The organism is Pseudonocardia lacus, assembly GCF_018531445.1.
Taxonomy (GTDB): Bacteria; Actinomycetota; Actinomycetes; order Mycobacteriales; family Pseudonocardiaceae; genus Pseudonocardia; species Pseudonocardia lacus.
Genome location: NZ_JAHDTH010000002.1, coordinates 1 through 54,681 on the forward strand (window position 1 = coordinate 1; position 54,681 = coordinate 54,681).

Consider the following 54,681-nt stretch of genomic DNA (forward strand, 5'->3'; position numbering starts at 1 on the left):
GACGGCCCCGGCCGGTCGGGCCCCGACCGCCGGGAGGGGCCCGGCGCCGCAGCGCCGGGCGGACCGGACGACGCGGCCACCGTCGACCCGGAGCTGGTGGCGGCGCTGCGACGGGCCGGCACCACCTGGGCCGCCGCGACCGTCGGGGCGCAGCGGAGCGCCTCGCTGGCCCTGGCCAGCGGCGCGTCGGTGATGGGCATCGGCGGCTTCACCGGGGCGGACCCGGCGCCCACGCTGGAGCAGTTCCAGGCCTGGGTGGCCGCGGGTGAGATCCGTTACTTCGTGCCCGGCCCGGAGGGCGGCCGTGGGCCGGGCGGGAGCGGGTCGGCTACCGCGATCACCACCTGGGTGGAGCAGGGCTTCACCACCGTGCGCATCGGCGGCGCGACCGTCTACGACCTGAACCTGCCGAATGGGTGAGGGTCAATGATCGACGCCCCCGAACGAGTTAGGCAATGCTCAGCTACCCTCTCGGGGGTGAGTGAAAGGTGCGCGGTGCTCGCCCGCGCCGCCGACGAGCCACTGGCCGGCACGGCCCCGGTGGCGACCCGGTGGGCGTGCCTCGAGCACCGCGCGGCGTGGCCCACCACCGTCGAGTCCCACCCGGACCCGGCGGTGGCCTCGTTCGTGCGCCGGGCCGCCGCCGGCGGCTGGCGCGTGCTGCTCATCCGCCGCCCGGGCCGGCGCACCGCCTCCGGCCGCCCCCGGCTGATGCTCGCCGACACGACGACCGCTCGGGTCAGCCGGCTGCGGATCGACGGCCCGGGCGCCCTCGCCGACGTCCCCCTCCCCGACGCCGGCGAGCCGCTGCCGGGCACACCCATGGCCGAGACCCCGCTGCTGGTCTGCACGCACGGCAGGCGCGACCGCTGCTGCGCGATCGACGGCCGGGTGCTCGCCACCGCGCTGGTGGAGTCCGGCGAGCCCGACGTGTGGGAGTGCACGCACCTGGGCGGGCACCGGTTCGCCCCGACCGCCCTCGTCCTGCCCACGGGCTACCTCTACGGCCGGCTCGACGCGGACACCGCGAGCGCGGCCCGCAAGGCCGCCGCGGCGGGCGAGGTGGAGACGGCGCTGTGCCGGGGCCGGTCGACGTGGTCGCCGGCCGGGCAGGTCGCCGAACTGGCCGTGCGCACGGCCACCGGCCTGCGCGACGCGGCGGCGCTGCGGGTCGTCGACACCGACCACGGCGCCGAGGTCGAGCACCTGGTCACCGGTCGCCGCTGGGCCGTCGACCTCACCGCCGACGGGGCCGGCGCCGGCCCGTGCGCCACGTCGTGCGGCGTCGCCGTGCTGCGCCGCGACGCCCTGCGCGTCACCGCGGTCCGCCCGCTTCCCTGACCCGGGCTCCCCACTCCCGGGCATCGGCCGCGGCCGTTGCCCAAGCGATGCCGCAGCCGGGAGCGCCGCCGCTCGTGCCGGGGCAGACTCGGGTCATGGACCCCGGTGCCGCCGCTGCGCCCCTCACCCGTCCGGCGGACCCGGACCTGTCCCCGCCACTGCGGCCCCCTGCCCACCAGGTGAGCCCCGTCGCGGTGCGCTGGTGGCAGCTGCGCTCGCTGCTGCTGCTCGCCGTCCTGCTCGTCCCCCAGGTCGCGGGAGCGCTGGTGTTCGGGTTCCCGGTCGCCGGCTGGCTGGTCGCGACGATCGCGGCGACGGCGGCCGTCGTCGGCGCGTGGGCGGTGCTCGTCCCGCCGCTGCTGTTCCGCATCCACCGCTGGGAGGTCACCGACGAGGCCGTCTACACGCTGTCGGGCTGGCTGGTGCGGGAGTGGCGGATCGCGCCGATCTCGCGGGTGCAGACCGTCGACACCGCGCACGGCCCGCTCCAGCAGGCGCTGGGGCTGGCCTCGGTCACGGTGACCACGGCGTCCGCCCGCGGTCCGGTGAAGATCGCCGGGCTGGCCGCGGCCGACGCCACCGAGCTGGCCCGGATGCTGACCGAGACCACGCAGGCGACGCCCGGCGACGCCACGTGAGCGAGATCGCGGACGCCGCGTCCGGCGCGGCGCAGGAAGCGGGTAGCACCCCGCCGGCAGCCGACGAGACCCCGTGGCGTCGGCTCGACCGGCGGATGCTCGTGGTCGGCCCGTTCTCGCTGCTGGTGCGGGTCGTGCCGGTGGTCGTCGTGCTGCTGCTGTCCGGCCAGGGCGACCCGATCCGCGTCTGGATCGCGGCGGGCGCGGCCGTCGCGGCCGTCGTCGCCGGGGTGCTGCGCTGGCGCACCACCCGCTACCGGATCACCCCCGAACGGGTGGAGCTGCACAGCGGCTGGCTCAACCGCCAGCGCCGGTCGGTCCCGCGCGACCGCATCCGCACGGTCGACCTCACCGCCAAGCTGCTGCACCGGGTGTTCGGGCTCAGCGTCGTGCGGGTCAGCGCGGCCACCGCGGGCGTGCAGGCCGGCGGCGGGCTGAGCCTGGACGCGGTCAGCAAGGCCGAGGCCGAGCGGCTGCGCCGCGAACTGCTCGAACACTCCCCCGCCACCGCCGACCGCACCGATGACAGCGCCGCCGGGGCGCCACCCACCCAGGAGCTGGCCCGGCTGCGGTGGGCGTGGCTGCGCTACGCCCCGCTGACCTTCTCCTCGATCGCCGGCATGGGCGCCATCGCGGCCACCGCCTTCAACCTGCTCGACGACCTGGGCCTCGACCCGCGCGACATCCGGGCCGTCGACGACACCGCAGCGCGGCTCGCGGCGGCGCCGGTCCTCATCGCGGTCGCCGTCGTCGCGCTGGCCCTGCTCGCGCTGCTGGTGGTCGGGGCGCTGCTGCTGTTCGCCGAGCGCTGGTACGCCTACCGACTCACCCGGGAGCCCGACGGGACCCTGCGCGTGCGCCGCGGGCTGCTCACCCGCCGCTCGCTGTCGGTGGCCGAGCGCCGGCTGCGCGGCGCCGAGGTGGTGGAGCCGGTGCTGCTGCGGCTCGGGCGCGGCGCCCAGGCCAGGGCCGTGTCGACCGGGCTCGCCGGCGACCCGCAGGGCGGGGCGCTGCAGCCGCCGGCACCTCGGGCGGAGTCGCACCGGGTGGCCTCGGCCGCGCTGCGCGTCCCGCCCGAGCAGATCACTCAGGCGTCCCTGCGCAGGCACCCGCGCGCCGCGCTGACCCGCCGCGTGGTGCGGGCCGTCGGCCCGGCGCTGGTGCTGGCCGCCGCGGCCTTCGGCGTCGGCGACCTGCTCGACCTGGGCTGGCTCGGCCCGCTCGCGCTGGCGCTCGTGCCCGTCGCGGCACTGCTCGGCTGGGACCGCTACCGCAGCCTCGGCCACCAGCTGACCGGCGGGTTCCTGGTCGCCCGCTCCGGCTCCCTGGTGCGGCGCACGGTCGCCCTGCAGCGCGGCGGTGTGATCGGCTGGACGTTCCGCCAGACGCTCTTCCAGCGGCGTGCGGGGCTGGTGTCGCTGGAGGCCGTGACGGCCGCGGGGCGCGGCGGCTACACCGTCCTCGACCTGGGCGCCCGCGACGCCGTCGACCTCGCCGATGCCACGGTCCCCGACCTGCTCACCGCGTTCCGCGCGCCGCTACCGGCGGCGGCGGGTGCCGAACATCCCCCGGGTGATCTCCCGGCCCAGCGCGCTGGCCGCCGAGCGCAGGAACGACTTCACCACGGGTGAGCCCAGCGCCTTCTCCACGAACCCCGGCTCGGGCTTCTCCTCGCGCGCGGGCCGCGGGGGCGGCGCCGCCTCGGCGGGCGGGGCCGCCGGCGGCGGGGTCTCGGCGATGCGGGCGGTCAGCATCTCGTAGGCCGACTCCCGGTCGACCGTCACGCCGTACTTCGGGTACAGCACCGACGCCTTGGCCGCCGCCGCCACCTCGGCCTTGTCCATCGCGGCCATCAACGAGCGCGGCGCCCGCATCCGGGCCCACGCCACCGGCGTCGGCGCGCCCCGCTCGGACAGCACCGTGACGATCGCCTCACCGGTGCCCAGCGAGGTGAGCGCCTTCTCCATGTCGTAGAACTCGGTCTTCGGGTAGGTCCGCACGGTCTTGGTCAACGCGGTCTGGTCCTCCGGGGTGAACGCGCGCAGCGCGTGCTGCACCCGGGCGCCGAGCTGGGAGAGCACCGCGTTCGGCACGTCCGTCGGCAGCTGCGTGCAGAAGAACACCCCGACGCCCTTGGACCGGATGAGCTTCACGGTCTGCTCGATGCGCTCCAGGAACGCCTTGGACGCGTCGGAGAACAGCAGGTGGGCCTCGTCGAAGAAGAACACCAGCTTGGGCTTGTCCAGGTCGCCCGCCTCGGGCAGCTCCTCGAACAGCTCGGCGAGCAGCCACATCAGGAACGTGGAGAACAGCCGCGGGTTCGCGGCCTGGTCGGCCAGCTCCAGCAGCGTCACCACGCCCTTGCCGTCGACCGTGCGCATGAGGTCGGCCGGGTCGAACTCCGGCTCGCCGAAGAAGTCGTCGCCGCCCTGGGCCTCCAGGTTGACCAGCGCACGCAGGATGACCCCCGCGGTCGCCGAGGAGACCCCGCCGATGCCCTTCAGGTCGGCCTTGCCCTCGTCGCTGGTCAGGTGGGTGATGACGGCGCGCAGGTCCTTGGTGTCCAGCAGCGGCAGCCGGCGCTGGTCGGCCCAGTGGAAGATCAGCCCCAGGGTCGACTCCTGGGTGTCGTTGAGGTCGAGGACCTTGCTCAACAGGATGGGCCCGAACTGGGTGATCGTGGCCCGGATCGGCACCGCCGAGCTCCCGCCGCCCAGCGACAGGAACTCCACCGGGTACGCCGTCGGCGCCCAGTCGTCGCCGGTGTCCTGCACCCGCGACTCGATCTTCGCGTTGCTCGCGCCCGGACGCGCCATCCCGGACAGGTCGCCCTTCACGTCGGCGAGCAGCACCGGCACCCCGGCCGCCGACAGCTGCTCGGCCAGGCCCTGCAGGGTCTTGGTCTTGCCGGTGCCGGTCGCCCCGGCCACCAGGCCGTGCCGGTTGAGCGTGGCGAACGGGATGCGCACCCGCGCGGCCGGGTCGGCGACGCCGTCGATGCAGACGCTGCCCAGTTCGAGCGCCGCCCCTTCGGTGGCGTAGCCCGCGGCGATCGTCTGGGCGGGCGTGGACGCGGATGTGGAGTCGGACACGCCGGCATTGTGGACCCCGCTCCCCGTGTTGTCCTGCCCACCGCCCGCCACGAACGCTTAGTGTGACGGGGTGAACGACCGTCTGGTATGGATCGACTGCGAGATGACCGGCCTCGACCTGCGGCGCGACGCTCTCATCGAGATCGCCGTCCTGGTCACCGACGGCGACCTGAAGGTCCTCGGCGACGGCGTCGACGTCGTCATCCACACGGGTGAGGACAAGCTCGCCGGCATGCCCGAGATCGTCCGTGAGATGCACGCCAAGTCCGGCCTCACCGACGCCGTGCGCGCCTCCGGCGTGACGATCGCGCAGGCCGAGCAGCTCGTCCTGGAGTACGTGCGCGAGCACGTGCCCGACGCCCGCACCGCCCCACTGGCCGGCAACTCCATCGCCACCGACCGCGGCTTCCTCAGCCGCGACATGCCAGAGCTCGACGCCCACCTGCACTACCGCATGGTCGACGTCAGCTCCATCAAGGAGCTGTGCCGGCGCTGGTACCCCCGCGTCTTCTACGCCAAGCCGGAGAAGGGCCTGGCCCACCGCGCCCTCGCCGACATCGAGGAGTCGATCCGCGAGCTCGACTACTACCGCCACACCCTGTTCGTCCCCCCGCCCGGCCCCACCACTGAGCAGGCACAAGCGGCCGCGGCCGCCCTGGCCCAGGGCACCTGACAACCCGGTGTCCCGCACCGCGGACGGACCGGTAGCATGGTCGAGTCGCCGGCTCCGGCCGGTGGACGCATGGTGGGTGTAGCTCAGCTGGTAGAGCACCTGGTTGTGGTCCAGGAAGTCGCGGGTTCAAGTCCCGTCACTCACCCCATGCGGCGGCACCCCAGCCGCACCGGCTCCGGACGGGACGTGTACCGTTCCAGACGGCGCCGGGCAACGGGGCGCCGCAGCAGGCGCCGCTAGCTCAATCGGCAGAGCAGCTGACTCTTAATCAGCGGGTTGGGGGTTCGATTCCCTCGCGGCGTACCACCTCTGGCCAGGGCAGATGCCCTGGCCAGACGTCTTTCAGCCGGCGCTTCGTCAACAGGCACGAGTTGGCTGCAGTGCCGATCGTGCGGTTCAGCGAGGTCAGCACCCGACGGGGTCGCACGATCGCAGTCCCTTCACACCTACCCCGCCTGCCCCCGGCACAGGCTCTGGCGACCGTTCAGCTCCCACTCCACCTCTGGTGGTCGACCACGCCACGCTCCTTCGACCTCCGAGACCGCACGCATCGTGCCCGTGTGTACGAGATCGTGCTCCGCGAGGGTGGACCGACGGACATCCTGACCTATGTGGACGGATTGCTGCTGACCGAACTCTGGCCCGACCTCGTCCTCCCCCAGGAGGTCCGCGCAGCGTGGGCAACCCCGATGAATCAGGCGATGACCGGGGCGGCGTGAGTTCCACAGCCCCGCTGACCACGTTCCAGGTCTCGGTCGCCTCACTGTTCTTCTCCCTGCCAGCCGGCGAAGGATTCCTCCTCGCCGGAGGCGCCGCGCTGGCAGCCCAACAGCAGTCGATATCGCTGGCGTCCAATGCGCCGCACGCATACATCTGCTCAGCACCGCGTCGCGACCGGTGATCAGTCGAGGGCGAGCGCTGCCGCTCCGGCGAGGATGTGCGGCACGTGAACGACGCTGCCGCCCAGGTGGGTGGGCAGGTCAGCGGGGCGGAGGCGGTTGGCGACGAGTCGGCAGAAGTCGACCGCCTCGGCCACGATCGTCACCTCCGGCACGTCCCGGAGTGCGGGGGCGGGGGCGCCGCGGTCTCCCAGCGGGAGGTCCCAGGTCCCGCCACCGTCGCCGGTCAGGACGAGATGCAGGTCGACGGGCGCCTGCCCGTTTCCCAAGCGGGCCACGCCGAAGGGCAGGAGCCGGGTGGCGAGGGTGGTCATGAGCGTGAGCGTCGACGGGTCCGGGTCGCGGCGCGGCATCCCGATGGCGGCTCGGATGTCGTTCTCGTGCGCCCAGAGCTCGAAGGCTCGCGCGACGAGCAAGGATCGCAGCGGCAGCCGGATGCGGTGCACCGCCACGACCTGGTCGAGGTCGTCGGTCGCCGCGAGATGGGTCAGCGTGGCGTCGACGGCGGTGCGCCAGGCGACCCGTGTCCCTTCGGGGGTCCGAGCCGGCTGCGATCGGGTCGCCGCGACGTGGTCGATGTCGGCGACGCCCGGATCTCCTTCGAGGGCCGCCCGGACGTCGTCCTCGACGCCGGTCAGGTGTGCGACGAGGCCGTACGCATCGAGGCCGCGCAGCGCCACCGTCTCCCACTGGTCGTCGGCCAGAGCGCTCAACAGGCCGTTCAGCGCGTCGGCGGCCCGGCTGAACGCTTCGACGGCGGTGATCGGGGCCGGCTCGGGCACCGCGCGCCCGGCCGGTCGGACCGCCCGCGCCGCCACGACCACGCGCTCGCGCAGCCCGGACGGCGGAGGCGCGGAGCTGCTCATGAAGACTCCAGCATCTGTCGGTCGAGGAGGATCTCCAGCTTGCCCAGGGCCAGCCGGATCCGCGACTTGGCGGTCCCCTCCGAGATGCCGACGGTGCGCGCGACCTCGCGATAGCTCAAGCCCCCGAAGTAGGCCATCTCGACCACTTGGCGCTGCTCGGCGGGCAAGGTGCGCAGGGCTTCCCGGACTGTGGACGCCGTCAGCGCGTCGGCCACCTTCTCATCGGGTGAGTCCTGGTGATGTCCCGGTGTCAGCCGGTGGTGCCGTGCCTCCCGGCCCATCCGGCGCAGCTCACTGCGCAGTACGTCGTACGCGCGGTGCCGGGCGGACACGATCAGGTAGGTCCGGAGGCTGCCGAGTGCCGGGTCGTAGCGCTGCGGCCGCCGCCAGAGCTCGACGAACACGTCCTGCACCACGTCCTGGGCGGTCGCGGTCTGGCCGAGCACGCGCACGGCCGCCGTATGGACCGCCGACGCCAGTGCGTCGAACGCCTCGGTGAGGGCCCGCTCGTCACCCGCCGCCAGACGGGCGGCCAGGAGCTGATCGGGCGACCTCATGTCACTCAACGTACTGCCGCGAGCGGGACCGGAACACCGGCCGCGGTCCGAACGGGCGCCCATCCCGCCGGCGGCGCGCGCGTCGAGCAGCATGTGCATCTCGCGTCACCGCCAGACTGCATCCATCGACAGACCATCTGAGTTGATCCAGGCCCGCAGGTGACTCATCCGCCGTGGACTCCGGTGGCGGCGAGGTCGGCGGCGAGTCGTCGGATCGCGGTTCGCATGCACGACTTCACGGTGTCCTCCGGGATGCCGAGGGCACGAGCAACGTCGCGATAGGTCAAGCCCCCGTAGTAGGCGAGCAGAAGCACCCTCCTGTTCACTTCCGGCAGCTGGTCGACCGCGGTCCGGACGGCGACATGGGCCGCGTCGCTGCTGATCGCGGCGCCGCTGACCGCGTCCTCGGCGCTGTCGACGTCGCGCCAGCGTTCGCGCACCAGTCTCTCCACTCGTTCGTGCTGCCCGCCGCTGCGGCGCAGCCAGTCCACGGCACGTCGTCGTGCCATGGCGGCGAGCCAGGCACGCAGCCCGCCACGCGCCGGGTCGTAGAGGTCGGGCTGCTCCCAGAGACGGACGAAGCTGTCTTCGGTGATCTGCTCCGCGGCGCGACGGTTGCCGGTGATGTGGAGGGCAAGACCGTAGACGGTGGCCGAATAGTCGTCGTAGATCCGCGCCAAGGCCAGATCGTCGCCGGCGCTCACCCGATGCAGGAGGTGCTCGACCAGCTGACGGTCCTCAACGCCCCAGATCTGCGCCATCGTCAGTCACACCCCAACATGCTCGCGACATCCAGGAGATCGACGGCCAGCGCTTCCTCACCGGTCACCTGGAGCACCACGTCGTGACGAGCGCGGCGCCCGGCCACCAGCCGGCAGAACGCAGCCATGTCCGTGTGGATGGTGACCGCCGCGTCCGCGTCCGGATCACCGTCGCCGAGCAGCATCCGCCACTCGGTCTCCTCGCCCGCCTCGCTGAGCCGCAGCCGGGCCACCTTGCCCGGATGGCCGCGGCCTGCCGCGATCATGGCGCCGGGCAGCAGCGCCACCGCCAGGTCGACGATCGACCGCAGGTGCCGCGAGGGCGGGGGTGGCCCCACCGACCGCAGGCTCGTCCGGACGTCGTCGGTGTGGATCCAGGTCTCGAAGGCCCGCTGCACCATGCCCTCCCGCATCGACCGGTACACCGGGCTACGCCCGGCCAGTCGAACGGGTCGTTCCAGCTCGCGCGGTGACCTGGACCCCAGGTGCGTGACCAGGCTGGACGACTGCGAACGCCACTGCTCGTGCGCCGCCAGAGGGTCCGACCCGGGTTCGACCGTCGGCCCACCGACCGGAGTCGAGGTGAACGGCTGCAGATCGGCCAGCACCATCGCGTCGTTGCCCGCCAGATGCCTGACCAGGCCAGTGACGTCACCGTGCCGCGGGACGGGCGTACGCCACTGCGCAGGCGTCAGGTTTCCGAGCAACGCATCGAGCGTGCGCACCTGCAGCAGGTAGGGGTCGATCACCTCTGTCCTCAGCCGATGTGGGTCCCATCGACGCGCCCGGGCCTCGGTCAACGCCCGGGAGCGCAACGATGCTGGTGGCCTCATCGCTGTAGCCACCCCCAACCACCCGGCTGTCCGGTCGATGAGGTCCTGGTCGGCGACGCACCGGGGACAGCCGGTGACGTGCTCCCTCATGGCGGCAGCTTCTTCCACCGAGCAGGCACCGACCATCCAGGCAGCGAGGTCACCGCCACGTCCGCAGTCGCTTGCGCGCATCCCGATCCGTCCCCCTGCCGCGTCCGCCCTGCACCCACGGCGCTGCCGTCCGTGGTCCTACGGTCCCGCCCTGACACGAGTACGGCGCCGAGCGCGGCGACGGATCACTCCGGACCGCAAACTCTTCGGGGGAGCACCGCTTCCCCGACCTGTCCCCGTCGTGGCCGTCAGGCAGAAACGTCTACTTCCCGCCGGCGCGGTGACGAGAACCCCGACCGGCAGCCCCGATGGCTCACACCGGTGGCGGCGGGGCAGCCCTGCGCAGCACCCGCGCCACCTCGTCGGTGACGCCCGCGTCCGCCGGGTGGCTGCTGGTGAGGAGCAGACCGAGCACGGTCTGTCCACCGCCGTACATGTGCGCGGTCGCGGTCGGATCGGCGCCGCGATCGAGCAGGAGCTGCGCCATGTCGGCGGCGTTGGCGGGTACCCGCTGGCGGTGGGTCTCCACGCCGTTGGCGGCCAGGTAGTGCAGCAACGTGGCACCGTGCCCCCAGTGCGACCGCGCCGTGACCAGCCCGGGGTGTTGATCCAGGAGGCCCGCCACAGCCTCCCGGTCGCCGGACAGGACGGCCTCGACACACCGCTCGAAGTCCGGTGCGGGCTCCACGGGCTGCGCGGCCAGCGCCGCCGCCCAGTCCGGATACCCGTGGCCGCGGGCCACCGTGTCCCGGTAGTCCCGGTCGGACAACTCGACCGCCCACACCGCGTCCGCCCGACCGGCCAGATCCGGGTGCCAGTTCGACAGCTCGACCCGGGCTCCGGGGTGGTGGCTGCGGTGACCGGCGGCCACGCGGTCGGCGAGCAGGCGCAGGTGTTCCAGGCCACCGCGGCGAGCCGCCTGCGCACCGAGCAACCCGTCGTACAGCGCGCACACGGCGGCGACACCGGGATGGACGTGGACGGCCACCGGGGTCACGGGCGGTGCGCGACGGCGGGCCCGCGGGCGGGCTCCTGCTCGGACATGCGGCCATCCTCGGAGGTCGGGACCGCGTTCGACAAGCTCGGGACGGCACCGATGCCCAGGCACATCAGGGATCACCAGCTCACGTCTCGGCGAGAGCGTCCACCGGCGTCGCCCGGGCCGCGCGCCGGCCGGGCAGGACCGAAGCGAGGACACCGGCGGCGACGGCCACGACGGCCACCCCGAGCGTCTGCGGCACCGACATGGCGAACTGCGGGTTCGCCATGTTCAGTTCGCCGCTGACCGCGTGGTTGCCGACCCAGCCGAAGAACGTCCCGATGGCGATGCCGACGGCGGTACCGGCCAGGCTGAGCAGGGCCGCCTCGATGGCGAGCATCCGGCGCAGCTGCCGGCGCTGCAGCCCGAGGGCGCGCAGCAGCGCGGACTCGCGGGTGCGCTCCAGCACCGACAGACCGAGGGTGTTGCCGACGCCGACGAGCGCGATCAGGACCGCCACCGCGAGCAGCATGGTGGTCATCGCCAACAGCCGGTCCAGGGCCGTGTGGTAGATCAGCTTGCCCGTCAGCCCACCGCCGACCTCCGCGCCGGTGAGAGGTTCGGCGACGGTGCGCAGCTGCGACCGCAGCTCCGTGATGTCGGCTCCCGGTCGGGCCTTCGCCCACACCGTGCCGACCGCGGCACCGCCGTCGAGGATCGAGAGCACCTGGGGCGCGACGATCAGCGAGTCGGCGCCTGCGAGGTGGTCGGCCCGGATCGGCAAGGTGACCGACCCCGACCGGCCGGTGACGGTGACCGGAGCGCCGTCCCGGATGCCCTCGTCCGCGAGCAGGTACGGATCGGCGAGGACGACATCGGCGGTGATCGGCGGGTGCGGTGCCGACGACACGGCCATCGCGTCGGCGTCGGGACTCAGCGCCCGGACGGGCTTCGGTCCCTCGCGGCCTTCGACGGTGACGCCCATCGAGCGCACCCCCGCGGCGTCGGCGATCCCGACGACCGCGGCGATGTCGTCCACCGTGCGGGTCGGCAGCGGCCCGTCGAACATCGACACGGTGACGTCGACCGGGAAGCGGGCGTCGAGGTTGGCGTCGGCCGTCGCCTTCATGCTCGCGGCGCCGACCTGGAGGGCGACGACCAGCCCGACGGCGAGGATCAGCGCGGCGCCGGTCGCGGCCGCCCGGCCGGGGTTGCGCACCGCGTTGTCGGCGGCCAGCCGCGCGGTCGGGCCCGTACGGCGCAGGGCCGAACCCAGGCCGCGCAGCAGCGGGGGCAGGTACAGCCCGACGGCCGAGAGCAGCCCGACGGCGCACACGAACGACCCGGCCAGGGAGTACGGCAGCGCGAAGGCGGTGCCGGTGGAGCCGAGACCGATGCCGGTCAGCCCGAGGGCGACCAGGGCCAGCGGCGCGGCCCGCCGGACGAGCGACGTCCGGCGCCCGATCGCGTCGCCGGCGACGGTGCGCAGCGCCTCCAGCGGCGCGATCCCGGCCGCCCGCCGCGCCGGCACCAGCACCGACAGCACCGCGATCGCGAGCCCGGTGGCGGCGACGGCGATCACCTGCCCGACCGGCACGGAGAGCGGCTGGCTCAGCACGACCGCGACGACGGCCGCGAGCGCCACGCCGAGCCCGACGCCGAGCAGCGAGCCGGTGATGCCGATCGCGGTCGCCTCGACGAGCAGTCCCCTCCGGATCTGGCGGCGTTCGGCGCCGACCGCCCGGAGCAGCCCGATCTGCCGGCGCCGCTGCGCGACCAGGATCAGGAACGTGTTCACGATCATGATGCCGCCGACCAGCAGGGCGACCGCGCCGAAGAGCAGGAACAGGAGCTCGAAGATGAACAGGCCCGTCCGCTGGGAGATGAGGCGCTGGACCATCGCCGAGGACGTCTCCACCCGGTCGCCGCCGGCCACCGCCGCGACCCGTTCGGCGAGCCGCTCCGGCGAGACCGTGCCGTCGCCGATGACGAGGATCTCCGTCTGGCCGGAGGTGCGGATCGAGTCCGCAGCGGTGTAGAACGACGGCGCGACGAAGGAGGTCAGCGTCAGCCCCGACAGCAGCGAGTCGCCCTCGTGGGTGAGGCCGCTGACGGTCAGCGTCGCGGACGACACCCTGTCGTTGATCGTGACCCGGTCGCCGACGCCCAGGTTGAGCTGCCGCGCGGTGACGGCGCCGAGCGCGATCTCCGCGGGCCCTTCGGGCCAGCGCCCCTCGGCCAGGTCTGTCCAGCGCAGCTCCGGGTTGGCCGGGACCGACTGCTGCTGCACCCAGTCGGAGGTGCCGGTCACCCAGCCGCGGGAGAGGAAGCTGAGGTCGGCCGAGGCGACCCCGGCCACGTCGGCGACCCCGGCGACCAGGCCGGCCTGCGCGGCCGGGTCGCCGGTGCCCACGATGACCACGACGTCGGCCTCGGCGACCCGGGCGATGAGGCCGCGCTCGAACGATGCCTCCTCGCCGGCGAGGACGCTCACGGAGGCGGTGAGGTAGCCGACGCTGATCATGATGGCGACGACGACCGCCACCACCCGGCGCGGGTTGAGGCGCAGCTCGGCGAGCGCGTTGCGGGCCATCGGGAAGCGGGTCGCGGCACCGGTGGTCATGCGGCGAGGCCCCGCATCGCGCCCAGTACCGCGTCCGCCGTGGGGTCGTCCAGCTCGTCCACGATCCGACCGTCGCTGAGCAGCAGCGCCCGGTCGGCGTAGGACGCGGCGATCGGGTCGTGGGTCACCATCACGATCGTCTGGCCCAGCTCGCGGCAGGAGCGGCGCAGGAAGCCCAGCAGGGCCGCCGCGCTCTGGGAGTCGAGGGCGCCGGTCGGCTCGTCGGCGAAGACCACCTCCGGTCCGGTCACCAGGGCACGCGCGATCGCGACCCGCTGCTGCTGCCCACCGGACAGCTCGGAGGGGCGGTGCTGCAGGCGGTCGCCCAGGCGCAGCGAGTCGACGACGGAAGCGAGCCGCGCCGGGTCCGCCGCACGGCCCGCGAGGTCCAGCGGCAGCAGGATGTTCTGCTCCGCGGTCAACGTCGGGAGCAGGTTGAACGACTGGAACACGAAGCCGATCCGGTCGCGCCGGACCCGGGTCAGCTGCCGGTCGTCGAGCGCGGAGATGTCCTGGCCGCCGATGTGGGCCTGGCCGCCGGTCGGCCGGTCCAGCCCGGCCAGGCAGTGCATGAACGTGGACTTGCCGGAACCGGACGGACCCATGACGGCGGTGAACGTCCCGCGCCCGAAGTCGGCCGTGACGCCGCGCAGAGCGGGGACGGCCGTGTCGCCGGTGCCGTAGGTCTTGCTGAGGTCGCGTGCGGCCGCCGCAGGTGTCGCGTCCTGCGACCCGCGACGGTGCGCGGCCGAGCTGTGCGCGGTCATGGGGGCCCTGTCTGTCGCTGCTGATTCCATCGCGTCGCAACGTATGCAGCCCCCGTCCGGACCGGATCGGTCCGCGGTCCCGTACTCGGAACTGCGGCTCCGACCGTGGTCGTAGGGCAGCGTCGGGGCGGCTCGATCGCGGGAGGACGTGACGGGGGGACTACGGGCGGTCCGGGGTGGCCACGCCGGCCTCGAACGCGAAGAGCACCAGGGCGACCCGGTCGCGGCACTGCAGCTTCGACAGCAGGTTGCCGATGTGGGTCTTCACCGTGGCCTCGGCCATGTGCAGCCGGGTCGCGATCTCGGCGTTGGTGGCGCCGGACGCGATCGCGCCGAGCACCTCGACCTCCCGGGCCGTGATCAGCCCGAGGCGTTCGTCGGGGACGGCCGGCCCGACCGGCAACCGATCGACGAAGTGGGCGATCAGCCGCCGGGTCGCGGACGGCGCGACGACCGAGCCGCCTGCGGCGACGCCGCGGACCGCGGCCAGCAGCTCCTCCTGGCGGGCGTCCTTGAGCAGGAACCCGGCCGCGCCGACGCGCAGGGCCGCGAAGACGTACTCGTCCAGGTCGAACGTGGTCAGCACGAGCACCCGCGCCGGGTGCCCGAGCCGGGTCAACCGCCTGGTCGCCTCGACGCCGTCCATGACCGGCATCCGGATGTCCATCAGCACCACGTCGGCGTCGACGCCCTGCAGCTCGGCGACTGCTTCCCGGCCGTCACCGGCCTCGCCCACCACGGTCAGGTCGTCCTGCGACTCGATCATCATCCGCAGCCCGTCGCGGACCAGCCGCTGGTCGTCGACGAGGAAGGTGCGCAGCGTCATCCGCCCGCCGGTGCCGTCGCGTGGTGCACCGGCAGGATCGCGTGCACCTCGAAGCCGCCGCCCGCGCGGGGGCCGGCGGACAGGGTGCCGTCGTGCAGCTGGACCCGCTCCCGCATCGCCGCCAGGCCTGTGCCCCGGCCGTCGGTGGTCGACGCCGCGCCGTACCCGTCATCGCGGACGACGAGGTCGATGGCCCGCTCGCCGATGTCGAGCCGCACGTCGACCGCGGCCTCGGGTCCGGCGTGCCGCAGCACGTTGGTCAGGCTCTCCTGGACCAGGCGGTACACCGTCATCCCGGCCACCGGACCGACCCGTCGCCGGTTGCCCACGACCCGCAGCCGGACCCGGCCGTCGAGCCGGGACACCAGGTCGTCGACGTCGCCGATCCCGGGCGCCGGTCGGTAGCCCGTTCCCGGCTGGTCGGTCGCCGCCGGTCCGTCACCGCGCAGCATCGCGACCAGCTCCCGCAGGTCGTCCAGGGCGTCGCGGGCCGTCTCCGCGATGGTCTCCAGTATCTCCGGCGCACGGTGCGGGTACCGCGCCGTCAGCGCCCGGCCGCCCTCGGCGTGGACCGCGACGACCGACAGCGAGTGCGCGACGATGTCGTGGACCTCGCGGGCCACCGCGATGCGTTCCTCGGCCGCCGCCGCCTGCACGGCGCGTTGGTGCTCGACGTGCTCCAGCCGTCGCCGCTCGGCCCGCTCGCGCTCCCGCTGCGCCTCCTGCTCCTGGCGGTCGCGGCCGCGCCGGCCGGCGATGAACGCGGCGACGACGATCCCGGCGTACCCCGCCACGGTCGTCACCCAGAGGGCTGCGGTCGCCTCCTCCGGTCGGCCGGTCAACCAGCGGGCCGGCCCCAGAACGGCGCCGACCAGCGCGAAGGCCAGCCCGATCCGTGCTTCGGCCGTCGTCGACCAGCGGGCGAGGCTGTGCACCAGGATCGGCACGGCCACCACCGCGACCGTCGGGTCCTGCTGCGTGACGACGTGGACCAGCGCCGCGACCGTCAGCGTGGCGAGCGCGACCCGCGGGTGCGCCCGACTGACCACCAGCGGCGCACACATGCCGAGCACGACAGCCATGACCCCCGGCCGCGGGTACGCGAAGACGAGGCTCACCATCGCGACGCCCAGCGCGAGCCCGGCGTCCCGGAGCAGCGTGGAGCGGTCGGGAGTACGCATGACGCCCCACGGTAGGCACTCCGGTGCGGCCCGCCATCAGACCACGGTCGGAGATCGCACAGCGCAACTCCGACACGCGTGGTCAGCGATGCCCGGACACCGCTCACGCTCAGTCCAGCCAGAGCACCACGAGGATGTCGACTCGTCGCTGGTCTTCCAGGACGAGGTAGACGATGTCGCCTTCGCTGCGCGGACCGAACGTCAAGGCCCGCATCGGGCTGTCCGGACTGCCCCGGTGGTACGGCGCACCGTTCCACGGAGCGACCTCCAGCATCGTGCGAGCCTCGGCGAACGCGGCCAGCGCGGCCGCGGGGAGCGCGTCGACCTGCGGCTGGGACTGCTCGTCCGTGGTGACCCGGTACACGGGTCAGAGACCGAGCCGCGCCTTCGTCCGGGACAGGGGTTCATCGGCCTCGCCGGGCTCGCCGGTGAGCTTGAGCGCGGCTCGCCGGTACATGGCGCGGTGCGCCTCGGCACCTGATGCCACCGTCAGCCGGGCCACGCGACGCCACGACGCCAGGGTCTCCAGAACCTCTGAGAGGTCCAGCGTCTCGATCGCCCTGGACATCACCGAGCGCCACTCGCGGTCGAACTCCGCAGCCTCCTCGGGGATGAGCGCGGCGCGCACCTCTGCCGGGGACGCATCCACGAACGTCCGCCCCCGACCGGTCCGGGACCCCGGATGCGGCGGTGGCGTCGGCTCAGCGGTCACGCAGCCACCGTACCGCGCTCACAGAGCTGAGTTGATGCTTCGATCCGACGCCGACTCGACAGCGGAAATGAAGCTCCTCGCGCACAGCGGCCCGGTGCCGCAGCCGGGCGTGCCGAAACCTACTCTCGGAAGCTCCCAGCCGGTCGGGGGTGATGGGGTGCGTGTCGGGGCGACGCTGCGGGCGGCGTCGGCCGGGGCGGTGGCCGCGGCCGCGTTCGACGTCCTGGCGTGGCGGCGCCGGCGGCAGCGGGTCGAGCGGGCGTTCCGCCGCGCCCCCACGTCCCGTGGGCCGGTGCCCTACCTCGATCTCGGCCCGCGCGACGGACCGGTCGTGCTGTTCAGCCCCGGCGGCGGCTCCGGGGTCGACCTCGTCCACGCCTACCCGTGGCTGCCCGCGGCCGGCTACCGGGTGATCTCGGTGAGCCGGCCCGGCTACTACGGCGTGCCGCTGTCCGGTGCCGACGACCCGGGAACGCAGGCCGACCTCTATGCGGAGGTCCTGTCCTCCACTGGGGTGCGGGGGCCGGTGCACGTGTTCGGTGTCTCGGCCGGTGGCCCGGCCGCGCTGCTGCACGCCGCCCGGCACCCGACCCGCTCGCTGGTGCTGTGGTGCGCGGTCACCGGGCCCTACGCCCCCGCCTCCGCGGCGGTGGAGTCGCCGCTGGGCCGGTTGGTGCTGTCGCCGCGCGGCCAGGTCCTGCTGTCCTGGCTGCTGGCCCGCACCACCCGCGCGGCGCCGGCGTTCGCGCTGACCTCGTTCCTGCGCACCGAGAGCAGCCTCGACGCCGCCGCCATCCGCGAGGTCGCGCGGTACGTCCACGGCGACGACGCCCAGCGCGAGTCGTTCGCCGCACTGATCGACTCCACGACCCCGATGAGCCGGCTCTACCCGGGCATGATGGACGAGCTGCGGGCCTTCGCCGAGCCCTGGCGCGTCCCGTGGTCGCAGATCCGCGCGCCGGTGCTCGCCGTGCACTCCGAAGCCGACGGCGACGTCCCGGTCGCGCACGTCGAACGCCTGCGCGCGGAGTTGCCCGATGCGCGGGTGCTGACGCCGCGAGCCGGGGGGCACCTGGTGTGGTTGGGCCCGGAGGGCCCGTCGGTCGTGCGGGCCACGCTCGACCACCTCGCCGCCGCCGACGACGGGTGAACGGCGCGCGCTCCACGACACCTCCGGCGGGTGATGATCGACGGCGGTCGCTGTCGCCCAGCTGCCCCAGGTTCACGGGGACCCTTCACGGGTGCGGGAGGGCCGGACCTCGGCCAGGTCGGCGAACGGGAGTGGGCAGTCCTCGCAGGTGCAGTTGGTGAGGCTGTCGCAGCGGGCCCGCACCACCTGCAGCAGCCCGTCGCGGATGCTGGCGAGGTCGGCCATGCGGGCCTCGACCTCGACGAGCTTGGCCCGGGCGCGCTGCTGAAGATCCGGGGCCGGGTGGCGGCGGCCGGCATCGAGCAGGTCGGCGACCTCGTCGAGGGTGAACCCGAGCCGCTGGGCGGCCTTGACCACCCGCAGCAGCGCGACGGCGCCGTCGTCGTACTCGCGGTACCCGCCCGGGGTGCGGCGGGGTTCGGGCAGCAGGCCGCGGCGTTCGTAGTAGCGCAGCGTCTGCACGTTCACCCCGGCCGCCGCGGCGAGCTGCCCGGACCTCATGATCGACTCCGTCACATCCGCGCCGCTCGGGAGGCCTCGGCCTGCGCGGCCAACCCCTCGAGCACCACGATCCGGTCGTCGGGCACCCGCACGTCCACCACCACCGCGCCGTCGCCGCGGTGCACGGCGAAGTCGAAGAACGAGCAGCACCCGGACTCGCGCGCCACCAGGTCCCGGGCCCGGTCCTCGACGTCGTCGCGGTCGTCGAGGCGCAGCCGCAGCCACCCCGGCTCCTCCCGACGCACGTCCAGCAGCGCGGCGAACAGGCCGTCGAACTCGGCCAGCCGCGTCGGCCGGTCGGCCGTCGGCAGCGTGCACGCATCGACCGGCACCCAGGCCGGCTCCGACCGCGGCGACGGGGCACGGCCCGCCACCTGCCCGTCCCGATCGAGCACCGGCGGCACCGGTGCCGGCGCGACCTCCAGGGCGAACGCCTCCTGGGCCGCCTCTACCGCCATGTCCGCCTCCGTGGGCCGTTGTTGACCAGCACCTACGACGCTAGGTCCGTACCGCGGTACAGCCTTCAACGTGTCCGTGCTCACACACCGCCGAAGTCGCACCGGCCGGCGCGGCACCGGTCGAGGACCGACTCGACGTCGGCCTGCACGGCCGCGAGCTCGGCCATCCGCGCCCGGGTCCGGTCGAGGACCGCCTCCAACCGCCACCGCTGGGAGTCGCACGAGGCGTCGCCGCGGTCGTGCGACCGCAGTGCGTCGGCGACCTCGTCGAGGGTCATGCCCAGCGCCTGCAGGCGCCGGGCGAGCCTGATCGTGCCCACGGCGGCGTCCGGGTAGAGGCGGTAGCCCGACGGCAACCGCTCGGCGGGCCGGAGCACGCCGCGGCGCTCGTAGTAGCGCACGGTGTCCACGCTGACCCCGGCCAGGCGAGCGACCGCACCGATCTTCAGCGATGACCCTTGACTCTGGACCACGGTCCAGACTTTACCGTTCTCGGGCCAGCATCGGAACGACCACAGGAGCCCGAACCCATGAACGACCACGCCACTCGCCCCGACGTCGCCGAGACGGCTCCGCCCGCTGTCGTGTGCGACATGACCGACGCGCCCGACACCGGCGAGCAGCGCCTGGCCGAGTACGCCCGCCTGTTCGCCGAGGCGTTCGTGGCGCGGGAACGCACCCCCGCGGGGTTCCGGTGGCGGCTGCGCGCCGACGCCGGCGTCGAGGCCTGGGCCCGCGACCTGGCGGCCCGGGAGATGGCCTGCTGCGCGTTCCTGTCCATCACCGTCACCCGCGTCGACGGGGAGGTCCGGTGGGACACCACCACCATCGACGACCCGGCGGCGACGGCCGTGCTGGAGCTGATGTACGAGCTGCCCGAGGCCGAGTGGGCCGGCGTCGACGAGCTGCACGAGCGGTTCGTCCGGACCACGGGCGTGCCCATCGTGGGCTTCGAGGCCGACCACCGCGCCGGTTCGTGATCCGCCAGGATGTTCCCATGACGTCGGACAACCGGGTGGTCTCCTGCGAACGGATCGTCGACGCCGCGGCGGAGCGCATCTTCGCCCTGATCGCCGACCCCGCGGCCCAGCCGAGCTGGGACGGCAACGACAACCTGGGCGTCGCGGCCGGGGGCCAGCGCGTCCGCGGGGTCGGCGACGTCTTCGTCATGACGTTGACCCTGGGCGTCGACCGCGAGAACCACGTCGTCGAGTTCGAGGAGGGGCGCCGGATCGCGTGGCGTCCGGCCGAACCGGGCGGCACCCCACCCGGCCACCTGTGGCGCTGGGAGCTGATGCCACGCGAGGACGGGACCACGCTCGTCCGCCACACCTACGACTGGACCGAGCTGACCGACCCGACCCGCTTCGAGCGGGCCAGGGCGACCACCGCCGAGCGGCTCGCGGCCTCGGTTGACCGGCTGACCGCGCTCGTCACCGGGGACGACCGGACGCCGTCCGCCGCCGGACCCGACGCCTGACCGGCGGGACGCGCTACCCGCGGGCGGTGAGCCACTCGCCCACCGCCGCGGCCGTCTCCGCCACGGACCGGTCGGTGGTGTCGAGCAGGTCGACCGCCGGGTCGAGGGTCGCCGCATCGGACTCCAGCCAGGCGGCGTAGTCGAGCATCTCGGCGATGCGCGGCTCGTCCCACTCGCGCCACGCCGGCCGGGCCCGCAGCCGCGCGGCGAGGACGTCGGCGCGGCAGGTCAGCGCGAGGTAGCGGACCTCGGTGAAGAGGGCGCGCTCGGGCAGCGGTTCCAGCTCGGGCGGCACCACGGTCCCGCAGAGCAGCACGGGCCGTCCGCTCTGCCCGACCATCGCCGCCATCCGCAGCCACGTCGAGCGGAACGCGCGGTGGTGCCCGGCCGGGTCGCGCAGCTCGGGGATCCACAGGACGTCCTGCTCCAGCACGACGAACCGGTCGCACAGCCGGGGCAGCAGCGCGCGCCCCACCGTCGACTTGCCGGTCCCGCTGGGCCCCACGAGGCAGTGCAGGGGCTGGCGCACGAACTCCTGCTCGTGGCCGCAGTCCCCGCACACCAGCGGGGCCGCCGGGGTGACCCGCGCGCCGCAGCGCGTGCAGACCAGCGGGTTCACCGCTCAGCCGAACAGGTCGCCCAGGAAGCTCTTGTGCTTGCGGTTGCCGTAGGGGCGCGGCGAGTCCGGGTAGTGGCCGCCGTGGCGCTCGCCCCGGTACGGACGGGGCGAGTCGGAGTAGCCGCCGCGGTACGGGCGCGGCGAGTCGGGCTTGCCGCGGTGGCCGCCCGGCGGGACGTAGGGCGCGGCGCCGTAGAAGCGGCTCTCGGCCGAGAGCATGTGCTCCAGCTCGCCGTGGTCGAGGAAGATGCCGCGGCAGTTCTCGCACTGCTCGATCTGCAGGCCCTGCCGGTCGACCGTGCGCATGCGTCCGTGGCATTTGGGACAAGTCACACAACGCAGCGTAGGGCCGTCGGACCGCGGGTCGGTAGCGCCCCGCGGTGGCGACGACGGCGCCCGACTCCTACCATCGGTGTAGTTCTCGGCGAGGGGAAGCGCCGAGCCTCTGTTCCGGCATGCCCTGACGGAGGCGTCTGCGATGACCCGCACCACCCCCTGCCCGATCGACCGTGCGCGCGGCCGTGCCGCGCGTGGGGTCCCCGCCTGATGGCGGCCGAACGAAGGCGCACCGGCCCCGGCCGCGACGAGCTGCACGAGGCGACCGCCCGCGCCCGCAAGGCGGCCCGGTTGAGCGCCGTGCTGACCCGGGCGATCGACGCCACGCCCGGCTTCCCGGTCACCGGCCCCAACATCCACCTGCTGTGCACGGACCCGGCCACCGCGCAGTTCCGCCGCGCCTTCGAACGGCTGGCCGGCGTCCGCCCCAGCTCCGAGCTGACGTGGGCGGTGGTGGAGGGCCTGCTCGACGCGCACTACTCCACCGCCCCGGACAACGTCGTCCACCTGTCCGACCGGCGCTGACCCGGCGCCCGACCCGAGGTCCGGCGTCGCGCGGCTCGTTACCGTGCGCGCATGCCGCTCATCTACGTCACCGGCATGTCGGGCTCGGGCAAGTCGTCGGTGCGCAGGGAGCTGCTCCGCCGCGGCCACCTCGCCCACGACACCGACGAGGACGACCTCTCGTCCTGGCGCCGCGCCACGACCGGCGAGCCCGTGGCGCGCCCGGACGCGGCCACGGACCGCACCCGCGAGTGGTACGCCGAGCACGAGTGGAGCTTGCCGAGGCGCAAGGTCGAGGGGCTCGTCGCCGGGGCGGGCGAGCGGTCGGTGTTCCTCTGCGGCTCGCCGACCAACGGCGACGAGCTGGCGGACCTCTACGACGTCGTCGTCTGCCTGACCCTCGACGCGGACACGCTGCGGCACCGGCTCGCCGGGCGGACCGGCGAGGAGTTCGGCTCGGCTCCCGACGAGCTGCGCCTCGTCCTGGGCTGGCACGCGTCGTTCGAGGAGCGGTACCGGCGGTGGGGAGCGCTGATGGTGGACGCCACGCGGCCGCTGGCCGAGGTGGTCGACGAGATCGTGGAGCGCACGGGGGCCGGGTGAGGCGTGCGCCGCAACCGGGAAACCCGGTTGTCCCCCCGCGTTAGCGTCGCTCGGTGAGCCGCATCGTCGAGACCGTCGCCCCGTCCCGGCTCGGGAGCGGCTTCCGCTGGTTGCTGGCCTCCTCGTGGGTGTCCAACCTCGGCGACGGCGTGGCGCTGGCCGCCGGCCCGCTGCTGGTCGCCTCGCAGACCGACTCCGCCGCGCTCGTCGCGCTCGGGGCGACCCTGCAGTGGCTGCCGCCGCTGGTGTTCGGCCTGTTCGCCGGGGCGCTCACCGACCGGCTCGACCGCCGGCTGATCATCATCACCGCCAACGCGGTCCGCTGCCTGGTACTGGCGCTGCTGACGGCGTCGATCCTCACCGGCGTCGTCTCGGTGGCGGTGGTGCTGGTGGCGCTGCTGCTGCTGGCCACGGCCGAGTCGTTCGCCGACAACACCTCGCAGAACCTGCTGCCGATCGTCGTGCACCGCGACGACCTGTCCGCCGGCAACGCACGGCTGCAGACCGGCTTCATCACGCTGAACCAGCTGGCCGGGCCGTTCGTCGGGGCGTCGCTGTTCGCCGCGGGCGCGGTCTGGCCGTTCCTCACCGAGGCGGTGCTGGTGGCCGCGGCGGCGGTCCTGGTCAGCCGCATGAGGCTGCCCGAGCGCGTCCCGACCGGCACCGGCCGGCGCCGGATGCACCGCGACATCGTCGAGGGGCTGCGCTGGACCTGGCACCACGCCGCCGTCCGCACGCTGGTCCTGGCGATCTTCACGTTCAACATCACCTTCGGCGCCGCGTGGTCGGTCCTCGTGCTCTACGCGACCGAGCGCCTGGGGCTGGGGCCGATCGGCTTCGGTGCCATCACGGTGGTCCAGGCCGTCGGCGGGCTCGCCGGGACCGCGGCCTACGGGTGGATCACGCGTCGGGTGTCCCTCGGCGACCTGCTGCGGATCGGCCTGGTCATCGAGACGCTCACCCACGCCGCCCTGGCCGTGACGACCCTCCCCTGGGTCGCCATGGTGATCTTCTTCGTGTTCGGGGCGCACGCGTTCGTCTGGGCCACGACGTCGGTCACCGTGCGCCAGCGCGCGGTCCCCTCCGAGCTGCAGGGCCGGGTCGGCAGCGTCAACGTCGTCGGCGTGTACGGCGGGCTGGTGCTCGGCTCGGGGATCGGCGGGCTGCTCGCCCAGCACTACGGCGTGACCGCGCCGTTCTGGTTCGCGTTCGCCGGCTCCGCGGTGTTCGTCGTGCTGATCTGGCGGCAGCTGTCGCACGTCGCGCACGCCGACGAGCACCGGTCACCCACCTGACGCTCCCGCGAGCACGGGGAACGGCGCGACGTCGTCCCGCTCGGGTGACGTCGCTGTACGCTGCGCGACCATGCCGGCTCCGCACACGGTCCTCGCCGAGCCGATCCCGTTCACCCCCGACCCGGTCGCCTTCTGGATCGGCGGGTTCCCGGTGCAGTGGTACGGCGTCGGCTACCTGGTCGGCCTGGTCGGGCTCTACGTCGTGGTGGTCCGCGAGGCGCGGCGGCGCGGGCTGGACACCCGCATCGTCGACCGGGGGCTCGCGGTCGTGACGATCGCGGGGTTCGCCGGCGCGCGCATCTACCACGTGGTCGACCAGTGGGACCGCTACGCCGCCGACCCGCTGGCGATCGTGCTGCCGCCCTACGCGGGGCTGGGCGTCTTCGGCGCGATCATCGGGGGCGGCCTGGCGATGGTCGTCGTCATGCGGCTGTGGGGGCAGAGCTTCTGGCGGTGGGCCGACGTCGTCGCCCCCGGCGCGTTCGTGCTGCAGGCGGCCGCCCGGTGGGGCAACTTCTTCAACCAGGAGCTGTACGGCCCGCCGACCGACCTGCCGTGGGGCATCGCCATCGGCTGCGAGCACCGCGTGCCGCAGTGGCCGTGCACCACCTACCCGGAGGCCACGACGGGCTTCCAACCGCTGTTCCTCTACGAGTCGATCAGCGGTGTGGTGGGTGCCGTCGTCCTGCTGTGGGTGGCGCGGCGGTGGGGCGCCCGGATGCGGCCGGGCGACCTGTTCCTGGCCTGGATCGTCTGGTACTCGGTGGTGCGGTTCGGCCTGGAGACCCTGCGCGTCAACAACTGGACCGTCGGTGGCGTCCCGACCGCGATGATCGTCTCCGCGGCTCTCGTCGTGGGCGCGCTCGCCGTGCTGGCCTGGCGGCACCGGCCGGGCGCCGGCGACGAGCGGTGGGGCGAGCCGCCCGGGGACCCGGTCCCGGCCGATCCGGTCGCGTCCGCGGGCCCCCGGTCCGACGAGCAGTAGCGGCGCCCGCCCGGCCCGGTGCCGGCGAGGACGGGCGAAACCACCCGTGCAGATCCGCCCGGCTCAGGCCACGGCACGTGGTCCCCGGGGGCTGACGCCGCCGCGGTCCGCGTGAGACCGTGCGCGCGGAACCACGCAGGAGGCGAGCCCCCGTGACGGACGACGAACTGGTCGTCGAGTACGTGCTGACCTGGCGGGCCCACTCCGGTCTCGACCGCGAGGAGATCGCCCACCTGGTCGTGCGCAAGCTCGGCCCCTCGACCGTGCTCGACCTGGCCTCGGCCAACCTCGCGGCGAAGGGGCAGCTGCGGGCCAGCGCCCACGAGGCCGCGGTGGAGTACGTGCTGCGGCTGGTGCTCACACTGCGCGAGGATCCCGACGCGAGCTGATCCGTGGCAGGCTCGCGGCGTGCAGCACGGCGTGGTGACCTTCCTGACCGACTACGGCATCGACCCCCTCAGCCTCGCCCGGGGTGTCGAGGAGCGCGGCTTCGATGCGCTGTTCCTCACCGAGCACACCCACATCCCGACCAGCCGGTTGTCGCCGTGGCCCGGCGGCGCCGAGCTGCCCGAGCGCTACAGCCACACCTACGACCCGTTCGTCGCGCTGGGCGCCATGGCCGCGGTCACCGCGCGGATCGCGCTCGGCACGGCGGTGTCGCTGGTGGCCCAGCACGACCCGATCGTGCTGGCCAAGGCCGTGGCCTCGGTCGACCGGATCAGCGCTGGGCGCTTCGAGCTGGGCGTCGGGCCGGGCTGGAACCGCGAGGAGATGGCCAACCACGGCGTCGACCCGCGCTCGCGCACCGCCCGGATGCGCGAGCACGTGCTGGCCATGAAGGAGATCTGGACCGCCGACGAGGCGCAGTTCCACGGCCGGTTCGTCGACTTCGACCCGATCTGGTCGTGGCCCAAGCCGGTGCGGGTCCCGCCGATCCTGATCGGTGGGGGCGGTCCGACGGTGCTCGACCGCGTCCTGGAGTACGGCGACGGCTGGGTCCCGCTGCGGGTGCCGCTGTCCGGGCTGGAGGAGTTCGGCGGGCGGATCGCCGAGCTGCGCGACCGCGCCGCCGGCGCGGGCCGCGGCCACCTCCCGGTCACGGTCTACGGGGCGGTGCCGAAGCCGGAGGCCCTGCAGTCCTACGCCGCGGTCGGGGTCGACCGGGTGCTCTTCGAGCTGCCCGACGACGACGGCGACGCCGTCCTGCGGGTCCTCGATGACCTGGCCGCCCTGCGCGGCTGACCCGGTCGTCCCGCCGGGCGGATACCAGGTCGGCGGGATTCCGCCGACCCGTGAACCGATGATCGCAATACGGTCACCTCGCGCGCCGGTCACCCGCGGCCGGCGGAGGAGGCATGCGATGACCGACGCGATCCCGGCGGAGGCCGACGGCCCGACCTCCGGACCGCCCGACGAGTCCACGACGGTCGCGCCCCGCGGGACGACGTCGCACCTCGCCTCGGTGGCCTGCGTGGAGCGCGGCGAGGCGGCGATCGCCGCGGGCGACAGCCGCACCGCGGCCGGCTACGTCGACACGGCCCTGACCATCCGGCGCACGCTCGCGGTCGCCGACCCGGACGACCCGGCCCGCCGCCACGACCTGGCCTGCGCCCACGTGCTGGCCGGCGACCTGGCCATGGCCGAGGGCGAGGCGTCCGACGCCGAGGAGCACTTCTGGACCGCGCTGCTGCTGGGCCGGGCGATGCTCGCCGCGGACGACGACGACCCGGTCGCCCGCCGCGACCTCGGCATCAGCCAGCAGCGGCTGGGCACCCTGTACCTCGACGGCGGCGACACGACCAGGGCGGGCGAGTTCCTGCGCAGCTCCCTGAGCGCGGCGCTGCAACTGGCCCGCGCCCAGGACGGCGGGCAGGCCAGCCGCGACCTGGCCGTGTGCCACGAGAAGCTCGGCGACCTCGAACTGGCCCTGGGCGACAGCGCCGCGGCCGGGCTGCACTACCGCGACCAGCTCGCCGCGCTGCTGCAGCTGCCCGAGGTCGAGGCGGCCGAGGTGGGTGTGCAGTGCGAGCTGGCCGTCTGCCACTTCCGGGTGGGCGAGCGGGCGCTGGTCACCGGCGACGCCGACGACGCCGACCGCTACTTCCGCGACGGGCTGGCGATCGCCCGGCGGGCCGTCGACACCCACCCCGAGGACGTGGCGGCGGCCAGGACGCTGTGGATCGGCTACAGCAAGGTCGGCGACATGGCCATGTCGGCCGGCGACCTGGCCGCGGCGAGCGCGCTCTACCGCACCGGCCTGGACCTCACCCGCGCCGCGGTGCTGCTCGACCCGCGCGACGCCCCGGCCCTGCGCGACCAGTCGATCTTCCACGAGAAGCTGGCCGAGGCGGCCACCGCGGGTGGCGACGCGACGGCGGCCGTCGGCCAGTACCGCGAGGCGCTGGCCGCCGTGCAGCGGATCGTGGAGGTCGACCCGTCCAGCACGTCGGCCCGCGACGAGCTGGTCTACCTGACCGGTCGGGTCAGCGCCGCCGAGCGGGCGGCCTGATCAGCTCCGGTCCGCCGGGGCCCGCTGTGCGGCCAGCACCCGCTCCAGCCCGCTGACGATCGCCGCGCGCTCCTGCGCGGTGAGGTGGTCGGCGAAGTGGCGGGCGATGCCGTCGAGGTAGCTGGGGGCGGCGCCGCGCAGGCGGGCCCGTCCGGCCTCGGTCAGCACGGCCCAGCTGCCGCGCCGGTCGGTGGGGTCGGGCTCGCGGACGACCAGCCCGGCCCGGGTGAGCTCGTCGACGATGCGGCTGACCCGCGTGCGCGACAGCACCGCCCGCTCCCCCAGCTCCTGCATCCGCAGCCGCCTGCCCTCGGCCGAGTTGAGCTCCAGGAGCACGTCGTACCAGGTCAGCGGTAGTCCCTGGGCGCGGTCCAGGTCGTGCTCCAGCCGGCGCACGACGGCGGCGTGCGTGCGCAGCAGGGCCGCCCAGGCCGCGACGCCCTCGTCAACAGGGCTCGCATCCGCGCCGCTCACCGCGTGCCCACCGGTGTCCGTCGTCACCCCATCCATCCTACGACTTGTGCGTGCGCACGCATCTCCATAATATGTGCGTGCGCACGCACTTCTACTCACCCCGGAGGCCACCATGTCCCGCCTGCTGCACATCTCCGCCTCGCCCCGCGGCGACGCCTCGGAGTCCCGGGTGATCGCCCGCGAGTTCCTCGACGCCTTCGCCGACACCCACCCCGACGTCGAGATCGACGAGTTCGACCTCTGGGACGGCACGCTGCCCGCCTTCGGCCCACCCGCCGCGGCCGCCAAGATGGCCGTCTTCGCCGGTCAGCAGCCGACCGGCGAGGGCGCCGACGCCTGGCGGGCGGCGATCGCGACCTTCCGCCGCCTCGACGCCGCCGACCGCTACCTGTTCAGCGTCCCGATGTGGAACGCCGGGGTGCCCTACATCCTCAAGCAGTTCATCGACGTCGTGAGCCAACCCGGGATGGTGTTCTCCTTCGACCCCGACGAGGGCTACAGCGGTCTGTTGACCGGCAAGAAGGCCGTCGCGATCTACACCAGCGCCGTCTACGGGCCCGGTCGCGGACCGCGCTTCGGCGCCGACTTCCAGGCCCCCTACCTGGACTCCTGGCTGCGCTGGGCCGGGGTGGCGGACATCGAGGAGATCCACTTCCGGCCCGACCTGGCCACCGCGGACGCCGAGGCCGGCCGGGCGGCGGCGCACGCGCGGGCCCGCGACCTCGGCAAGGCGTTCTGAGCGCGTCGCGACGCCCTCCCGGCCGAGTCGATCATGAGGTCGGGGCGTCTCGCAGATCCAGCGGTGGGCTCGCAGCCCGCCGGCGGGCTGCGACGACCCAGCCAGGGCTGCGACAGCCACCTGGCGCTGCGAGGACGCCCCTCGCTCAGGCCGCGGCGTTCCCTCGGGCCAGCAGCGCCTGCGCCGCGCCACCGGTGGCCGACCACAGCCGCGCGACGGCGTTGCGCGCGGCGATCCCGCCGGCGGTGGCCGGGACGAGCAGCCGGGAACCGCGGGTCGCGGCCCGCTGCACCGGATCCGTCCGCCGCCGGTGGCGCACCTCGTAGCGGCGCAGCGCCGCGGCCGGGTCGCCCGGGTCCGCGGCCAGTTCCTCGGCGAGCGTCGCCGCACCCGCCATGGCCAGGCTGGACCCGTCGCCGAGGAAGGACGCCGCCGCGGCGGAGTCGCCCACCAGCGCGATCCGTCCGACCGACCACGCGGGCAGCCGGACCTCGGCGACGGCGTCGAAGAACAGGTCCGGCGCGGAGCACGCCCGGTCGAGCAGTTCCGGGGTGCGCCAGCCGCCGCCGGCGAACGCCGCCACCAGCAGTCGACGGTGCTGGGCGGTGTCGCGGTGGTCGAAGCCGGGCACGACCGGGCTGCGGAACATGAACGCGACGGTGGGCCGGCCGAGCACGGGGTGCACGGCCAGCGCCCGACCCGGGCGGTTGTACATCTGCACGTCCCGGGAGACCGGGGTGGACTCCGCCAGGAAGACCGTCGCGACGTAGAGGCCCATGTGCCGCAGGAAGTCGTCCTCCGGGCCGAAGGCGAGCCGCCGGACCGCCGAGTGCAGCCCGTCGGCGCCGATGACGACGTCGAAGCGGCGGGGAGCGTCGCGCTCGAAGGCGACCTCGACGCCGTCGCCGTCCTGGGCGAGCGCGACCACCGACTCGTCGAACAGGAACTCGGCGTCGTCGCGCGCGGCCTCGTACAGCACGGAGGCGAGGACGCCGCGCGGGATCTCGACCTGGCGCTCGGCCTCGCGACGGCTCGCGGTGGGGATGCGGGCCAACTGCCGGCCGGCGCCGTCGACGAGTTGCACCGCGCGGACGCGGGTGCCCGATCGGCGTAGCGCGTCCAGGACCCCCATCCGCTCGGCGACCTGCAGCGCGGCTCCGCGGACGTCCACCGGGTTCCCGCTGGAGCGCAGGTCCCGGGCCCGCTCGACCACGGTGACCGCCCATCCGGCCCGGGCCAGCCCCCAGGCCAGGGTCGGGCCGGCGACCCCGGCTCCGGAGATCAGTGCTGCCGGTCGGTTCATCGCGGTCCCCCGTCGCTCGACGCCATGCCCGCGACCGTACTCGCACTCGATGCAAGTTTGCACTCAATGCTGAAATGCCCTCAGTGCCGTACTCTTCGCGGGTGCCGTCGCCGACCCCGCCCGAACCGCGCCCGGGCCTGCGCGAGCGCAAGCGCGCCCGCACCCGCCGGGCACTGGTCGAGGCGGCCACCGAGCTCTTCACCCGCAACGGCTACGACGCCACGACGGTCGCCGACATCGCGGCCGCCGCCGACATCGGCACCCGCACCTTCTTCAGCCACTTCGCCAGCAAGGAGGAGGTGCTGTTCCCGGAGGCCGACGAGCGCGTCTCCGTGGCCATCAGGAGCATCGACGAGCGCGCACCCGACGACCGCCCGGCCGACGTGCTGGTCAAGGCGCTCGCCCACCCCGCGATCGTGGCCAGCGACGACCTGGTGGGCCCGCGCGCCGCGCTGCGCATGCAGCTGATCCGCACGGTGCCCGCGGTGCGCGGGCGCGCCCTGCAGATGCAGCAGGACGCCCAGCGCGAGATCGCCCGGCACCTGCACGCCGCCTACCCCGACGAGCTCGACGCGGTCGACGCGGCCGCGCTGGTAGGCGCCTTCACCGGCGCCGTCGGCGGGGCGCTGGACGCCCTGCTCGACGGGGAGGACACCCCCGACCCCGCGCAGGTGCGCGAGCGGCTGAGCCGGGCGGTCGGCGCCGCGCTCGCCGTGCTGCGGGATCGCTGACCTGAGCCCGGACGCGCCGAGGGCCCGGACCGATCCCGGTCCGGGCCCTCGTCGTGGCGCCGGTCAGCCGCCCAGGCTGGGGAAGTTGCCCGGGTCCAGCCCGCCCAGCGAATCCTGGTACTGCTCGAGCGCGTCACGGGCCGCCGACTCGGCCGCCAGGCCCCGGAAGAAGGAGACCGAGGTCAGGATCAGGTTCAGCGCCGTGACCGCGAGGATGATCCAGATGACCACCGGCGGCACGGGCTTCGCGCCGCCGGCCGGCGGGCGGGGCGGAGCGCCCTGCGGACCGAACCCCGGCGCCTGCCCCGGGTATCCGCCCTGCGGCGGCGGAGCGAAGCCCCCCTGGTTGTAACCGCTGCTCACAGTCCGTCCCCCTCGTTTCGCATGATGGTGGAGCACCCGCCGATGCGATGGGCGGTCCCCGACTCCTGTTGTCGACACCCTCCGCACACCAGACGGCGCGGAGGAGCCTGCGGTTCAACGGGCCGGAGCGGCCATCTGACGGAAAGACGCCTACGTTCCGTGATCACCCCGGTCTGTTGCCGGGCGCTACGGTACCGGCGTGCCGCCACCCGATCAGGGCGACCCCCGCCACCCGAACGGCGGCGATCCATGACCACCAGCGACATGACAACCGGTGACCAGGTCCGACACCCCGCCGATTCCGCGTCGCCGACGGCGGCGGCGTCCGGACGTCCGAGCGCCCTGCTGCACGCGATCGCTCCGGCGTTGGTCTTCCTGGCCGTTCGGGCGACGGGTGTGGCAGTACTGACAGTGATGTCCGCGCGGGCCGGCTCCGATGTCGTCCGCAAGCTGACCACCTGGGACGGCGCCTGGCTGCTCGCCCTGGCCGAGCACGGCTACGCGGGCCTGCCCGCCGACCACCTGGACGCGTTCGGCAACCGCACCGCCGAGACGGCGCTGGGCTTCTTCCCCGGCTACCCCGGTGTCGTCTGGGCCACCTCGTGGATCACGTCCGGCTCGTTCGAGGCGGCGGGGCTGCTGGTCTCGCTCGTCGCGGGGGTCGTCGCCGCCCACGCGCTGGCCAGGATCGGCGAGCTCGTCCCCGGCGGGTCGCGCCGGGCGGGCCTGCTGCTCGCCGGGCTGTTCGCGGCCACGCCGATGGCCGTGGTGCTGTCGATGAGCTACACCGAGGCCCTGTTCTGCGCGGCGGCCGCGTGGGCGCTGGTGGGCGTCCTGCGCGGGCAGTGGCTGCTGGCCAGTGCGTGGGCGGCGGCGGCGGGGCTCGTCCGCCCGACCGCCACCGCACTGGTGGCCGCGGTCGGGCTGGCCGCGCTGGTCGCCGCCGTCGCCGACGTCCGCGCCGGGCGAGCGGGGTGGCGCCCGTGGGCCGGCGGCCTGCTGGCCACGACGGGCGTGATCGGCTACCTCGGGTACGTGGCCGTGCGAACCGGCCGCCCCGACGGCTGGTTCGCGATCCAGCGCGAGGGCTGGGGCTGGTACTTCGACGGCGGCGGCGCCACCGCGGAGTACCTCGGTGCCGTGCTGCTCGGCGGCGAGCGGGTGTTCGACGTGCTCACCCTGGTCGCGTTCGCCGGGAGCCTGGTGCTGCTCGGACTGCTCGCGCGCCTGCGGGTGCCGTGGCCGTTGCTGGTCTACGGGGCGATCGCGCTGCTCACCGTCTGGGGCACCGAGGGTCTGATGAACGCCAAGCTGCGCCTGCTCGTTCCGGCGTTCGTACTGCTCGTCCCGGTGGCGCTCGGGCTCGCCCGCCGGCGCATCGGCACCGCGGTCGGCGTGCTGGTCGCGGTGGCGCTGGGCTCGGCGTGGTTCGGCGGCTACGCGCTCACCATCTGGCCCTACGGCATCTGACCTGTTGCGGGCCGAGCGTCCGCGGCCCACTACGGTGGCGGCGATGACAGCGCAGCAAGGGCCCGCGACCGGGTCGAACACACGGGTCGGCCGCTACGTGCGGATGGTGGCCCAGCCGGGGCAGGGCCGCGCGCTCGCCGCCACGCTGCTGCGGGTGGCGGAGGGCCTGCGCGCCGCGCCCGGCTGCGAGATGTACGTCATCAACCTCTCCCCGGACGAGCCCGACACCGTGTGGGTGACCGAGATCTGGAGCGACGCCGAGGCCTCCGACCAGGCACTGTCGGGTGGCATGGGCGAGGTCGGCATCGGCGAGGTGCTGGAACTGCTGGCCGGGCCGCCCGAGCTGGTCGATCTCACCCCGCTGGGCGGCCCCGGCCTCAACTGACCGAACCGCCCCGCTCCGAGCGCTCCTCGGTGGGCTTGCGGCTGGCCTTGAGCGAGCCGGCGTGCGCCTTGGCGGTCGGGTCGTTGCGGGTCTTGATCAGGCTCGCCACCGTGACCACGACCAGCACCCCCACGATCACGCCAAGGCTGACCGGCGTGGAGATCTCCGGGACGGACTCGGAGATGTCGACGTGCAACCAGTGCAGGATCAGCTTGACGCCGATGAACCCCAGGATGATCGCCAACCCGGTCGACAGGTAGACCAGCCGGTCGAGCAGGCCCTTCACCAGGAAGAACAGCGCGCGCAGGCCCAGCAGGGCGAAGGCGTTGGCGGCGAAGACGATGAACGGCTCGGAGGTCACGCCGAACACGGCCGGGATCGAGTCGAGCGCGAACAGCAGGTCGATGCCGCCGATGGCGACCAGCACGACCAGCAGCGGGGTGACCATCCGCCGGCCGTCGACCCGAGTGATGATCTTGCCGCCGTCGTACTCCTCGGTGACCGGCAGGACGCGGCGCGCGGTCTTGACGACCACGTTGTCCTCGACGTCGGGGTCCTCGTCGCGGTGGCGGAACAGCTGCACCGCCGTGTAGATCAGCAGCAGCCCGAACAGCAGGAACATGAACGAGAACAGCGTCAGCAGCGTGGCGCCCACCGCGATGAAGATCGCGCGCATGATCAGCGCCAGCACGATGCCGAAGGTCAGCACCTTGTGCTGGTGCTCCTCGGGCACGGCGAACGTGGTCATGATGATCACGAAGACGAACAGGTTGTCGACCGAGAGGCTCTTCTCGACGATGTAGCCGGCGAAGTACTGGGTGCCGGCGTCACCGCCGTAGGCCGCGGCGAACCAGACGCCGAACGCGATCGCCACCGCGATGTAGAAGACCGACCATGCGGTCGCCTCCCTGAACCCGACGCGATGGGGCCGCATCGCGGCCAGCACCAGGTCGAGGGCCAGCAGGCCCACGACCAGGGCGATGGTCACCCCCCAGGTGAGCCAACTGATCTCCTGCACCACGCCTCCACCTCGCCGCCGGGTCCTTGGGAAGAGTATTACCGACTCTTTACCCAACGGCCGTGCCGGGCCACCGCGTTCCGGGCCGGACGCGGAAGTGGTAGCGAACACCCCGCGACGGCACTCGGCAACACGGGCCGCCGGCCCGATCAGCGTCGCGCGGGGAAGACCTCGGACGGGAAGCAGCCCGCGGCCAGCAGCGCGCGCACCACGCCACCGCCCAGCTCGCCCAGCCGTGCGGCGCCCTCGGCGCCCAGGTGCGCCCACGGTCCGAAGCCGAGCCGGTCGGTGTCGACCTCCAGGCGCTTGCGCAGGTCGGCGCCCTGCTCGGTGAGCGCGCCGTCGCCGTCGAGCAGTCCCCGCTCGGTCAACCCGGCCGCCGCCGCGGCCCACTCGTCCTCCGACCAGCCCCGGCTGGCCTGCGCGAACGCCCGCAGGAACCCCTTGCCGCTGGCGACGTGGCTGACGATGGCCTCGATCCCGGACAGCCCGGCGTCGATCAACAGCGCGATGTGACCGTCGCCGCGGTGCTCCCGCAGGATCGACAGCGCGTGCCAGAGCACCAGATGCGGCTCGTTGGGCCACTCGACCGACAGGTGCGCCGCACCCAGCGGGCGCCCCTCCGGCCGCGCCGCCTCGGCCGCCCGCCGGGCCAGGCCGGCGGCCTCGGCCACCTCCGGGGAGGCCAGGACCTCGTCGCCGAGCATGCGGCGCAGCGCCGCGTCGACCGAGGCGAACCGGGCCGCCACGACGTCGGCAGGGGAGGCCAGCGCCCACGCCGCCGGGATCGACCTGGCCACCAGGGCGGGGTTGAAGTTGTAGAACGCCGCCGCCACGACCGCGGCCCCCACCGCGCCCATCGGCGCCGACCGCCCGGCGAAGTAGGACATCCGGCCGGGCTTGAGCCCGGCCTGCGTCAGGTACTGCTCGGTCTCCGGCGCGAAGTAGGTCATCGAGTGCAGCGGTTCGAGTCCGCGCGCGATCCGGCCGGCGTCCCTGGGCTCCATAGCGGTCACCGTAGACCGCTTCTCCCCCACGCCCCCACCGTCGAGAACGAAGTTGTCGTGATCAATCCGCCCTGTTGATCACGACAACTTCGTTCTCGACGGCGGGGTGGCGCGGAGTTCCCGGTCAGCCCTTGAGCAGCACCAGCCGCTCCCGCGCCGCCGCCCGCACGCCCTCGCGCACCTGGGGCAGCGCGGAGGCGTCGAGCAGGCCCAGCGCGACGGCGTGCGCGGCGATCTCCACGCTGTCGTTGGCGGCCAGCATCGGCACCCCGGCCGCGGTGATCTCGGCGGCCAGCTCGTCCACCTGAGCCGTACGGCTGGGGGCGTCGTGCGCGGTGCGCCGGATGTAGACCGCGGCGATCCGGTCGGGGTGCTCGCGGGCCAGCGCGGCGTAGATCTCCGGGTCCAGCTGGCCGCTGTCGCCGATGAGCACCAGGCGCAGGTGCGGGTGCTCGGCCAGCATCCGGCGCACCAGGCCCGTCTTGTGGGCGGTGGCGCTGATCCGCAGCAGCCCCTCCCGCGACGGGCCCCAGTCGGTCAGCTGCAGCGGTCCCAGCGGGAACTTCCGCAGGGCGATGAACTCCAGCAGCATCTCGTGCAGGTTCCACGGGCTGGTGGACACGTAGAACACCGGGCGCAGCGGCTCGCCCGGCCGCTCGGTGAACGCGTTGTAGAGCGCGGCCGCCCCGGGCAGCGGACTGCGGTTCTGGACCTCGGTGAGCAGCGCCGCCCGGATGAACGCCATGCCGCGGCCGATGCCGGTCTCCAGGATGGTGTCGTCGACGTCGCTGACCAGCCCGATCCGCGCCTGCGGGTCGACGACCACGACCTTGGCGGTCACCGCGGTGCCGTCGGGCAGGGCCAGCTCGACGTCGTGCCAGCCGGGCGTCAGCGGCTCGGAGGGCTCGACGAGGACGTCGAGGTAGCCCTCGCGGTCGGCTCTGGCCCCGATGACGTGGTCGCCGAGCGTCACCCGCACGCGCGCGTCGGCGACCTCCACGGTCAGGAACCGGGCCAGGCTCGCCCGCAGGATCGCTCGCCGCGACCGCACGGTCGGCGCCGGCGCGCCGGGCACCGCGGTCGCCGGGGCGTCGGCCTCGTGGCGCCCGAGCAGCACGCGGGCGTGCACGCGGACCCGGTGCGGGGTGCCGTTGCCGATGAACGGCACGATCGTCGGGTGGTGGCGCCCGCGCAGGCGCAGCAGCCCCAGCAGGACCAGTTGCAGCGCGTCCTCGACCACCATCGCCATCCGGACGACCGCCCGGCTCAGTCGTGTGTCGTGCACCACGCAGACCTACCGCACGTGGCCGCCGCCCGCCAATGCGGGGGTGGCGGCGGCCCCGACGACGTAGGCTCGGATCAGTGAACGAAGGTCCGCCCACCGTCCTGCTCGACCTCGACGGCACCCTGACCGACTCCGCCGCGCTGATCACCGAGCACCTGGCCGCCGCCATCCTGACAGCGGGCGGCCCGACGTTCGCGCCGGAGGAGCTGCGCCCCCTGGTCGGGCCTCCGTTCGAGTACGCGCTGCCCCAGCTCGGCCTGACCGACGAGCAGGTCGCCGCGACCGTCACCGCCTACCGCTCGTCCTACGGCGCCGTCGCCGCCACCCACACGCCCCTGTATCCAGGCATCGCCGACCTGCTCGACCGCCTCGCCGGCTTCCGCCTCGCGCTGGCCACCGCCAAGCCCGAGCGCCTGGCCGCGGAGATCATCGACGGGCTCGACCTGACCCGGCACTTCGCCCTGGTCGGCGGCTCCGACCCGGTCGGCGGGCGGGTCGGCAAGGGCCTGGTGGTCGCCTCCGTGCTCGACCGCCTGGACATCGACCCCACCCGCGACCCGGTCGTCATGGTCGGCGACCGCCACCACGACGTCGAGGGCGCCGCCGAGCACGGCGTGCCCGCCATCGGCGTCGCCTGGGGCTACGCCACCACCCCTGAGGAGCTCGCCGACGCCGCCCTCGTCGTCCCCGACGTCGACGCCCTCGCCGACGCCCTGCTCACCTGGCGCACCACCGGCCGCCTCCCCGTCGAGAACGAAGTTGCCGTGATCAACAGGCCGGTTTGATCACGACAACTTCGTTCTCGACGGAGCGGAGCCGGGGGCACGGGCGGGCTCAGGCGGTCGGCGCACCCGGGTCGTCGACGAGGCCGAAGGCCAGCAGACCGCGATGGGTGTCGAGGTGCTCGCGCACCCGGTGGATGCGCCCGTCGCGGACATCGACGAGGAAGCAGTAGTCGTTGTCGTAGCGCCGGCCGTTCGGCAGCGTCGAGCGCAGCCGCGTCTGCAGGACGACGACGTCCCCCTCCCCGACCACCTCCCCCACCTCGCTGCTGATTCCGGTGCCGAACACCGCGGGGAACTCTTCGACCAGGAACCGGACGATGCGCTCCCGGCCCACCAGGTGGTGGCCACCGACCAGGCGCGCCGCGGCGTTCCCCGGCGGGGCGAGCCACTCGGCGTCCCCGGTGAAGACCGCGCCGACCCGCTCCGGGTCGCGGGAGCCGAACGTCCTCCACGCGTCGAGCACGACGTCCTTGGCTGTTGTTGTTCGCACGGCACGAGCGTGTCCGGGCGGCCCGCCTGGTTCCGGCCGCTTCCGGACATGTCCGGATGCGGCTGGTGCCGCGCACCCGCCGGTCCGATGCTGGTGCGGTGACCGGGGTCCGCGCCGTCGTCACGACGGGCATCTACTGCGTGCCGGGGTGCTCGGCGCGACCGCACCCGGACAACGTCCGCCACCACCCGTCCGCCGCGGCGGCCGAGGTCGCCGGGTACCGCGCCTGCCACCGCTGCCGGCCCTACCGCGTCGACCTCGACGCCACCGGTCCGCCGCTGGTCACCCGGGCCGTCGAGCTGATCGCGGCCGGGCTGCTCGACGACACCGACGAGGCCGGGCTGGCCGGCCGGCTCGCCACGTCCGCGAGGCACCTGCGCCGGTGCGTGGTCGAGCACCTCGGCGCCACCCCGGACCAGCTCGCCCGCTCCCGGCGCGCCCACCTCGCCCGCCGACTGCTCGACGACACCGACCTCCCGGTCGCCGACGTCGCGTTCGCCGCGGGCTTCGGCAGCCTCCGGCAGTTCAACCGGCAGATGCGCGACACGTTCGGCGAGGCGCCCCGGGCGCTGCGGGCCCGCCGCCGACGGGCCGACCGGCTGGTCGCCGACGGCGGGCTGGCCCTGCGGTTCCCGGACCTCCCGAACGTCGACCTCGCATCCTGGCTGGACCGGCGCGCCGATGAGGCCGCGCCCGGGGTCGAGCACGTGTCGGGGTCCGGCTACCGCCGGGTGATCACGGTGCACGGCGACCCCGGTGTGCTCGAGATCCGCCCCGGGCCCGACGGCGCGCTCCTCGTCGTGCACGTCCCGCGCCTGCACGGGCTGACGGGCCTGATGCACCGGGCCCGGCTGCTGGTCACCGACCGCGCGCCGTGGGACCCGGTCGAACCCGCGGTGCGGGCGGCCGTCGGCGGCCGCGATGCCGTCGGGCGCATCGTCGGGCGCCTGGGCCGACCGGTGCCGGGCCTGGGCCCGCTGGGCCTGACCCACGCGTTCCCGACGCCGGCCGCGCTGCTCGGCGCCACCGACGACGACCTCGGCCCCGACGCCGAGGCGGTGCGGGCAGCGGCACGGCGCATCGGCGGTCAGTCGGCGGAGGGGCTCTGCACCCAGCCGTAGCTGCGGTTCACCGCCCGCCCCCAGTTCTCCCGCTCCCGCTCGCGCAGCCCCGGGTCCATCGCCGGCTCCCATGCCGCCGCCCGGTGCCAGTTGGCCCGCAGCACCTCGATGTCCGGCCAGTACCCGACGGCCAGCCCGGCCGCGTAGGCCGCGCCCAGCGACACCGCCTCCGACCCGAGCGGCCGTTCCACCGGCACGTCCAGGACGTCGGCGACGAACTGCATCAACACGTGGTTGGCGGTCATGCCGCCGTCGACCTTGAGCCGGCTGACCGTCACCCCGGAGTCGACGTTCATCGCGTCGACCACCTCGCGGGTCTGCCAGCCGGTGGCCTCCAGCACCGCGCGCGCCAGGTGGCCGCGGTTGATGAACGAGGTCAGCCCGACCATGACCCCGCGGGCCTCCGGGTGCCAGCGCGGCGAGTACAGCCCGGAGAATGCCGGCACGATGTAGCAGCCGCCGTTGTCGGCGACGCTCGTGGCCAGCGTCTCGATCTGCGCCGCGGTGTCGATCATGCCGAGCGAGTCGCGGAACCACTGCACCAGCGAGCCGGTCATCGCGATCGCGCCCTCCAGCGCGTACACCGGGCGCTCGCCGAACAGGTAGCCCACCGTCGGGATCAGCCCGTGCGCCGACTCGGCCAGCCGCGAGCCGGTGTTCATCAGCAGGAACGCCCCGGTGCCGTAGGTGCACTTCACCTCGCCGGGCGCGAAGCAGACCTGCCCGACCAGCGCGGCCTGCTGGTCGCCGAGCGCGCCTGCGACGGGCACGCCGGGCAGCACCGTGGTGCACCGGCCGTAGACCTCGGAGTTGGAGCGGATCTCCGGCAGCATCCGCGACGGGATCCGCAGCAGCTCCAGCAGCTTCGGCGACCAGCTCAGCGTCGAGACGTCCATCAGCATCGTGCGGCTGGCGTTGGTGACGTCGGTGACGTGCCGGCCGCCGTCCGGGCCGCCGGTGAGCCACCAGATGAGCCAGGTCTCCATCGTCCCGAACAGCACGTCGCCCGTCTCGGCACCGGCCCGGGCACCGGGCACGTGGTCGAGCAGCCAGCGCAGCCGCGGGCCGGCGAAGTAGGTGGCCGGGGCCAACCCGCAGATCTCCTTGATCATCGGGCCGTGGCCGTCGTCGACCAGGCGCGCGACGATGCCGTCGGTGCGGGTGTCCTGCCAGGTGATCGCCCGGGCCAGTGGCGCGCCGGTGTGCCGGTTCCAGATGACGCTGGTCTCGCGCTGGTTGGCGATGCCGAGCCCGACGATGTTGCCCGGCTCCAGCCCGGCCCGGCGCAGCGCGGCCGGCACCACCCGCGTGACGTTGCGCCAGATCTCGGCGGCGTCGTGCTCGACGCGCCCGGGCTGCGGGTAGTGCTGGCGGTGCTCGCGCTGGGCCACCGCCACCATCCGGCCGGCCCGGTTGAACAGCAGGCACCGCGTCGACGTGGTGCCCTGGTCGATCGCCGCGACCACGCGCTCGCTCACACCGCCACCGCCAGCGTCTGGGAGATCTCCCGGGCGGCCGCGAGGAGCTGCTCCGCGGTGCCCTTGCGCAGCTCGCCACCCACCCCGAACAGGCCCTCCACCGGCCCGACGACCGCGAGCGCGCCGACCACGATCCCCCCGCTCGCCCGCAGCGGCGCCGCCGCGCTGCCCTCCCCGCTGCGGTACTCCCCCACGTCGCTGGCCCAGCCCCGGCGGCGGGTCACCCCCAGGTGGGCCTCCAGCGCGGCGACCGTCGCGCACGTGCGCCCCGTCCAGGCGTGCAGGTCGAGGTCGCGCACCGGCGGGGTGGCCACCGGGGCGAACGCCAGCAGGCACTTGCCCAGCGCGGTGGCGTGCAGCGGCTGGTGCTCGCCGGTGCGGATGCGCTGCGGCGAGCCGTCGGGGCGGAAGACGTGGTGCACCAGCCGCACGCCGCCGTCGCCGGCCACGCCCAGCAGCACCGCGTGTCCGGTGCTGCCGGCCAGCGAGTCGGCCCAGTTCATGGCGTGCGCGCGCAGGTCGTGCGGGTCCCAGCCGCCTCGGTCGAGCTCGCGCAATCCACGGCCGAGCACGTAGCGGGGGCTTCCGACGTCCTGGTCGACGAACCCGACCTCGCGCAGCGTGCGCACGATGCCGTGGGCGGTCGGGCGGGGCAGGTCGAGGGCGGCCGCGATCTCGCCCAGCCCGAGCGACCGCTCGGTGCTGCCGAGCAGGCGCAGCACGGCCGCGGCTCGCTCGATCGACTGGATGGACCCCGGCACGGATCGACAGTAGCGCTCCCCGGATGTGACGCTGCTCGTCCGCCCGGTTCGACAATGCCGAACGGACGGCGTTGACCGGCACCGTGCCCGTTCCTAGCGTCCGTCGCACCCCCGACATCGGAAGCGGGGAGACAAGGAGGACTTCGATGGCGAAGAACTCGTACCTCGGCGAACTGATCGCCGAGTTCCTCGGAACGATGATCCTGATCCTGTTCGGCGTCGGCGTGGTGGCGCAGGTCGTCACGAACGCCGACGGCGGCATGGGCGACCACGACTCGATCGCCTGGGCCTGGGGCATCGGCGTGACCATGGGCGTCTACGTCGCCGCCCGGCTGTCCGGGGCCCACATCAACCCGGCGGTCACCGTTGCGCTGGCCGCGTTCAAGGGCTTCCCGTGGCGCAAGGTGCTGCCCTACTCGCTGGCCCAGACCGCCGGTGCGTTCGTCGCCGCGGCCATCGTCCGGGTCGTCTACGCCGACCTCATCTTCAAGGTCGACCCCGACCACACCATCAAGACCCAGGGCATCTTCTCCACGCTGCCCGGCAACGGCCTCGACGGCGTCAGCATCCCGACCGCCTTCTTCGACCAGATCGTCGGCACCGCGATCCTGGTGTTCGTCGTCTTCGCGCTGGTCACGGCGACCAACAACCCGCCGCTGAGCAACATGGCCCCGCTGATCATCGGGCTGCTGGTGGTCGGCATCGGCATGGCGTGGGGCGCGAACGCCGGGTACGCGATCAACCCGGCGCGCGACTTCGGCCCCCGGCTGCTCACCCTGATCACCGGCTACGAAACCGCGCTGTACGACCAGAACGGGGCGTTGTACTTCTGGTTGCCCATCGTGGCGCCGATCATCGGCGGCCTGGTGGGCGGCGCACTGTGGAAGTTCGCCGTCGAGGGCTTCCTGCCCGCCGAGGGGGAGCTCATCGCTCCCGAGGCCGGGAAGACGGCCAGCAGCGAGACCAGCCCGAACGCCTGATCCGCACCGAAGGGGAGCCACCATGGCCGATTTCGTCGGCGCCGTCGACCAGGGCACGACCAGCACCCGATTCATGATCTTCGACCACTCGGGCAACGAGGTGGGCCGCCACCAGCTCGAGCACGAGCAGATCCTCCCCCAGGCCGGCTGGGTGGAGCACAACCCGGTGGAGATCTGGGAGCGCACCTCGGCGGTCCTGCAGTCCGCCCTGAACAAGTGCAACCTGCAGGCCTCCGACCTGGCCGCGCTGGGCATCACCAACCAGCGCGAGACCGCGGTCGTCTGGGACAAGCGCACCGGGCGCCCGCTCTACAACGCGATCGTCTGGCAGGACACCCGCACCGACCGGATCGCCTCCGCGCTCGACCGCGACGAGCGCGGCCAGACGATCCGGCGGAAGGCCGGCCTGCCGCCGGCCACCTACTTCTCCGGCGGCAAGATCCAGTGGATCCTGGAGAACGTCGAGGGTGCCCGGGAGGCGGCCGAGAGCGGCAACGCGATCTTCGGCAACACCGACACCTGGCTGCTGTGGAACCTCACCGGCGGTCGCGACGGCGGCGTGCACGTCACCGACCCGACCAACGCCAGCCGCACGATGCTGATGAACCTCGAGACGCTCGACTGGGACGACGAGCTGCTCGGGTTCTTCAACATCCCCCGCAGCATGCTGCCCGAGATCAAGCCCAGCTCGTGCCCGGAGGGCTACGGGTCGACCCTGGCCACCGGCCCGCTCGGCGGCGAGGTGCTGATCACCGGCGACCTCGGCGACCAGCAGGCCGCCACGGTCGGGCAGGTGTGCTTCGCCCCCGGCGAGGCGAAGAACACCTACGGCACCGGCAACTTCATGCTGCTCAACACCGGTACCGAGCTGGTCCGCTCGAACGCCGGGCTGTTGACCACGGTCTGCTACAAGTTCGGCGACGAGCCCGTGGTCTACGCCCTGGAGGGCTCGATCGCGGTCACCGGGTCGGCCGTGCAGTGGCTGCGCGACCAGCTCGGGATCATCTCCGGGGCGTCGCAGAGCGAGTCGTTGGCCCGTCAGGTCGAGGACAACGGCGGCGTGTACTTCGTGCCGGCGTTCTCCGGGCTGTTCGCGCCGTACTGGCGATCGGACGCGCGCGGCGCGATCGTCGGGCTCTCCCGGTACAACACCAACGCCCACCTGGCGCGGGCCACCCTGGAGGCGATCTGCTACCAGAGCCGTGACGTCGCGGAGGCGATGGAGAAGGACTCCGGGGTCCACCTGGACGTGCTCAAGGTCGACGGCGGGGTCACCGCCAACGAGCTGTGCATGCAGATCCAGGCCGACGTGCTGGGCGTGCCGGTGAGCCGGCCGGTGGTCGCCGAGACCACCGCGCTCGGTGCCGCGTACGCGGCCGGGCTGGCCGTCGGGTTCTGGAAGAACACCGACGAGCTGCGGCAGAACTGGAACGAGTCGAAGAACTGGCAGCCGCAGTGGAGCCAGGAGCAGCGCGACGAGGGCTACGCGCGCTGGAAGAAGGCCGTCGAGCGCACCCTGGACTGGGTCGACGTCGACTGACCTCTCCCCCCGGTCCACCCCGTCGAGAACGAAGTTGTCGTGATCGACAGGCCTTGTTGATCACGACAACTTCGTTCTCAACGGTGTACCACCGAAGAAGGGAACAGATCATGCGATCGGTCGCGCTCTCCCCGCAGGCCCGCGAGGCCGCGTTGGAGGCGATGGGCTCGACCGAACTCGACGTGCTGGTCGTCGGTGGCGGTGTCGTGGGCAGCGGAGCCGCCCTCGACGCCGCCACCCGCGGCCTGAGCGTCGGGCTCGTCGAGGCGAGGGACTTCGCCTCCGGGACGTCGAGCAGGTCGAGCAAGCTCATCCACGGCGGTCTGCGCTACCTGGAGATGCTGGACTTCCGGCTGGTCGCCGAGGCCCTGCAGGAACGCGGGCTGCTCATCCAGACCCTCGCGCCGCACCTCGTGCGGCCCGTGCCGTTCATCTACCCGCTCAAGCACCGCGGGTGGGAGCGGCTCTACGCCGGAGCGGGCGTCGCCCTCTACGACACCCTCGGCCTGCTGTCCGGCCGTTCCCGCGGCGTGCCCCACCACAAGCACCTCACCCGCACCGGCGCCCGCCGGATCGTGCCGTCGCTGCGCAAGGACGCACTGGTCGGCGCCCTGCAGTACTACGACGCGCAGGTCGACGACGCCCGCCACACGATGTTCCTCGCCCGCACGGCCGCCGCCTACGGCGCGCACGTGGCGTCGCGGGCGCGGGTCGTCGGGCTGCTGCGCGAGGGCGAGCGCGTCACCGGCGCCAAGGTCCACGACCTGGAGTCCGACCGCACCTTCGACGTGCGCGCCAAGCAGGTCATCAACGCCACCGGCGTGTGGACCGACGAGACCCAGGGCCTGGTCGGCGAACGCGGCCAGTTCAAGGTCCGCGCCAGCAAGGGCATCCACCTGGTCGTCCCGCGCGACCGGATCCGCGGCGACTCCGGGCTGATCCTGCGCACCGAGAAGTCGGTGCTGTTCGTCATCCCGTGGGGCCGGCACTGGATCATCGGCACCACCGACACCGACTGGGAGCTGGGCAAGGCCCACCCCGCGGCCAGCGCGGCCGACATCGACTACCTGCTCGACCACGTCAACGCGGTGCTGGAGGTCCCGCTCACCCACGAGGACGTGGAGGGCGTCTACGCGGGGCTGCGCCCGCTGCTGTCCGGCGAGTCGGAGTCGACCTCGAAGCTCTCCCGCGAGCACGCCGTGGCGCACACCGTGCCGGGGCTGGTCGTGGTGGCCGGCGGCAAGTACACGACCTACCGGGTCATGGCCAAGGACGCCGTCGACGCCGCGGTGCACGCCCTGGACGTCAAGGTGCCCCCGTCGGTGACCGACAAGGTGCCGCTGCTGGGCGCCGAGGGCTTCGACGCCATGAAGAACGCCCGCTACCAGCTGGCCCACCGCTACGGGCTGCACGTGGCCCGCATCGAGCACCTGCTCGGGCGCTACGGCTCGCTGGTCGACGAGGTCCTCGAACTCGTCAAGGACGACCCGACGCTCGGCGAACCGCTCGCCGGCGCGGGCGACTACCTGCGCGCCGAGGTCGTCTACGCGGCCGCGTCCGAGGGCGCCCGGCACCTGGACGACGTCCTGGCCCGGCGCACCCGGATCTCGATCGAGACCTTCGACCGCGGCCTGGGCGCCGTGGAGGAGGCGGCCCGGCTGGTCGCCCCCGTGCTGGGGTGGAGCGAGGAGCAGGTCGAGCGGGAGGTCGAGCACTACCGCAAGCGGGTCGAGGCCGAGCGGGAGAGCCAGAAGATGCCCGACGACGAGACCGCCGACACCGCCCGGATGGGCGCGCCGGAGATCGTCCCGGTGCGCTGAGCACGAGCCGCCGCTCAGGACGGGTGTCCTGGGCGGTGGCCCGGGGTCGCGGCCGCGAGCCGGGCGAACTCGGTGAGCGCGCACGGCCATCGCGGGGGCAGCGACACCTGGCTCGTGCAGCCGCGGCAGCGGCCGTCCGGCCCGGGGACGTGGGTGTCGAGCAGGCGGGTGAGCACGCGTGGCCAGCCGGCGACGATCCGGGCGGCTTCGGTCAGGTCGGTCATGGCGCCAGACCCTTTGCGGTGCCGCTCCGCGCCGGATCGTGCTGCGCGGAAGTTCCGCGCCGCACGTTCCCCGTCGCACATTCCCCGTCGCACATTCCCCGTCGCACATTCCCTCTGCCATCATGCCGCCACTGAGAGTGACGGTGGTCGAGCGCGGCGGGGGGACGGCATGGGCGGGCGCAACGGGTCGCAGGTGCGGCGGCGGGTGCTGGCCCGCGAGCTGCGCGGGCTGCGCGAGGAGGCCGGGCTGACCCTGGAGGACGCCGCGGCCCGGCTGGACCTCGCCCCGAGCACGCTGAGCCGCACCGAGAGCGGGCAGCAGCAGATCAGCGTGCACGTGGTCAAGAGCATGCTCGACGTCTACCGCGCCGACGACCGCTGGGACGAGCTGCTGCGGCTGGCCCGGGCCAGCCGGCAGCGGGGCTGGTGGCAGGCGTTCGGCCGTGGCGAGCGAACCCACTTGATCGGGCTGGAGACCGAGGCGAGCCGAGTTCGCGAGTTCACCGCCGCCTACCTGCCGGGGCTGCTGCAGACCGCTGATTACGCCCGCGCGCTCTTCGTGTCCGGGCTCGTGTGGAGCTCCGGTGAAGCCCTGGAGAACGCGGTGGCGATGCGGATGATCCGCCAGGAACGGCTCGTCGATCCGGACGAGCCGCTGCACCTGGAGGCCATCATCGACGAGACCGCGCTACACCGGCCGATCGGTGGCGCCGCCGTGCACAGGGCCCAGTTGACCCATCTTCTGCAGGCGATCGAGCTGCCTACTGTCACAGTGCAGGTACTGCCGGCGACAGTCGGTGCGCACCCGGCACTCGGCTTGCCCTTCAGCCTGCTCAGCTTCGGCGACCTGGGAGAACCCGACATCGCCTACGTCGAGCACGCCCTCGGCGCGGTGATCATGGACAAGACACCGGACGTCGAGCGGGCTAGCCTCTACTTCGACCGGCTGCGGACCGAGGCCGCGGGCTTGGCCGACTCGGCCGCCCTCCTGCGCAAAGCACTCGAACGCATCGGCTGATCGATGACGAAGGGACCACGGATGACCTCCGGCCTCGACTGGTTCAAGAGCAGCTTCAGCGATGGCAACGAGGGCAGCTGCGTCGAGGTGGCGTTCCTGCCCACCGATGGGGTGGCCCTGCGCGACACCAAGGACCGCACCCGCGCCGTCCAGCGCCACACCACCGCCGCCTGGGCCGCCTTCCTCACCGCCACCCGCGCCGGCGAGTTCGACCGCCGCTGACGCTCTCCGGTCGGCCTCAGGGTCCCGCTGGAGGTTCGCCCCGCCCACCCCGGATGGGCGCACCGGAGATCGTCCCCGTGCGGTGGCTACCGTCCGGCCCATGCGGTCCGCCGACTCGCCATGGGCATGGGTCCAGGAGTTCTACCCGCTCGGGTTCCGGTTCTCGTTCTTCGAGGGCCGGAGCCCGGGCGACGTGCTCACCACCTTCGACGTCGACGCGGCGACGGCCGAGCCGATGACCTTCCACGACGCCGGCGCCGCGTTCTTCGACCAGCCGAACGTCTACCGGGTCGGCGAGGCCGACGGGTGGGGGTTCGCGTTCGAGGAGTTCGGCGGCGACCACGACGCGCAGCTGCGCGCGCTCTCGACCGGCGGCCGAGCGGTGTCGGTGTTCCGGGTCGAGTCCGGGCTGACCGGCTTCCGCCACTTCCGCGACGGTGCGTCGACGTGCTCGTTCGATCCGCTGGAACCGTCGCGCCGCATCGGCCCGGATGCCGACCGCTTCCTGGCGGCCATGCGCCGTGTCGCGCTCGACCCGGACGTGCCGGTCGACCTCGACCACGTCTCCCCCGCCGTCGCCGCCCTCGACCTGGTGACGGAGCTGTCCGGGGTGCGGCTGGACGCCGCAGTCGCACGGGGACCGCTGCTCACCGGACAGGCCGAGCCCGAGCTGTCGTGGATGGGCGACGACGAGCCCGACTGGCCACCGGTCGTCGCCGGGGTGCCGTTCCCCGGACCGGGCAGCACCCCCGGCTGACCGCCCTCGCAGGGGCTAGCGTCGAGATGTGAGCACGCTGATCGGCATCGACGACATCCGGGCGGCCGCGGAGAACACCGCGGCGCACGTCCTGCGCACCCCGACCCTGCCCAGCCCCGGCCTGACCGCGCACCTGGGCGTCCCCGTGACGCTGAAGCTGGAGCTGCTGCAGCGCACCGGGTCGTTCAAGCCGCGCGCGTCGGTGCACAAGCTGCTGTCGCTGACCGACGAGGAACGCGCCGCCGGGGTCGCCACGGTCAGCGGCGGCAACCACGGCACCGCGCTGGCCGACGTGGCCGGCTCGCTGGGGATCGCGGCCACCGTCGTGATGGCCGAGTCGGCGCCGGAGCGGTCGAAGGCGGCCGTGCGCGCGGCCGGCGCCGACCTGCGCCTCACCCCCGACATGGACGGCGCGTTCGCCCTGCTCGACGAGCTGGTGGCCGGCGGCAGGACCCTCGTGCACCCCTTCGACGACCCGCTCGTGCTCGCCGGACACGGCACGGTGGGCCTGGAGTTCGCCACCGACGCCCCCGACGTCACCGACGTGCTGGTCAGCGTGGGTGGCGGCGCGTTCATCTCCGGTGTGGCGACGGCCTTCCGCGCGCTGCGGCCGGAGGTGCGGGTGTGGGGCGTGGAGACCGAGGGCGCCGACGCGATGACCCAGGCCCTCGCTGCGAAGGCCCCGGTCCCGGTGCGGCTGTCCTCCATCGCCAGCACGCTGAGCGCCCCGCACGTCTCGCAGCTGACCCTCGACCACGTGACCGAGCTGGTCGAGGACGTCCTGGTGGTGCCGGACGCGGACGCCGTGCGCGGGGTGCTGACGCTGGCCGAGCAGGCCAAGGTGTGGACCGAGCCGGCCGCGGGCTGCCTGGTGCCGGCGGCGCTGCGGGTGCTGGAGCGGGTCGGCCCGGACGCGCGACTGGGCCTGGTCATCTGCGGCGGGAACGTCACGTCCTCGGACGTCGCGGCGTGGGTGCGGCGCTTCGACGCCACCCCGTTCCCGCCCCGGGTGCCCGTGGAGGTGTAACTCTCCGCCTGTGGATAACTTCGGACGGTTGTCGGGGGATCCTGTCAGAGTCGGTGCCATGACAGCGATGACATTCACCTCGGCGGCCCCGCTCACCGCAGCCGAGTTCCTCGCCCTTCCCGAGAACACCGACATCCGCCTGGAACTGCAGGACGGGGCGTTCGTGGTGAAGCCGCGCCCGACGCTCCGACATCAGAAGTGCATGGCCGAGCTGTTCGTCCAGCTGGACCGGCAGTCGGCCGGGCCGGCGGTCGTGTTCGGCGTGGACGTCGACCTGCAGCTCGTCCCTTCCGATCAACCCGGCACCGTGCGCACGCCGGACATCGTCGTGCTGACCGCCGCCGGGTTCGAACGGGTCCGCGACGGGACCGAACCGATCCGGGCGTCGGACCTGGTGCTGGTGGGCGAGATCCGCGAGCCGGGTTCCCACCGCACGGACTCGGTGGTCAAACGCGCCGAGTACGCCGCCGCCGGCATCGGCCACTACTGGATCATCGATCCGCACGAGGGGCCCGACTTGACCGCTTACCACCTGGGCGATGGACCGGAGTACGAAGACGCCGAGTCGACGAGGGACGTCTACGACACCGACGACCCGTTCCCGGTCCGCATCGACCTGGCGCAGCTGGTGCCGTGATCCCCGATGCGCCGCAGTCAGCCCCGGCCGTCCGCCGCCGAGACCTGCCACACTCGTCGCCATGACCGCCCTTCCGCAGCCGAAGGCGTCGTACCTCACGGTCGCCGACTACCTCGCTCTCCCGGAGGACTCCGAGTCCCGGATCGAACTCCAGGAAGGCAACCTCGTGATGGCGCCGCGGGCGATGCCTGAGCACCAGGCGTCGGGGTTCCAGCTCGGCTTCCAGCTCCAGCCGTCGCTGCCGACCGACCTCTGGATCGCGCCGGACGTCGACGTCAACCTGGAGCTCGTGCCGGACGACCAGCCGGCGACGGTACGGGCACCGGACGTGGCGATCGTCCAGCTGACCGCGATGCAGCGCGTGCGACGAGAGCGAGGGATGCTCCGGGCATCGGAGGTGGTCCTGGCCGTCGAGATCATCTCACCCAGCTCGCGGCGGACCGACTCGGTGTTCAAGCACTCCGAATACGCCGATGCCGGCATCGGCCACTACTGGGTCATCGATCTCGACGACGGTTTCAGCCTCACCGCCTATCACCTTGGGGGCGAGTTCGGCTATGTCGGCGCGGAACCGGTGAAGGGGGTGTTCGAGACCGACACCCCCTTCCCGGCCCGCGTCGACCTGACGCGACTCCTCCCGGACGGGGAGCGCTAGGCGTCCGTGCGGACCTCGGTGCCGTCCTGGCTCCACCGGGTGTGGTAGCTGCCCTCGGCATCGGTGCGCCTGTAGGTGTGCGCGCCGAAGAAGTCGCGCAGGCCCTGGATCAGGTTGGCCGGCACCCGCTCGCGGCGGTAGGCGTCGTAGTAGCTCAGTGAGCTGGCGAACGCCGGCACCGGCACGCCCTGCTCGGTCGCCGTGATCACCACTCGCCGCCAGGCGTCCTGCGCGTTCGCCACGGCCTCGGTGAAGTAGGGCACCATCAGCAGGTTCTCGACGTCGCCGTGCTCGGCGTAGGCCTCGGTGATCCGGTTGAGGAACTGCGCGCGGATGATGCAGCCACCGCGCCAGATGGTGGCCATGGCGCCGAGGTCGAGGTCCCAGCCGTTGGCCTTGGAGGCGGCACGCATCTGCGCGAAGCCCTGGGCGTAGGCCACGACCTTGCTCGCGTAGAGGGCCTGGCGGATGTCGTCGACCAGGTCCTGGCGGTTCTCCGCGGCGCTCGGATTGGGGCCCGAGAGCACCTTGGAGGCGGCCTTGCGCTCGGCGCTCAGGGCCGAGAGGCCGCGGGCGAACACGGCCTCGGTGATGCCGGTGAGCGGCACGCCGAGGCCGAGCGCGTCGACCGCGGTCCAGGTGCCGGTGCCCTTCTGCTGGGCCTCGTCGACGATCACGTCGACGAGCGGGCCGCCGGTCTTCTCGTCGGTCTTGGCCAGCACCTTCGCGGTGATCTCGATCAGGAAGGACTCCAGGTCGCCGGAGTTCCACTCCTCGAAGATCCGCGCGATGGCCGGCGCGTCCAGCCCGGCGACGTGGGTGAGCAGGTCGTAGGCCTCGGCGATGAGCTGGATGTCGGCGTACTCGATGCCGTTGTGCACCATCTTCACGTAGTGCCCGGCACCGTCGGGGCCGACGTGCACGCAGCACGGGGTGCCGTCGACGACGGCGGCGATGCTGGTGAGGATCTCCTCGACCTCGGCGTAGGCGGCCGGGTCGCCGCCGGGCATGATGCTCGGCCCGAGCAGCGCGCCCTCCTCGCCGCCGGACACGCCGACGCCCATGAACCGCAGGCCGCGCTCGGCGCACGCGGCGGTGCGCCGCTTGGTGTCGTCGAAGTGGGAGTTGCCGGCGTCGATGATGATGTCGCCCTCGTCGAGCAGCGGCGCGAGCTCCTCGATCACCGCGTCCACCGGGGCCCCGGCCTTGACCATCACGATGATCCGGCGGGGGCGCTCCAGCGCGGCCACGAAGTCCTCGAGGGACTCGGCGGGGGTGAACGCACCCTCGTCGCCGTAGGCCTCCATGAACTCCTTGGTGCGGGTGGAGGTGCGGTTGTGCACCGCCACCGGGGTGCCCCGGCGGGCGATGTTGCGGGCCAGGTTGGCCCCCATCACGGCCAGCCCGCTGACCCCGATCCGGCTGGTGGCACCAGTGGACCCTGCAGACGCTGTCATCGTTCTCCCTCGCAGAAGGCTCGGTACGCGCGACGGTACCGACTACCCCGTCAACACGGGGCGGGATCTCCCCCGGTTCGGCCGCTCCGGGGGAGATCCGCCACCGGCTACATCTCCTCGGCCGCCGGGATGACGTCCTTGCCGATGCGCTCCAGCACGCCGGGCTCCCACACGCGGGGCACCCAGCCGTGTGCCTCCTGCACACCGAGGCCGGCCATGGCCTGCAGCGAGGACAGCAGCTCGTCGGTCTTCTCGCCGTTCCCGCCGAGGTCGAGGGGGACCATGACGGTCTTCTCGATCTCGTCGTAGTCGCGGCCGACGGCCTCGCAGTGCCCGCGCAGGATGTCGAGCTTGCGCTCCAGGTCGGGTCCGCCGAACAGGTTGCACGCCTGGGCGTACTGGGCCACCAGCCGCAGCGTCTTCTTCTCCCCGCCGCCGCCGATCAGGATCGGCGGGTGCGGGCGCTGCAGCGTCTGCGGGACGTTGAGCGTGCGGTCGAGCTTGTAGTGCTGCCCGACGTAGGGGCCGTCGTCCTCGCTCCACATCTGCAGGCAGATCTGCAGCGTCTCCTCCAGGCGCTCGAAGCGCTCCTTCGTCGACGGGAAGGGCAGGCCGAGGCCGCGGGCCTCGTCGCCGTTCCACGCCGCCCCGATGCCGAGCCACGCGCGCCCCTTGGACAGCACGTCCAGGGTGCTGACGAGCTTGGCGAGCATGCCGGGCTCGCGGTAGGTCACCGCGGTGACCCAGGCCAGCAGCTCGACCTTCGAGGTCCGCGCGGCGAGGTAGCCGAGCGCGGTGTAGGCCTCGAGCATGTCGTGCTCGGGCGGGCCGAGCACGCCGATCTGCCAGACGTGGTCCATCACGCTGATCCGCGCGAACCCGACCTCCTCGGCCGTGCTCGCGATGCGGGCCAGGTCGTCGGCCAGGCCCGCCGGCCCGGCCGGGTAGGTGAAGTCCGCGATGTGCAGGCCGATCTTCACTGTGCGTCTCCTCGCTGGGCGTCCGTGCCGGGGACGTCGCGACGGCGCCCCCGAGACCGACCCTACGCCTTCCGGAGGCGGCTCCGCATAGCCCTCACGCACTCTGGCAGCGCCGGCCGGAACGTGCTAGGCGAGGACGTCACAGCGGGTACGGGCCGAACCGCAGCACGGCCACGACGAGCGCCAGCACCCCGAGCACCAGCGGCGGCACCGGCGTCTCCTTGCGCCGGACGTGCACCACCGCGGCGGCGACCATCACCAGCGCCAGCCCGACCGCGGCCAGGGGCACCAGCACCGGGGCGATGCCGGTCAGGGCCGGCAGGACCAGTCCGAGCGCCCCCACCACCTCCAGCGCCCCGATGCCCTTGACGGCGCCGTCGGAGAAGTCGTCGGCCCACGCCATCCCGGACGACACCAGCGCCGGGCGCGGCCGGAGCAGCTTCATCAGCCCGGCCCCCAGGAACGCCAGCGCGGCCAGGACCTGCAGCACCCACACCACGATCTCCACGGCACCACCCTCCGCCAGAAAATGAAGCCTCAACAATCTAGCTCTCAGAACATCCACGGCGGGGGTTCGACACCTGACCGTGACGTGAGTCGATCTCGGCCACGGCGGCGGGCAGGATGGGACGACCGCCGACGGCCGGTGGCAACGGCGGCGCACCGGAGGCAGCGTGCTCGCGATCCTGCTCGCGCTGGGCACGGCGCTCGGGTACGGCGTCGCGAACTACCTCGCCCCCGTGCTGGGCCGGCGGATGCCGCTGGCCACCGTGCTGCTGGGCAGCCAGCTCGCCGGGCTCGTCGTCTCGGTGCTGGTCACCGTGGGCGCCGACGTCACGATGGATGCCTCCGGGCTGGCGTTCGCGCTGGCCGCGGGGGTCGCCAACGCCGGGGCGCTGGCGTGCTTCTACCGGGCGGGGCGCACGGGCAACCTGAGCGTCCTCTCGCCGATCACGTCCAGCGGCGCGATCGTGCCCGTGCTCGTCGGCCTGGCCACCGGCGACCGCCCCGGCGTCGTCCAACTGCTGGGCATCCCGGTCGTGCTGACCGGCATCGCGCTCGCCGCCCGGCGCCCGGCCCCGGTGGCCGGACCGGGCACGACCGCCGCCCCGTCGCGCGGCCTGGGCTGGGCGCTGCTCGCGGCGCTGCTGTTCGGCGCCTTCCTGACCACCTACGCCGAGGCGGCGGCCGACTCCTCCCCCGGCGCACTGCTCTGGTCGCGGATCGCGCTGCTGACCAGCACGGCCGTGGGCGTGCTCGTGCTGCACGCCCCGGTCCGGGTGCGCCCGCGCGACGGCGCGCTCACCGCGGTCCCCGGCCTGCTGCTGGCCCTGGGCACGTTCGCGTTCGGCGAGGCCACCCGGGTCGGGCTGCTCAGCGTCGTCTCGGTGATCGCCACCCTGAACCCGGTGGTCACCGTCGGGCTGGCCTTCCTGCTGCTGCACGAGCGCCCGAGCCGCGTGCAGCGCGTCGGCGCCGGCCTCGCGCTGGCCGGCATCGCCCTGCTGGCGGCCGGCTAGCTCAGAAGGCGGGCCACGGGATGGCCGGCCCGCCCCCGGACGGCCCCGGGTAGCAGGGGTCGGCCAGAAACCGGTCGAGCCGGGTGGTCAGCGTCCGCACCTCGCGGCGGGTGACGTGCTCGGCGAGCGCGTCGCGCAGGCCGCCGTCCAGGTCGGTGCGCAGGCGCTTGAGGGCGTCGACGACGTCCTCGGGCAGCGGCCGCCCGACCCAGCCCCACAGCACCGTGCGCAGCTTGTGCTCCGAGTGCAGGCAGAGCCCGTGGTCGACACCGTAGACGTGGCCGTCGACCCCGGCGAGCACGTGGCCGCCCTTGCGGTCGGCGTTGTTGGCCACCACGTCGAACGCGGCCATCATCTGCAGCGCGGGCACGTCGGCGTGCGCCAGGATCGCGGGCTCGCCCCGGTCGCCGCGGGCGCGCAGCACGCCCAGCCAGCCGGAGGGCACCTCGCTGGGGGCGCAGACGTCGACCAGCTCGTCGTCGCCGGTGTCGACCCAGACCTGCACCATCCCCGGGCCGAAGGGCCCGTCGCGCAGGACCGTGTGCGGCACGACGTGGAAGCCGCCCGCCTCGGAGATCAGGAACGCGGCGACCTCGCGGCCGGCGAGGGTGCCGTCCGGGAAGTCCCAGAGCGGGCGCTCACCGCGCACCGGCTTGTAGACGCACTGCAGCTCGACGCCGTCGAGCGCGACGGTGCCGAACAGCGTGGCGTTCGAGGCGTCGACCAGCCGCCCGGTGATCTCCATGCGACCGTGCCGCAGGACGGCGGGAACGGCCGGGTCGCGAGGCTGCACGTGGTGGGATCAGTCGGCGATGGGGGACCGCTGGTGGTACCCGTTGAGCCGGACGCAGACGTGGCCGCTCGCCTCGAGGGGCTCGGCGCACAGCGGGCAGGGCGGGCGGCCGGCGGAGACGACGCGCTCGGCGCGGTCGGCGAACTCGCGGGCCTGCACCGGGGACAGGAACACGCGCAGCGCGTCCGGGCCCTCCTCGGTGTCGTCGAGGACGACGGACTCGTCGACCTCCTCCTCGGTCACCGCGAGCAGTTCGACGACGATCGACTGCGAGTCGGCGTCCCAGCCCAGACCCATGGTGCCGACGCGGAACTCCTCCTCCAGCGGCACGGCCAGCGGGTCGAGGTCGGTACCCGGGGACTG

Annotated in this window: 64 protein-coding genes and 2 tRNA genes (1 of these 66 only partly in view); 34 read left to right on the top strand and 32 right to left on the bottom strand. The window is 73.6% G+C overall.

The genetic code is table 11. The features are described 5' to 3' along the window. The 4 genes from KIK08_RS00645 to KIK08_RS00660 all read left to right on the top strand — a co-directional run. Window positions 1–420: mannosyltransferase YkcB-related protein (locus KIK08_RS00645; RefSeq protein WP_491063174.1), on the top strand; the 420-nt coding region annotated here is incomplete at its 5' end. A gap of 57 nt (window positions 421–477) precedes the next feature. Beyond that, window positions 478–1,341, top strand: a complete 864-nt coding sequence (locus KIK08_RS41415) for a ferredoxin family protein (protein ID WP_214400953.1) — start codon at window positions 478–480, stop codon at window positions 1,339–1,341. 95 nt (window positions 1,342–1,436) lie between these two features. Next, a complete protein-coding gene (locus KIK08_RS00655) occupies window positions 1,437–1,979 on the top strand; it encodes a PH domain-containing protein (RefSeq protein WP_214400954.1) in 543 nt (180 codons plus the stop codon). Next, a complete protein-coding gene (locus tag KIK08_RS00660; RefSeq protein ID WP_214400955.1) occupies window positions 1,976–3,610 on the top strand; it encodes a PH domain-containing protein in 1,635 nt (544 codons plus the stop codon). The genes KIK08_RS00655 and KIK08_RS00660 overlap by 4 nt, the downstream gene beginning before the upstream one ends. Here the strand turns inward: KIK08_RS00660 and KIK08_RS00665 are convergent. Beyond that, on the bottom strand, window positions 3,518–5,071 hold the full coding sequence (locus KIK08_RS00665) for a helicase HerA-like domain-containing protein (protein WP_214400956.1): 1,554 nt from the start codon (window positions 5,069–5,071) through the stop codon (window positions 3,518–3,520). The two genes, KIK08_RS00660 and KIK08_RS00665, sit on opposite strands and share 93 nt — an antisense overlap. Before the next feature lie 70 nt (window positions 5,072–5,141). Between KIK08_RS00665 and orn the strand changes: the two genes are divergently transcribed. The 4 genes from orn to KIK08_RS00685 all read left to right on the top strand — a co-directional run bounded on the left by orn (window position 5,142) and on the right by KIK08_RS00685 (window position 6,463). Then, entirely contained in the window at window positions 5,142–5,744 is a 603-nt protein-coding gene (orn, locus tag KIK08_RS00670) for an oligoribonuclease (RefSeq protein WP_214400957.1), read from the top strand. Window positions 5,745–5,816: 72 nt separating this feature from the next. After that, window positions 5,817–5,892: transfer RNA gene (locus tag KIK08_RS00675), tRNA-His, on the top strand. Between the two features lie 82 nt (window positions 5,893–5,974). Next, window positions 5,975–6,050, top strand: a tRNA-Lys gene (locus KIK08_RS00680). A 254-nt stretch (window positions 6,051–6,304) separates the two neighbouring features. Next, complete coding sequence (locus KIK08_RS00685) at window positions 6,305–6,463, top strand: hypothetical protein (RefSeq protein ID WP_214400958.1); 159 nt, start codon at window positions 6,305–6,307, stop codon at window positions 6,461–6,463. Window positions 6,464–6,645: 182 nt separating this feature from the next. On the opposite strand, the gene KIK08_RS00690 is transcribed toward KIK08_RS00685, so the two are convergent. The 11 genes from KIK08_RS00690 to KIK08_RS00740 form a co-directional block, all read right to left on the bottom strand. Beyond that, entirely contained in the window at window positions 6,646–7,509 is an 864-nt protein-coding gene (locus KIK08_RS00690; RefSeq protein WP_214400959.1) for a maleylpyruvate isomerase family mycothiol-dependent enzyme, read from the bottom strand. After that, window positions 7,506–8,165, bottom strand: coding sequence for an RNA polymerase sigma factor (locus tag KIK08_RS00695; protein ID WP_214400960.1), 660 nt, complete (start codon window positions 8,163–8,165; stop codon window positions 7,506–7,508). The genes KIK08_RS00690 and KIK08_RS00695 overlap by 4 nt, the downstream gene beginning before the upstream one ends. Window positions 8,166–8,230: 65 nt before the next feature. Beyond that, window positions 8,231–8,827, bottom strand: coding sequence for a sigma-70 family RNA polymerase sigma factor (locus tag KIK08_RS00700; protein ID WP_214400961.1), 597 nt, complete (start codon window positions 8,825–8,827; stop codon window positions 8,231–8,233). A 2-nt stretch (window positions 8,828–8,829) separates the two neighbouring features. Further along, the gene (locus KIK08_RS00705) at window positions 8,830–9,576 is read right to left on the bottom strand and encodes a maleylpyruvate isomerase family mycothiol-dependent enzyme (RefSeq protein ID WP_214400962.1); all 747 of its coding nucleotides are present in this window, start codon (window positions 9,574–9,576) and stop codon (window positions 8,830–8,832) included. Window positions 9,577–10,063: 487 nt separating this feature from the next. Next, window positions 10,064–10,747 (bottom strand): hypothetical protein, encoded by a 684-nt coding sequence (locus KIK08_RS00710; protein ID WP_214400963.1) that lies wholly within the window; start codon window positions 10,745–10,747, stop codon window positions 10,064–10,066. 127 nt (window positions 10,748–10,874) lie between these two features. Continuing rightward, the gene (locus KIK08_RS00715; protein WP_214400964.1) at window positions 10,875–13,352 is read right to left on the bottom strand and encodes an FtsX-like permease family protein; all 2,478 of its coding nucleotides are present in this window, start codon (window positions 13,350–13,352) and stop codon (window positions 10,875–10,877) included. Next, entirely contained in the window at window positions 13,349–14,119 is a 771-nt protein-coding gene (locus KIK08_RS00720; RefSeq protein WP_214400965.1) for an ABC transporter ATP-binding protein, read from the bottom strand. Before KIK08_RS00720 ends, KIK08_RS00715 begins: the two co-directional genes overlap by 4 nt. A 160-nt stretch (window positions 14,120–14,279) precedes the next feature. Next, a complete protein-coding gene (locus KIK08_RS00725; protein ID WP_214400966.1) occupies window positions 14,280–14,945 on the bottom strand; it encodes a response regulator transcription factor in 666 nt (221 codons plus the stop codon). Continuing rightward, window positions 14,942–16,126, bottom strand: a complete 1,185-nt coding sequence (locus KIK08_RS00730; protein ID WP_214400967.1) for a sensor histidine kinase — start codon at window positions 16,124–16,126, stop codon at window positions 14,942–14,944. Before KIK08_RS00730 ends, KIK08_RS00725 begins: the two co-directional genes overlap by 4 nt. Before the next feature lie 109 nt (window positions 16,127–16,235). Further along, window positions 16,236–16,490, bottom strand: a complete 255-nt coding sequence (locus KIK08_RS00735) for a hypothetical protein (RefSeq protein WP_214401067.1) — start codon at window positions 16,488–16,490, stop codon at window positions 16,236–16,238. Window positions 16,491–16,493: 3 nt separating this feature from the next. Then, complete coding sequence (locus tag KIK08_RS00740; protein WP_214400968.1) at window positions 16,494–16,775, bottom strand: DUF6247 family protein; 282 nt, start codon at window positions 16,773–16,775, stop codon at window positions 16,494–16,496. A gap of 220 nt (window positions 16,776–16,995) precedes the next feature. On the opposite strand from KIK08_RS00740, the gene KIK08_RS00745 reads away from it, so the two are divergent. Then, a complete protein-coding gene (locus tag KIK08_RS00745; protein WP_214400969.1) occupies window positions 16,996–17,988 on the top strand; it encodes an alpha/beta fold hydrolase in 993 nt (330 codons plus the stop codon). A 72-nt stretch (window positions 17,989–18,060) separates the two neighbouring features. On the opposite strand, the gene KIK08_RS00750 is transcribed toward KIK08_RS00745, so the two are convergent. The 3 genes from KIK08_RS00750 to KIK08_RS00760 form a co-directional block, all read right to left on the bottom strand. Next, window positions 18,061–18,489 carry a MerR family transcriptional regulator gene (locus KIK08_RS00750; protein ID WP_214400970.1) on the bottom strand — a complete coding sequence of 143 codons (429 nt, stop codon included), beginning with the start codon at window positions 18,487–18,489 and terminating at the stop codon, window positions 18,061–18,063. A gap of 11 nt (window positions 18,490–18,500) precedes the next feature. After that, window positions 18,501–18,947 carry a hypothetical protein gene (locus KIK08_RS00755; protein WP_214400971.1) on the bottom strand — a complete coding sequence of 149 codons (447 nt, stop codon included), beginning with the start codon at window positions 18,945–18,947 and terminating at the stop codon, window positions 18,501–18,503. 80 nt (window positions 18,948–19,027) lie between these two features. Next, window positions 19,028–19,420, bottom strand: a complete 393-nt coding sequence (locus KIK08_RS00760; RefSeq protein ID WP_214400972.1) for a MerR family transcriptional regulator — start codon at window positions 19,418–19,420, stop codon at window positions 19,028–19,030. Window positions 19,421–19,477: 57 nt separating this feature from the next. On the opposite strand from KIK08_RS00760, the gene KIK08_RS00765 reads away from it, so the two are divergent. Further along, window positions 19,478–19,927 carry a hypothetical protein gene (locus tag KIK08_RS00765; protein WP_214400973.1) on the top strand — a complete coding sequence of 150 codons (450 nt, stop codon included), beginning with the start codon at window positions 19,478–19,480 and terminating at the stop codon, window positions 19,925–19,927. Window positions 19,928–19,944: 17 nt separating this feature from the next. Next, window positions 19,945–20,427, top strand: coding sequence for an SRPBCC family protein (locus KIK08_RS00770; protein ID WP_214400974.1), 483 nt, complete (start codon window positions 19,945–19,947; stop codon window positions 20,425–20,427). A 13-nt stretch (window positions 20,428–20,440) separates the two neighbouring features. Here the strand turns inward: KIK08_RS00770 and KIK08_RS00775 are convergent, their stop codons facing one another. Together KIK08_RS00775 and KIK08_RS00780 are read right to left on the bottom strand one after the other, a co-directional pair. Next, a complete protein-coding gene (locus tag KIK08_RS00775) occupies window positions 20,441–21,046 on the bottom strand; it encodes a P-loop nucleotide/nucleoside kinase family protein (protein ID WP_308257297.1) in 606 nt (201 codons plus the stop codon). Between the two features lie 3 nt (window positions 21,047–21,049). Further along, window positions 21,050–21,379 (bottom strand): TFIIB-type zinc ribbon-containing protein, encoded by a 330-nt coding sequence (locus KIK08_RS00780; protein ID WP_214400975.1) that lies wholly within the window; start codon window positions 21,377–21,379, stop codon window positions 21,050–21,052. Between the two features lie 213 nt (window positions 21,380–21,592). Here KIK08_RS00780 and KIK08_RS00785 point away from each other — a divergent pair, with 213 nt between their 5' ends. The 7 genes from KIK08_RS00785 to KIK08_RS00815 all read left to right on the top strand — a co-directional run bounded on the left by KIK08_RS00785 (window position 21,593) and on the right by KIK08_RS00815 (window position 27,278). Then, complete coding sequence (locus tag KIK08_RS00785) at window positions 21,593–21,907, top strand: hypothetical protein (RefSeq protein ID WP_214400976.1); 315 nt, start codon at window positions 21,593–21,595, stop codon at window positions 21,905–21,907. 51 nt (window positions 21,908–21,958) lie between these two features. Continuing rightward, window positions 21,959–22,489, top strand: a complete 531-nt coding sequence (locus KIK08_RS00790) for an AAA family ATPase (RefSeq protein WP_214400977.1) — start codon at window positions 21,959–21,961, stop codon at window positions 22,487–22,489. Between the two features lie 53 nt (window positions 22,490–22,542). After that, a complete protein-coding gene (locus KIK08_RS00795; RefSeq protein WP_214400978.1) occupies window positions 22,543–23,784 on the top strand; it encodes an MFS transporter in 1,242 nt (413 codons plus the stop codon). A 70-nt stretch (window positions 23,785–23,854) separates the two neighbouring features. Beyond that, the gene (lgt, locus tag KIK08_RS00800) at window positions 23,855–24,769 is read left to right on the top strand and encodes a prolipoprotein diacylglyceryl transferase (protein WP_214400979.1); all 915 of its coding nucleotides are present in this window, start codon (window positions 23,855–23,857) and stop codon (window positions 24,767–24,769) included. Between the two features lie 152 nt (window positions 24,770–24,921). Further along, entirely contained in the window at window positions 24,922–25,158 is a 237-nt protein-coding gene (locus KIK08_RS00805; RefSeq protein WP_214400980.1) for a hypothetical protein, read from the top strand. A gap of 19 nt (window positions 25,159–25,177) precedes the next feature. Further along, window positions 25,178–26,011 (top strand): LLM class F420-dependent oxidoreductase, encoded by an 834-nt coding sequence (locus KIK08_RS00810; RefSeq protein WP_214400981.1) that lies wholly within the window; start codon window positions 25,178–25,180, stop codon window positions 26,009–26,011. A gap of 118 nt (window positions 26,012–26,129) precedes the next feature. Continuing rightward, window positions 26,130–27,278, top strand: coding sequence for a tetratricopeptide repeat protein (locus KIK08_RS00815; RefSeq protein WP_214400982.1), 1,149 nt, complete (start codon window positions 26,130–26,132; stop codon window positions 27,276–27,278). Here KIK08_RS00815 and KIK08_RS00820 read toward each other — a convergent pair whose 3' ends face one another. Next, complete coding sequence (locus KIK08_RS00820) at window positions 27,279–27,779, bottom strand: MarR family winged helix-turn-helix transcriptional regulator (RefSeq protein ID WP_308257298.1); 501 nt, start codon at window positions 27,777–27,779, stop codon at window positions 27,279–27,281. It lies immediately after the preceding gene. Window positions 27,780–27,864: 85 nt separating this feature from the next. Here KIK08_RS00820 and KIK08_RS00825 point away from each other — a divergent pair, with 85 nt between their 5' ends. Beyond that, window positions 27,865–28,491, top strand: a complete 627-nt coding sequence (locus KIK08_RS00825; RefSeq protein ID WP_214400984.1) for an FMN-dependent NADH-azoreductase — start codon at window positions 27,865–27,867, stop codon at window positions 28,489–28,491. A 145-nt stretch (window positions 28,492–28,636) separates the two neighbouring features. On the opposite strand, the gene KIK08_RS00830 is transcribed toward KIK08_RS00825, so the two are convergent. Then, a complete protein-coding gene (locus tag KIK08_RS00830) occupies window positions 28,637–29,794 on the bottom strand; it encodes an FAD-dependent monooxygenase (RefSeq protein ID WP_214400985.1) in 1,158 nt (385 codons plus the stop codon). A gap of 101 nt (window positions 29,795–29,895) precedes the next feature. On the opposite strand from KIK08_RS00830, the gene KIK08_RS00835 reads away from it, so the two are divergent. Continuing rightward, on the top strand, window positions 29,896–30,525 hold the full coding sequence (locus KIK08_RS00835; protein ID WP_308257299.1) for a TetR/AcrR family transcriptional regulator: 630 nt from the start codon (window positions 29,896–29,898) through the stop codon (window positions 30,523–30,525). Window positions 30,526–30,588: 63 nt separating this feature from the next. Here KIK08_RS00835 and KIK08_RS00840 read toward each other — a convergent pair whose 3' ends face one another. Next, a complete protein-coding gene (locus KIK08_RS00840; RefSeq protein ID WP_214400987.1) occupies window positions 30,589–30,888 on the bottom strand; it encodes a hypothetical protein in 300 nt (99 codons plus the stop codon). A gap of 396 nt (window positions 30,889–31,284) precedes the next feature. Between KIK08_RS00840 and KIK08_RS00845 the strand changes: the two genes are divergently transcribed. Next, on the top strand, window positions 31,285–32,358 hold the full coding sequence (locus KIK08_RS00845; protein WP_308257300.1) for a hypothetical protein: 1,074 nt from the start codon (window positions 31,285–31,287) through the stop codon (window positions 32,356–32,358). Between the two features lie 43 nt (window positions 32,359–32,401). Further along, window positions 32,402–32,743 (top strand): putative quinol monooxygenase, encoded by a 342-nt coding sequence (locus KIK08_RS00850; RefSeq protein ID WP_214400988.1) that lies wholly within the window; start codon window positions 32,402–32,404, stop codon window positions 32,741–32,743. Here the strand turns inward: KIK08_RS00850 and KIK08_RS00855 are convergent. The 3 genes from KIK08_RS00855 to KIK08_RS41420 form a co-directional block, all read right to left on the bottom strand. Next, window positions 32,736–33,761, bottom strand: a complete 1,026-nt coding sequence (locus tag KIK08_RS00855; RefSeq protein WP_214401061.1) for a TerC/Alx family metal homeostasis membrane protein — start codon at window positions 33,759–33,761, stop codon at window positions 32,736–32,738. The two genes, KIK08_RS00850 and KIK08_RS00855, sit on opposite strands and share 8 nt — an antisense overlap. Window positions 33,762–33,910: 149 nt before the next feature. Then, complete coding sequence (locus tag KIK08_RS00860) at window positions 33,911–34,768, bottom strand: SCO6745 family protein (RefSeq protein ID WP_214400989.1); 858 nt, start codon at window positions 34,766–34,768, stop codon at window positions 33,911–33,913. A gap of 124 nt (window positions 34,769–34,892) precedes the next feature. Next, window positions 34,893–36,053, bottom strand: a complete 1,161-nt coding sequence (locus tag KIK08_RS41420; protein WP_214400990.1) for an App1 family protein phosphatidate phosphatase — start codon at window positions 36,051–36,053, stop codon at window positions 34,893–34,895. Window positions 36,054–36,130: 77 nt separating this feature from the next. Between KIK08_RS41420 and KIK08_RS00870 the strand changes: the two genes are divergently transcribed. After that, window positions 36,131–36,838: an HAD-IA family hydrolase gene (locus KIK08_RS00870; protein ID WP_214400991.1), complete on the top strand. Its 708-nt coding sequence runs from the start codon at window positions 36,131–36,133 to the stop codon at window positions 36,836–36,838. Window positions 36,839–36,887: 49 nt separating this feature from the next. Here KIK08_RS00870 and KIK08_RS00875 read toward each other — a convergent pair whose 3' ends face one another. Further along, entirely contained in the window at window positions 36,888–37,328 is a 441-nt protein-coding gene (locus KIK08_RS00875; protein WP_214400992.1) for a nuclear transport factor 2 family protein, read from the bottom strand. Between the two features lie 98 nt (window positions 37,329–37,426). Here KIK08_RS00875 and KIK08_RS00880 point away from each other — a divergent pair, with 98 nt between their 5' ends. Beyond that, window positions 37,427–38,449, top strand: coding sequence for a helix-turn-helix domain-containing protein (locus KIK08_RS00880; protein ID WP_214400993.1), 1,023 nt, complete (start codon window positions 37,427–37,429; stop codon window positions 38,447–38,449). Here KIK08_RS00880 and glpK (KIK08_RS00885) read toward each other — a convergent pair. Next, on the bottom strand, window positions 38,416–39,927 hold the full coding sequence (gene glpK / locus KIK08_RS00885; protein ID WP_214400994.1) for a glycerol kinase GlpK: 1,512 nt from the start codon (window positions 39,925–39,927) through the stop codon (window positions 38,416–38,418). The genes KIK08_RS00880 and glpK (KIK08_RS00885) overlap by 34 nt on opposite strands. Beyond that, window positions 39,924–40,688 carry an IclR family transcriptional regulator gene (locus KIK08_RS00890; RefSeq protein ID WP_214400995.1) on the bottom strand — a complete coding sequence of 255 codons (765 nt, stop codon included), beginning with the start codon at window positions 40,686–40,688 and terminating at the stop codon, window positions 39,924–39,926. The genes glpK (KIK08_RS00885) and KIK08_RS00890 overlap by 4 nt, the downstream gene beginning before the upstream one ends. 146 nt (window positions 40,689–40,834) lie before the next feature. Between KIK08_RS00890 and KIK08_RS00895 the strand changes: the two genes are divergently transcribed. From KIK08_RS00895 to KIK08_RS00905, 3 genes are all read left to right on the top strand, one after another. Next, on the top strand, window positions 40,835–41,668 hold the full coding sequence (locus KIK08_RS00895; RefSeq protein ID WP_214400996.1) for an MIP/aquaporin family protein: 834 nt from the start codon (window positions 40,835–40,837) through the stop codon (window positions 41,666–41,668). Window positions 41,669–41,690: 22 nt separating this feature from the next. Beyond that, window positions 41,691–43,208: a glycerol kinase GlpK gene (gene glpK, locus KIK08_RS00900; RefSeq protein ID WP_214400997.1), complete on the top strand. Its 1,518-nt coding sequence runs from the start codon at window positions 41,691–41,693 to the stop codon at window positions 43,206–43,208. A gap of 110 nt (window positions 43,209–43,318) precedes the next feature. Further along, entirely contained in the window at window positions 43,319–45,028 is a 1,710-nt protein-coding gene (locus KIK08_RS00905; RefSeq protein WP_214400998.1) for a glycerol-3-phosphate dehydrogenase/oxidase, read from the top strand. 14 nt (window positions 45,029–45,042) lie between these two features. Here the strand turns inward: KIK08_RS00905 and KIK08_RS00910 are convergent, their stop codons facing one another. Next, complete coding sequence (locus KIK08_RS00910; protein ID WP_214400999.1) at window positions 45,043–45,252, bottom strand: hypothetical protein; 210 nt, start codon at window positions 45,250–45,252, stop codon at window positions 45,043–45,045. A gap of 169 nt (window positions 45,253–45,421) precedes the next feature. On the opposite strand from KIK08_RS00910, the gene KIK08_RS00915 reads away from it, so the two are divergent. The 6 genes from KIK08_RS00915 (at window position 45,422) to KIK08_RS00940 (ending at window position 49,568) form a co-directional block, all read left to right on the top strand. Further along, entirely contained in the window at window positions 45,422–46,270 is an 849-nt protein-coding gene (locus tag KIK08_RS00915; protein ID WP_214401000.1) for a helix-turn-helix domain-containing protein, read from the top strand. 21 nt (window positions 46,271–46,291) lie between these two features. Further along, window positions 46,292–46,492 (top strand): DUF397 domain-containing protein, encoded by a 201-nt coding sequence (locus tag KIK08_RS00920; protein ID WP_214401001.1) that lies wholly within the window; start codon window positions 46,292–46,294, stop codon window positions 46,490–46,492. A gap of 100 nt (window positions 46,493–46,592) precedes the next feature. Next, window positions 46,593–47,249: a DUF6461 domain-containing protein gene (locus KIK08_RS00925; protein ID WP_214401002.1), complete on the top strand. Its 657-nt coding sequence runs from the start codon at window positions 46,593–46,595 to the stop codon at window positions 47,247–47,249. Between the two features lie 28 nt (window positions 47,250–47,277). Next, window positions 47,278–48,276 carry a threonine ammonia-lyase gene (locus KIK08_RS00930; RefSeq protein ID WP_308257302.1) on the top strand — a complete coding sequence of 333 codons (999 nt, stop codon included), beginning with the start codon at window positions 47,278–47,280 and terminating at the stop codon, window positions 48,274–48,276. Window positions 48,277–48,334: 58 nt separating this feature from the next. After that, window positions 48,335–48,913, top strand: coding sequence for a Uma2 family endonuclease (locus KIK08_RS00935; protein ID WP_214401003.1), 579 nt, complete (start codon window positions 48,335–48,337; stop codon window positions 48,911–48,913). A gap of 61 nt (window positions 48,914–48,974) precedes the next feature. After that, complete coding sequence (locus KIK08_RS00940) at window positions 48,975–49,568, top strand: Uma2 family endonuclease (protein WP_214401004.1); 594 nt, start codon at window positions 48,975–48,977, stop codon at window positions 49,566–49,568. Here the strand turns inward: KIK08_RS00940 and gnd are convergent. From gnd to KIK08_RS00955, 3 genes are all read right to left on the bottom strand, one after another. Then, on the bottom strand, window positions 49,565–51,025 hold the full coding sequence (gene gnd / locus KIK08_RS00945; protein ID WP_214401005.1) for an NADP-dependent phosphogluconate dehydrogenase: 1,461 nt from the start codon (window positions 51,023–51,025) through the stop codon (window positions 49,565–49,567). The genes KIK08_RS00940 and gnd overlap by 4 nt on opposite strands. A gap of 107 nt (window positions 51,026–51,132) precedes the next feature. After that, the gene (locus KIK08_RS00950) at window positions 51,133–52,005 is read right to left on the bottom strand and encodes an LLM class F420-dependent oxidoreductase (RefSeq protein WP_214401006.1); all 873 of its coding nucleotides are present in this window, start codon (window positions 52,003–52,005) and stop codon (window positions 51,133–51,135) included. Between the two features lie 139 nt (window positions 52,006–52,144). After that, window positions 52,145–52,513: a DoxX family protein gene (locus KIK08_RS00955; RefSeq protein ID WP_214401007.1), complete on the bottom strand. Its 369-nt coding sequence runs from the start codon at window positions 52,511–52,513 to the stop codon at window positions 52,145–52,147. A 166-nt stretch (window positions 52,514–52,679) separates the two neighbouring features. Here KIK08_RS00955 and KIK08_RS00960 point away from each other — a divergent pair, with 166 nt between their 5' ends. Beyond that, window positions 52,680–53,525, top strand: a complete 846-nt coding sequence (locus KIK08_RS00960; RefSeq protein WP_214401008.1) for an EamA family transporter — start codon at window positions 52,680–52,682, stop codon at window positions 53,523–53,525. Window position 53,526: 1 nt separating this feature from the next. Here KIK08_RS00960 and KIK08_RS00965 read toward each other — a convergent pair whose 3' ends face one another. After that, the gene (locus KIK08_RS00965) at window positions 53,527–54,318 is read right to left on the bottom strand and encodes an SCO1664 family protein (RefSeq protein ID WP_308257303.1); all 792 of its coding nucleotides are present in this window, start codon (window positions 54,316–54,318) and stop codon (window positions 53,527–53,529) included. Window positions 54,319–54,327: 9 nt separating this feature from the next. Then, window positions 54,328–54,681 carry the 3' portion of a DUF3090 domain-containing protein gene (locus KIK08_RS00970; protein ID WP_214401010.1) on the bottom strand. Its footprint extends 213 nt past the window's final position, so 354 of the gene's 567 nt are visible here — the last part of the coding sequence; its start codon lies beyond the right edge, outside the window; the stop codon is at window positions 54,328–54,330.

What these genes read in the sequence shown, in the direction of transcription:
- KIK08_RS00655 (WP_214400954.1), top strand. Translation starts at nt 1,437, where the DNA reads ATGGACCCCGGTGCCGCCGCTGCGCCCCTCACCCGTCCGGCGGACCCG.
- KIK08_RS00690 (WP_214400959.1), bottom strand. Translation starts at nt 7,509, where the DNA reads ATGAGCAGCTCCGCGCCTCCGCCGTCCGGGCTGCGCGAGCGCGTGGTC.
- KIK08_RS00695 (WP_214400960.1), bottom strand. Translation starts at nt 8,165, where the DNA reads ATGCACATGCTGCTCGACGCGCGCGCCGCCGGCGGGATGGGCGCCCGT.
- KIK08_RS00700 (WP_214400961.1), bottom strand. Translation starts at nt 8,827, where the DNA reads ATGGCGCAGATCTGGGGCGTTGAGGACCGTCAGCTGGTCGAGCACCTC.
- KIK08_RS00715 (WP_214400964.1), bottom strand. Translation starts at nt 13,352, where the DNA reads ATGACCACCGGTGCCGCGACCCGCTTCCCGATGGCCCGCAACGCGCTC.
- KIK08_RS00720 (WP_214400965.1), bottom strand. Translation starts at nt 14,119, where the DNA reads ATGACCGCGCACAGCTCGGCCGCGCACCGTCGCGGGTCGCAGGACGCG.
- KIK08_RS00725 (WP_214400966.1), bottom strand. Translation starts at nt 14,945, where the DNA reads ATGACGCTGCGCACCTTCCTCGTCGACGACCAGCGGCTGGTCCGCGAC.
- KIK08_RS00730 (WP_214400967.1), bottom strand. Translation starts at nt 16,126, where the DNA reads ATGCGTACTCCCGACCGCTCCACGCTGCTCCGGGACGCCGGGCTCGCG.
- KIK08_RS00750 (WP_214400970.1), bottom strand. Translation starts at nt 18,489, where the DNA reads ATGAGGTCCGGGCAGCTCGCCGCGGCGGCCGGGGTGAACGTGCAGACG.
- KIK08_RS00755 (WP_214400971.1), bottom strand. Translation starts at nt 18,947, where the DNA reads ATGGCGGTAGAGGCGGCCCAGGAGGCGTTCGCCCTGGAGGTCGCGCCG.
- KIK08_RS00765 (WP_214400973.1), top strand. Translation starts at nt 19,478, where the DNA reads ATGAACGACCACGCCACTCGCCCCGACGTCGCCGAGACGGCTCCGCCC.
- KIK08_RS00770 (WP_214400974.1), top strand. Translation starts at nt 19,945, where the DNA reads ATGACGTCGGACAACCGGGTGGTCTCCTGCGAACGGATCGTCGACGCC.
- KIK08_RS00785 (WP_214400976.1), top strand. Translation starts at nt 21,593, where the DNA reads ATGGCGGCCGAACGAAGGCGCACCGGCCCCGGCCGCGACGAGCTGCAC.
- KIK08_RS00790 (WP_214400977.1), top strand. Translation starts at nt 21,959, where the DNA reads ATGCCGCTCATCTACGTCACCGGCATGTCGGGCTCGGGCAAGTCGTCG.
- lgt (WP_214400979.1), top strand. Translation starts at nt 23,855, where the DNA reads ATGCCGGCTCCGCACACGGTCCTCGCCGAGCCGATCCCGTTCACCCCC.
- KIK08_RS00815 (WP_214400982.1), top strand. Translation starts at nt 26,130, where the DNA reads ATGACCGACGCGATCCCGGCGGAGGCCGACGGCCCGACCTCCGGACCG.
- KIK08_RS00825 (WP_214400984.1), top strand. Translation starts at nt 27,865, where the DNA reads ATGTCCCGCCTGCTGCACATCTCCGCCTCGCCCCGCGGCGACGCCTCG.
- KIK08_RS00830 (WP_214400985.1), bottom strand. Translation starts at nt 29,794, where the DNA reads ATGAACCGACCGGCAGCACTGATCTCCGGAGCCGGGGTCGCCGGCCCG.
- KIK08_RS00850 (WP_214400988.1), top strand. Translation starts at nt 32,402, where the DNA reads ATGACAGCGCAGCAAGGGCCCGCGACCGGGTCGAACACACGGGTCGGC.
- KIK08_RS00860 (WP_214400989.1), bottom strand. Translation starts at nt 34,768, where the DNA reads ATGGAGCCCAGGGACGCCGGCCGGATCGCGCGCGGACTCGAACCGCTG.
- KIK08_RS00895 (WP_214400996.1), top strand. Translation starts at nt 40,835, where the DNA reads ATGGCGAAGAACTCGTACCTCGGCGAACTGATCGCCGAGTTCCTCGGA.
- glpK (WP_214400997.1), top strand. Translation starts at nt 41,691, where the DNA reads ATGGCCGATTTCGTCGGCGCCGTCGACCAGGGCACGACCAGCACCCGA.
- KIK08_RS00905 (WP_214400998.1), top strand. Translation starts at nt 43,319, where the DNA reads ATGCGATCGGTCGCGCTCTCCCCGCAGGCCCGCGAGGCCGCGTTGGAG.
- KIK08_RS00910 (WP_214400999.1), bottom strand. Translation starts at nt 45,252, where the DNA reads ATGACCGACCTGACCGAAGCCGCCCGGATCGTCGCCGGCTGGCCACGC.
- KIK08_RS00915 (WP_214401000.1), top strand. Translation starts at nt 45,422, where the DNA reads ATGGGCGGGCGCAACGGGTCGCAGGTGCGGCGGCGGGTGCTGGCCCGC.
- KIK08_RS00920 (WP_214401001.1), top strand. Translation starts at nt 46,292, where the DNA reads ATGACCTCCGGCCTCGACTGGTTCAAGAGCAGCTTCAGCGATGGCAAC.
- KIK08_RS00925 (WP_214401002.1), top strand. Translation starts at nt 46,593, where the DNA reads ATGCGGTCCGCCGACTCGCCATGGGCATGGGTCCAGGAGTTCTACCCG.
- KIK08_RS00935 (WP_214401003.1), top strand. Translation starts at nt 48,335, where the DNA reads ATGACAGCGATGACATTCACCTCGGCGGCCCCGCTCACCGCAGCCGAG.
- KIK08_RS00940 (WP_214401004.1), top strand. Translation starts at nt 48,975, where the DNA reads ATGACCGCCCTTCCGCAGCCGAAGGCGTCGTACCTCACGGTCGCCGAC.
- gnd (WP_214401005.1), bottom strand. Translation starts at nt 51,025, where the DNA reads ATGACAGCGTCTGCAGGGTCCACTGGTGCCACCAGCCGGATCGGGGTC.